General features: G+C 60.6%; 40 protein-coding genes, 2 pseudogenes and 1 riboswitch. Of the genes and pseudogenes, 25 read left to right on the top strand and 17 right to left on the bottom strand.

The window, feature by feature from the left end; genetic code table 11:
- Positions 1-208: 208 nt before the first annotated feature.
- The 3 genes and pseudogenes from AEQ67_RS03890 to AEQ67_RS36550 all read right to left on the bottom strand — a co-directional run.
- Complete coding sequence (locus tag AEQ67_RS03890; protein WP_059402576.1) at positions 209-1,108, bottom strand: energy transducer TonB; 900 nt, start codon at positions 1,106-1,108, stop codon at positions 209-211.
- Positions 1,109-1,172: 64 nt separating this feature from the next.
- A complete protein-coding gene (gene gshB / locus AEQ67_RS03885) occupies positions 1,173-2,126 on the bottom strand; it encodes a glutathione synthase (protein WP_059402575.1) in 954 nt (317 codons plus the stop codon).
- Positions 2,127-2,165: 39 nt separating this feature from the next.
- A pseudogene (locus tag AEQ67_RS36550) lies at positions 2,166-2,243 on the bottom strand (outer membrane lipoprotein carrier protein LolA); the annotation flags it as partial.
- Positions 2,244-2,485: 242 nt separating this feature from the next.
- On the opposite strand from AEQ67_RS36550, the gene pilG reads away from it, so the two are divergent.
- The 15 genes from pilG to madM all read left to right on the top strand — a co-directional run bounded on the left by pilG (position 2,486) and on the right by madM (position 20,020).
- Positions 2,486-2,890 (top strand): twitching motility response regulator PilG, encoded by a 405-nt coding sequence (pilG, locus tag AEQ67_RS03880; protein ID WP_008152601.1) that lies wholly within the window; start codon positions 2,486-2,488, stop codon positions 2,888-2,890.
- A 57-nt stretch (positions 2,891-2,947) separates the two neighbouring features.
- A complete protein-coding gene (gene pilH / locus AEQ67_RS03875) occupies positions 2,948-3,313 on the top strand; it encodes a twitching motility response regulator PilH (protein ID WP_008068134.1) in 366 nt (121 codons plus the stop codon).
- 10 nt (positions 3,314-3,323) lie between these two features.
- Positions 3,324-3,857, top strand: a complete 534-nt coding sequence (locus AEQ67_RS03870; protein ID WP_059402574.1) for a chemotaxis protein CheW — start codon at positions 3,324-3,326, stop codon at positions 3,855-3,857.
- Between the two features lie 133 nt (positions 3,858-3,990).
- Positions 3,991-6,048: a methyl-accepting chemotaxis protein gene (locus tag AEQ67_RS03865; RefSeq protein WP_059402573.1), complete on the top strand. Its 2,058-nt coding sequence runs from the start codon at positions 3,991-3,993 to the stop codon at positions 6,046-6,048.
- 48 nt (positions 6,049-6,096) lie between these two features.
- The gene (locus tag AEQ67_RS03860) at positions 6,097-12,108 is read left to right on the top strand and encodes an Hpt domain-containing protein (RefSeq protein ID WP_059402572.1); all 6,012 of its coding nucleotides are present in this window, start codon (positions 6,097-6,099) and stop codon (positions 12,106-12,108) included.
- Positions 12,101-12,556: a chemotaxis protein CheW gene (locus tag AEQ67_RS03855; RefSeq protein ID WP_059402571.1), complete on the top strand. Its 456-nt coding sequence runs from the start codon at positions 12,101-12,103 to the stop codon at positions 12,554-12,556. The genes AEQ67_RS03860 and AEQ67_RS03855 overlap by 8 nt, the downstream gene beginning before the upstream one ends.
- Positions 12,557-12,770: 214 nt before the next feature.
- The gene (gene mdcA, locus AEQ67_RS03850; RefSeq protein WP_059402570.1) at positions 12,771-14,441 is read left to right on the top strand and encodes a malonate decarboxylase subunit alpha; all 1,671 of its coding nucleotides are present in this window, start codon (positions 12,771-12,773) and stop codon (positions 14,439-14,441) included.
- A complete protein-coding gene (locus AEQ67_RS03845) occupies positions 14,441-15,316 on the top strand; it encodes a triphosphoribosyl-dephospho-CoA synthase (RefSeq protein ID WP_059402569.1) in 876 nt (291 codons plus the stop codon). Before mdcA ends, AEQ67_RS03845 begins: the two co-directional genes overlap by 1 nt.
- Positions 15,316-15,615 (top strand): malonate decarboxylase subunit delta, encoded by a 300-nt coding sequence (locus AEQ67_RS03840; protein ID WP_059402568.1) that lies wholly within the window; start codon positions 15,316-15,318, stop codon positions 15,613-15,615. Before AEQ67_RS03845 ends, AEQ67_RS03840 begins: the two co-directional genes overlap by 1 nt.
- The gene (locus AEQ67_RS03835) at positions 15,608-16,450 is read left to right on the top strand and encodes a biotin-independent malonate decarboxylase subunit beta (protein WP_059402567.1); all 843 of its coding nucleotides are present in this window, start codon (positions 15,608-15,610) and stop codon (positions 16,448-16,450) included. Before AEQ67_RS03840 ends, AEQ67_RS03835 begins: the two co-directional genes overlap by 8 nt.
- Positions 16,447-17,250 carry a biotin-independent malonate decarboxylase subunit gamma gene (gene mdcE, locus AEQ67_RS03830; protein ID WP_059402566.1) on the top strand — a complete coding sequence of 268 codons (804 nt, stop codon included), beginning with the start codon at positions 16,447-16,449 and terminating at the stop codon, positions 17,248-17,250. Before AEQ67_RS03835 ends, mdcE begins: the two co-directional genes overlap by 4 nt.
- A complete protein-coding gene (locus AEQ67_RS03825; protein ID WP_059402565.1) occupies positions 17,244-17,864 on the top strand; it encodes a malonate decarboxylase holo-ACP synthase in 621 nt (206 codons plus the stop codon). Before mdcE ends, AEQ67_RS03825 begins: the two co-directional genes overlap by 7 nt.
- On the top strand, positions 17,861-18,766 hold the full coding sequence (gene mdcH / locus AEQ67_RS03820; protein ID WP_059402564.1) for a malonate decarboxylase subunit epsilon: 906 nt from the start codon (positions 17,861-17,863) through the stop codon (positions 18,764-18,766). Before AEQ67_RS03825 ends, mdcH begins: the two co-directional genes overlap by 4 nt.
- A gap of 71 nt (positions 18,767-18,837) precedes the next feature.
- Positions 18,838-19,254: a malonate transporter subunit MadL gene (gene madL, locus AEQ67_RS03815; protein ID WP_059402563.1), complete on the top strand. Its 417-nt coding sequence runs from the start codon at positions 18,838-18,840 to the stop codon at positions 19,252-19,254.
- Between the two features lies 1 nt (position 19,255).
- Positions 19,256-20,020 carry a malonate transporter subunit MadM gene (madM, locus tag AEQ67_RS03810; protein WP_059402562.1) on the top strand — a complete coding sequence of 255 codons (765 nt, stop codon included), beginning with the start codon at positions 19,256-19,258 and terminating at the stop codon, positions 20,018-20,020.
- A gap of 114 nt (positions 20,021-20,134) precedes the next feature.
- Here the strand turns inward: madM and AEQ67_RS03805 are convergent, their stop codons facing one another.
- Positions 20,135-21,049, bottom strand: coding sequence for a LysR family transcriptional regulator (locus AEQ67_RS03805; RefSeq protein ID WP_059402561.1), 915 nt, complete (start codon positions 21,047-21,049; stop codon positions 20,135-20,137).
- A 238-nt stretch (positions 21,050-21,287) separates the two neighbouring features.
- On the opposite strand from AEQ67_RS03805, the gene trhA reads away from it, so the two are divergent.
- Positions 21,288-21,905: a PAQR family membrane homeostasis protein TrhA gene (trhA, locus tag AEQ67_RS03800; RefSeq protein ID WP_059402560.1), complete on the top strand. Its 618-nt coding sequence runs from the start codon at positions 21,288-21,290 to the stop codon at positions 21,903-21,905.
- 95 nt (positions 21,906-22,000) lie between these two features.
- Here trhA and AEQ67_RS03795 read toward each other — a convergent pair whose 3' ends face one another.
- Together AEQ67_RS03795 and AEQ67_RS03790 are read right to left on the bottom strand one after the other, a co-directional pair.
- Positions 22,001-22,720 carry a 16S rRNA (uracil(1498)-N(3))-methyltransferase gene (locus tag AEQ67_RS03795; protein ID WP_059402559.1) on the bottom strand — a complete coding sequence of 240 codons (720 nt, stop codon included), beginning with the start codon at positions 22,718-22,720 and terminating at the stop codon, positions 22,001-22,003.
- A 142-nt stretch (positions 22,721-22,862) separates the two neighbouring features.
- Positions 22,863-24,269, bottom strand: a complete 1,407-nt coding sequence (locus AEQ67_RS03790) for an adenosylmethionine--8-amino-7-oxononanoate transaminase (protein WP_059402558.1) — start codon at positions 24,267-24,269, stop codon at positions 22,863-22,865.
- Between the two features lie 222 nt (positions 24,270-24,491).
- Here AEQ67_RS03790 and AEQ67_RS03785 point away from each other — a divergent pair, with 222 nt between their 5' ends.
- The 3 genes from AEQ67_RS03785 (at position 24,492) to AEQ67_RS03775 (ending at position 27,684) form a co-directional block, all read left to right on the top strand.
- Positions 24,492-26,249, top strand: coding sequence for a flavin monoamine oxidase family protein (locus AEQ67_RS03785; protein ID WP_059402557.1), 1,758 nt, complete (start codon positions 24,492-24,494; stop codon positions 26,247-26,249).
- A gap of 254 nt (positions 26,250-26,503) precedes the next feature.
- Positions 26,504-27,055 carry a cytochrome b gene (locus AEQ67_RS03780; RefSeq protein ID WP_059402556.1) on the top strand — a complete coding sequence of 184 codons (552 nt, stop codon included), beginning with the start codon at positions 26,504-26,506 and terminating at the stop codon, positions 27,053-27,055.
- Positions 27,056-27,087: 32 nt separating this feature from the next.
- Positions 27,088-27,684: a YceI family protein gene (locus AEQ67_RS03775; RefSeq protein ID WP_059402555.1), complete on the top strand. Its 597-nt coding sequence runs from the start codon at positions 27,088-27,090 to the stop codon at positions 27,682-27,684.
- Positions 27,685-27,838: 154 nt separating this feature from the next.
- On the opposite strand, the gene AEQ67_RS03770 is transcribed toward AEQ67_RS03775, so the two are convergent.
- The 4 genes from AEQ67_RS03770 to ahcY form a co-directional block, all read right to left on the bottom strand.
- Positions 27,839-29,716, bottom strand: a complete 1,878-nt coding sequence (locus tag AEQ67_RS03770) for a DEAD/DEAH box helicase (protein ID WP_059402554.1) — start codon at positions 29,714-29,716, stop codon at positions 27,839-27,841.
- A 223-nt stretch (positions 29,717-29,939) separates the two neighbouring features.
- Positions 29,940-30,755 carry a substrate-binding periplasmic protein gene (locus AEQ67_RS03765; protein WP_059402553.1) on the bottom strand — a complete coding sequence of 272 codons (816 nt, stop codon included), beginning with the start codon at positions 30,753-30,755 and terminating at the stop codon, positions 29,940-29,942.
- Positions 30,756-30,952: 197 nt separating this feature from the next.
- A complete protein-coding gene (metF, locus tag AEQ67_RS03760; RefSeq protein ID WP_059402552.1) occupies positions 30,953-31,798 on the bottom strand; it encodes a methylenetetrahydrofolate reductase [NAD(P)H] in 846 nt (281 codons plus the stop codon).
- Positions 31,799-31,993: 195 nt separating this feature from the next.
- Positions 31,994-33,403: an adenosylhomocysteinase gene (gene ahcY, locus AEQ67_RS03755; RefSeq protein WP_059402551.1), complete on the bottom strand. Its 1,410-nt coding sequence runs from the start codon at positions 33,401-33,403 to the stop codon at positions 31,994-31,996.
- A gap of 23 nt (positions 33,404-33,426) precedes the next feature.
- Positions 33,427-33,529, bottom strand: a riboswitch (S-adenosyl-L-homocysteine riboswitch).
- Positions 33,530-33,727: 198 nt separating this feature from the next.
- Between ahcY and AEQ67_RS03750 the strand changes: the two genes are divergently transcribed.
- Positions 33,728-34,120 (top strand): acyl-CoA thioesterase, encoded by a 393-nt coding sequence (locus AEQ67_RS03750; RefSeq protein WP_059402550.1) that lies wholly within the window; start codon positions 33,728-33,730, stop codon positions 34,118-34,120.
- 181 nt (positions 34,121-34,301) lie between these two features.
- The gene (locus AEQ67_RS03745) at positions 34,302-35,180 is read left to right on the top strand and encodes a formate/nitrite transporter family protein (protein ID WP_059402549.1); all 879 of its coding nucleotides are present in this window, start codon (positions 34,302-34,304) and stop codon (positions 35,178-35,180) included.
- A 47-nt stretch (positions 35,181-35,227) separates the two neighbouring features.
- Here AEQ67_RS03745 and AEQ67_RS03740 read toward each other — a convergent pair whose 3' ends face one another.
- Positions 35,228-37,243, bottom strand: a complete 2,016-nt coding sequence (locus AEQ67_RS03740) for a patatin-like phospholipase family protein (RefSeq protein ID WP_082377774.1) — start codon at positions 37,241-37,243, stop codon at positions 35,228-35,230.
- A 250-nt stretch (positions 37,244-37,493) separates the two neighbouring features.
- On the bottom strand, positions 37,494-38,663 hold the full coding sequence (locus AEQ67_RS03735) for an MFS transporter (RefSeq protein WP_059402547.1): 1,170 nt from the start codon (positions 38,661-38,663) through the stop codon (positions 37,494-37,496).
- Positions 38,664-38,950: 287 nt separating this feature from the next.
- Here AEQ67_RS03735 and AEQ67_RS03730 point away from each other — a divergent pair, with 287 nt between their 5' ends.
- Together AEQ67_RS03730 and AEQ67_RS03725 are read left to right on the top strand one after the other, a co-directional pair.
- Positions 38,951-39,784, top strand: a complete 834-nt coding sequence (locus tag AEQ67_RS03730) for an EamA family transporter (protein ID WP_059402546.1) — start codon at positions 38,951-38,953, stop codon at positions 39,782-39,784.
- A gap of 31 nt (positions 39,785-39,815) precedes the next feature.
- Positions 39,816-40,199 (top strand): MAPEG family protein, encoded by a 384-nt coding sequence (locus tag AEQ67_RS03725; protein ID WP_059402545.1) that lies wholly within the window; start codon positions 39,816-39,818, stop codon positions 40,197-40,199.
- A gap of 107 nt (positions 40,200-40,306) precedes the next feature.
- Here the strand turns inward: AEQ67_RS03725 and mltA are convergent, their stop codons facing one another.
- Positions 40,307-41,479, bottom strand: a complete 1,173-nt coding sequence (mltA, locus tag AEQ67_RS03720; RefSeq protein WP_059402544.1) for a murein transglycosylase A — start codon at positions 41,477-41,479, stop codon at positions 40,307-40,309.
- A gap of 127 nt (positions 41,480-41,606) precedes the next feature.
- On the opposite strand from mltA, the gene AEQ67_RS03715 reads away from it, so the two are divergent.
- On the top strand, positions 41,607-42,056 hold the full coding sequence (locus AEQ67_RS03715) for a c-type cytochrome (RefSeq protein ID WP_059402543.1): 450 nt from the start codon (positions 41,607-41,609) through the stop codon (positions 42,054-42,056).
- 83 nt (positions 42,057-42,139) lie between these two features.
- Here the strand turns inward: AEQ67_RS03715 and AEQ67_RS03710 are convergent, their stop codons facing one another.
- The 4 genes from AEQ67_RS03710 to AEQ67_RS03695 all read right to left on the bottom strand — a co-directional run bounded on the left by AEQ67_RS03710 (position 42,140) and on the right by AEQ67_RS03695 (position 46,764).
- A complete protein-coding gene (locus AEQ67_RS03710; RefSeq protein ID WP_059402542.1) occupies positions 42,140-42,532 on the bottom strand; it encodes a DUF1090 domain-containing protein in 393 nt (130 codons plus the stop codon).
- A gap of 91 nt (positions 42,533-42,623) precedes the next feature.
- Positions 42,624-44,306, bottom strand: a complete 1,683-nt coding sequence (ligB, locus tag AEQ67_RS03705) for an NAD-dependent DNA ligase LigB (RefSeq protein WP_059402541.1) — start codon at positions 44,304-44,306, stop codon at positions 42,624-42,626.
- 253 nt (positions 44,307-44,559) lie between these two features.
- Complete coding sequence (metK, locus tag AEQ67_RS03700; protein WP_059402540.1) at positions 44,560-45,750, bottom strand: methionine adenosyltransferase; 1,191 nt, start codon at positions 45,748-45,750, stop codon at positions 44,560-44,562.
- An 18-nt stretch (positions 45,751-45,768) separates the two neighbouring features.
- Positions 45,769-46,764 (bottom strand): ArsR/SmtB family transcription factor, encoded by a 996-nt coding sequence (locus tag AEQ67_RS03695; RefSeq protein WP_059402539.1) that lies wholly within the window; start codon positions 46,762-46,764, stop codon positions 45,769-45,771.
- 271 nt (positions 46,765-47,035) lie between these two features.
- Here AEQ67_RS03695 and AEQ67_RS33535 point away from each other — a divergent pair.
- Positions 47,036-47,169: pseudogene (locus AEQ67_RS33535) on the top strand (transketolase); the annotation flags it as partial.

Below are 47,169 nucleotides of genomic sequence, written 5' to 3'. Positions count from 1 at the left end.
TATTTACCTCTGCAACTACCTTTTAGGCAGGTTGAAAAGCGGCGAAAGCCGCCTTTCAAGCCAACAGAAACGTAAAGGATGTCCCCGGTTTCGTTTGTAAAGGATGTATCCGTTTCTACACCGCGATGGCGGCGGTACATTCAAAAATTCAGGTGTCTGACACACCGCTATCGCGGGCAAGCCCGCTCCCACAAGGGATTTGCGGTGATCAGTTGCTGGAGAGTCTGTCCCCGCGCGCAAACTTCCAGGTGCGGATGATTTCCAGCCGGTCGATGTCCGACAAATCCCCGGTAAACGGCGAAAACGGCGCCGCCAGCCTGACGATCCGCTGCGCCGCCTGATCCAGCAGCGGTTGCCCGGAGGACTCGAGCACCAGCACTTCATACAGCGAGCCATCGCGGTTGATCGAGACCATCAGCCGCAAATTACCGTAGATCTGCTTGCGCCGCGCTTCGTCGGGGTAATTGAGGTTGCCGATGCGCTCGACCTTCTTGCGCCATTCGTCCTTGTACCAGGCGCCCTTGTCGCGCATGGTCGACGCCGCACTCAAGCGGTGGATACGCGGGCGCTTGGCATACAGCTGTTGTTCGTTGGCCAGTTCCGCTTCCAGGCTGGCGATGTCGCTGGACAGCTGTTCAGTGTCGAACGTCGGCGCCGCGACTGCAGGTTTGTTGGCGGGCTTGGGTTCTTCGGTTTTTGCGGCGGCTTTTTTCGGCTTCGGCGCGACAGTCGTTACCGCAGCCTTGGGCGCAGCTTCCTGCACTTCAGGCTTGGCGGCCGGTGGTGGCGTGACTTTCTGCACCTTGTTGTCCTGGAACGGCGCGACCTCGGTGGTCTTGGGAATTGCCTTTTTATCCAGGGTGCCGCTGCCTTGCTGATTTTCCTGAGCGAGGAAATCGGCCTTTTCAGGCTTCTTTTCACTTTTGAACGTGGCGAGGGTGATTTCCAGGGTTCTGCTGATCTGCTTGGGTTCGACCATGGTAAAGCCGACGCCCAACAGCAAGGCCAGGTGAATCAACGCCGCGAGAAACAGGGTAAAACCGAGGCGATCGGCCGGGCGCACGCCACGATGGGCGAGTTCAGCGGGCAGATCGGACGGCAGGGTCATAACAAGGAAACCAACATCGCGTTTTCACAGGCCGCGCATGATAACGCAATGTTGGTTTGGCTTATCAACGAGCCTTGAGCTTCTGATCGATGGCATCCATCAGCAGGCCGCCAATGTCGGTGCCGAATGCGTTATCAATCTCGCGAATGCAGGTCGGGCTGGTGACGTTGATTTCGGTCAGGTGCTCACCGATCACGTCGAGGCCGACAAACAACAGGCCCTTCTCACGCAGGGTCGGGCCGACTTGTGCGGCGATCCAGCGATCTTTATCGGTCAGCGGACGGGCTTCGCCGCGACCACCGGCCGCGAGGTTGCCACGGGTTTCGCCAGCCGCCGGAATCCGCGCCAGGCAGTAATCCACCGGCTCGCCGTCGATCATCAGGATGCGTTTGTCGCCGTCCTTGATCGCCGGCAGGTAGGCCTGGCCCATGATCTGTTGCGCGCCGAGCGCGGTCAGGGTTTCCAGAATCACCGACAGGTTCGGGTCACCCGCGCGGTGACGGAAGATCGAGGTGCCGCCCATGCCGTCCAGCGGCTTGAGAATCACGTCGCCATGCTTGGCGGCGAACTCGCGCAGCACGTCGGCGCGGCGGCTGACTACGGTCGGCGGCGTGCACTGCGGGAACAGCGTGGCGAACAGCTTCTCGTTGCAGTCACGCAGGCTTTGCGGCTTGTTGACCACCAGCACGCCGGCGCGCTCGGCTTGTTCCAGCAGGTACGTGGAGTAGACGAACTCCATGTCGAACGGCGGATCCTTGCGCATCAGGATCACGTCCAGATCGCTCAGCAACGCGTCGGTCTCGGCTTCCAGTTCGAACCATTTTTCCGGGTTGGCGAACACCTTCAGCGGACGCATCCGTGCTCGTGCTTCACCTTCGCCCTGGTACAAATCGCGCTGTTCCATATAGAACAGTTCCCAGCCGCGCTTCTGTGCGGCCAGCAGCATGGCCAGCGAACTATCCTTTTTATAGGAAATGCTGGCAATAGGATCCATGACAATCCCGACGCGAACGCTCATGGGTTTTTCCTCGAAAATTGGGGGCTAATGGTGATCCTTTGTAGGAGCGAGCCTGCTCGCGATAAACCTGAGAGCGCCTCGGGGTGTCAGGCGATCAGCGTTATCGTTGACGATCATCGCGAGCAAGCTCGCTCCTACAGTAGGTCGGGCCAAAGTGACGTATAAAAGTGGCGTCAGAGTGGCGCTGAGTGTGTTCCCGGTCAAGGAAAAACCACCTCGAAGGTCCCCCGATAGATTGGACATGGAGACTGTGCTAAAAAGGCTGCCATGTCGTGCTGGCCCTTGAACAACAAGGGTTTCGAGCCACCGGTTACCCGGAAACGGACAAATTGATTCGCAAAGGCGACGGTAGAGCATTTATGGAACAGCATTCCAGCGCCTTGAAGGTCATGGTGATCGACGATTCGAAGACGATTCGCCGCACCGCCGAAACGCTATTGAAGAATGTGGGGTGTGAAGTCATCACGGCCATCGATGGTTTCGATGCCCTGGCCAAGATTGCCGACAATCATCCCGGCATTATCTTTGTCGACATCATGATGCCGCGCCTGGATGGCTATCAGACCTGCGCTTTAATCAAGAACAACAGTGCGTTCAAGTCCACGCCAGTGATTATGCTGTCGTCCAAGGACGGGCTGTTCGACAAGGCCAAGGGGCGCATCGTCGGCTCCGACCAGTTTTTGACCAAGCCTTTCAGCAAGGAAGAACTGCTGAACGCGATCCAGGCCCATGTACCGGGCTTCGCCGCCGTTTTGCCGCAGTAGGACACGCACAGTGACGCTCGGCCAGCGGGCCCGGCGCCGACAAGAATGGGGAAGACCATGGCACGTATTCTGATCGTCGATGATTCGCCGACTGAAATGTACAAACTGACCGGCATGCTGGAAAAGCACGGTCATGAAGTGTTGAAAGCCGAAAACGGCGCCGACGGCGTGGCCCTGGCCCGCCAGGAAAAACCCGACGCGGTGCTGATGGACATCGTCATGCCCGGCCTCAATGGTTTCCAGGCGACCCGCCAGTTGACCAAAGACCCGGAAACCGGGCACATCCCGGTAATCATCATCACCACCAAGGATCAGGAAACCGACAAGGTCTGGGGCACGCGCCAGGGCGCCAAGGACTACCTGACCAAACCGGTCGACGAAGAAACCCTGATCAAGACCCTGAACAACGTGCTGGCCGGTTGATCGTCCGGCCATGACCGCGTCGCTGACGGCTTTCGAACTGCTGCTGCAGATCGACCAGCGCTGTCGTCTGCTGGCGGCGGACTTGCCGTCCCAGCCGACCCGGCAGGATAGCTGGAGCGGCATCGGTTTTCGCTTGGGCGAACACTGGTACGTCGCGCCCATGGGCGAAGTCAGCGAAGTGCTGCATGAGCCGCGTTTCACCCAGCTGCCGGGGGTCAAACCCTGGGTCAAGGGCGTGGCCAACCTGCGTGGGCGGCTGCTGCCGATCATGGATCTGTGCGGCTTCTTCGGTCATGAGCTGTCGGCGGTGCGTAAGCAGCGGCGGGTGTTGGTGGTTGAGCATGAAGACGTGTTTGCCGGGCTGATGGTCGATGAAGTCTTCGGCCTCCAGCACTTTGCCCAGGACAGTCTTGAACCCATAGAGACCCTGGGCGGCCCGATTGCACCGTTCATCAAAGGCCGGTTCCAGCGCGAGCAGAGCTGGCAGGTGTTCAGCCCGTTTGCGTTGGTGCAATCCCAGAGCTTTATGCATGTCGCCATTTAGCGGGCGTAGCGCGGCCCTTGTGGGAGCGGGCTTGCCCGCGATGAACGATAACGCGGTGCAACTGTAATTGCGCGGCGCCTGAATCGCGGGCAAGCCCGCTCCCACAGGATTGAGCTGTATTAGGCGAGGACCGATGATAAAAGCAAAAACAGGCAAGCCAGAAGGGTCGCGCAGTCGCTCGCAGATCATCGTGCTGTTCATCGCGCTGATCGTCTTCATCATGCTGCTGTTCGCCAACTTCGCTTACCTCAACACCCAGGCCACGTACGACAAACAGTACATCGCCCACGCCGGTGAGCTGCGCGTGTTGTCCCAGCGCATTGCCAAGAACGCCACCGAAGCCGCTGCCGGCAAAGCGGCGGCGTTCAAGTTGCTGAGCGATGCGCGCAATGATTTCGCCCAGCGCTGGGGTTATCTGAAGAAGGGCGACCCATCCACGGGCCTGCCGCCGGCACCGTCCACCGTGCGCCCGGAAATGCGCGCCGTGCAGCTGGACTGGGAGCGCCTGCTGAAAAACACCGACGCGATCCTCTCCAGCGAACAGACCGTGTTGTCCCTGCATCAGGTTGCCGCGACCCTGGCCGAAACCGTGCCGCAGTTGCAGGTCGAGTACGAGAAAGTCGTCGAAATTCTGCTACAACGTGGCGCCCCGGCGACTCAAGTGGCGATGGCCCAGCGCCAGTCGCTGCTGGCCGAACGGATTCTAGGCGCGGTGAACACCGTGTTGTCCGGTGATGAAAACTCGCAACAGGCTGCCGACGCCTTCGGGCGCGACGCCGCGCGTTTTGGCCAGGTGCTCAACGGCATGCTTCAGGGCAACACGACGCTGAGGGTCAGCCAGGTCGAAGACCGCGATGCCCGCGCCCGCTTGACCGAGATTTCCGAGCTGTTCGAATTCGTGTCCGGCTCGGTGGATGAAATCCTCGAAACTTCGCCGGAGCTGTTCAAGGTGCGTGAATCGGCGAGCAACATTTTCACCCTGTCACAAACCCTGCTCGACGAAGCCTCGCACCTGGCCACCGGTTTCGAGAACCTTGCCGGCGGGCGCGATACCGACACCATTGGCGGCTACGTGCTGGGCCTGGCGGCGCTGATGTCGATCATCCTGATTGGCCTGGTGATGGTGCGCGAAACCAATCGCCAGTTGCGCGAAACCGCCGAGAAGAACGAACGCAACCAGAACGCGATCATGCGTCTGCTCGACGAAATCGAGGACCTGGCCGACGGCGACCTGACCGTCACTGCCTCGGTGACTGAAGACTTCACCGGGACCATCGCCGACTCGATCAACTATTCCGTGGACCAACTGCGCGATCTGGTGGCGACCATCAACCTCACCGCCGGCCAAGTCGCCGCCGCCGTGCAGGAAACCCAGGCCACAGCGATGCACCTGGCCCAGGCCTCGGAGCATCAGGCGCAACAGATTTCCGAAGCCTCTACCGCGATCAACGACATGGCCCAGTCCATCGACCAGGTGTCCGCCAACGCGGCGGAATCCTCGGCGGTGGCCGAGCGTTCCGTGGAGATCGCCAACAAAGGCAACGAGGTGGTGCACAACACCATTCACGGGATGGACAATATTCGTGAGCAGATTCAGGACACCGCCAAACGCATCAAGCGTCTGGGCGAGTCTTCTCAGGAAATCGGCGACATTGTCAGCCTGATCGATGACATTGCCGATCAGACCAACATTCTCGCGCTCAACGCGGCGATCCAGGCCTCGATGGCCGGTGACGCCGGACGTGGTTTTGCGGTGGTGGCGGACGAAGGGCAGAGGCTGGCCGAGCGCTCGTCCGCCGCGACCCGGCAGATTGAAACCCTGGTGCGGGCGATTCAGACCGACACCAACGAAGCGGTGATTTCCATGGAGCAGACCACCACCGAAGTGGTGCGCGGCGCGCGTCTGGCGCAGGATGCCGGAGTGGCCCTGGAAGAAATCGAAGGCGTATCGAAGACCCTCGCGGCGCTGATCCAGAGTATCTCCAACGCAGCGCAGCAACAGACGTCTTCGGCCGGGCAGATTTCCCTGACGATGAACGTGATCCAGCAGATCACCTCGCAGACGTCGTCAGGCTCGACCGCCACCGCCGAGAGCATCGGCAACCTGGCGAAAATGGCCAGCCAGCTGCGGCGTTCGGTGTCCGGTTTCACCTTGCCGGCCGCCAGGGCCACGGCAGCGGACAAAGCGTGAATGCCTGCGGGCGGATGATTCTTGATTGGCGTGGGGACTGGAGTGGTTATGGGTGATCGGCACGACTATGTGGCCCTCGAGTGGGTCAAAGGCGAGATTGCCGAAACACTGAAAGTGGCTCATCAGGCAATCGAAACCTTGCTCGATGATCCGCAGGCGACGCACGCCCTCAGTGAATGCCTGGCGTGCATCCATCAGGTTCACGGCAGTTTGCAGATGGTCGAGTTCTACGGCGCGGCATTGCTCGCCGAAGAAATGGAGCAACTGGCCGCCGCCTTGCAGCAGGATCGCGTCAGCCATCGCGACGAATCGATCCACCTGTTGATGCAGGCGCTTGGGCAGCTGCCGATTTACCTTGACCGGGTGCAAGGCGCGCGCCGTGACCTGCCGCTGGTGGTGCTACCGTTGATTAACGACTTGCGCAGCGCCCGTGGCGAAAGCCTGCTCTCGGAAACCAGCCTGTTCAGCCCGCAACTGCCGGAATTGCCCGCGCTGGACGAAGAGTCGTTGGCGTTGCTGGAACCGGCAGAATTGCCCAATGTGCTGCGCAAATTGCGCCAGATGCTTCAAATGGCCCTGGTCGGGTTCCTGCGTGAGCAGGATAACCAGACCACTCTCGATTACCTGGCCAAGGTCTTCGCGCGCCTCGAAGGGTTGTGTGGCAACGCGCCGCTGAGCCCGTTGTGGCAAGTCGCCTCGGCGCTGGTCGAAGGCATGCGCAGCGGTTCGATCGCCAACAGTCCGGCGCTGCGCAGCCTGTTCAAGGACGCCGACAAAGAACTCAAGCGCCTGCTCGAACAGGGCATGCGCGGCATCAATCAACCGGCGCCGCCGGAGCTGCTCAAGAGTTTGCTGTTTTACATTGCCAAGGCCGAACATCCCACCGGGCAGATGCTGACCATGAAAGATCGCTACGGACTGGACGACGCGCTGCCCGACAGCGCAATGGTCGACGAAGAACGCGCACGGCTGGCTGGCCCCGACCGCGACGCCATGCGTTCGGTGTTGGCGGCGTTGTGTGAAGAATTGGTGCGGGTCAAAGAGCGCCTGGACCTGTTCGTGCGCAGCGACCGCCAGCACACCTCGGACCTTGAAAGCCTGCTGGCGCCTTTGCGTCAGATCGCCGACACCTTGGCGGTGCTGGGTTTCGGCCAGCCGCGCAAGGTCATCATCGATCAACTGGCGGTGGTGCTGAGCCTCGCCCAGGGCCAGCGCGAACCCAACGACGCGATCCTCATGGACGTCGCCGGGGCCTTGCTTTACGTCGAGGCGACCCTCGCCGGCATGGTTGGCACCGTGGAACCGGAAAGCCAGGAAGAAAGCCGCCTGCCGACCACCGACCTGACGCAGATTCACCAGATCGTCATCCGCGAAGCGCGCATCTGCCTGCAACAGGCCAAGGACATGATCGTCGACTACATCGACGCCGACTGGGACCGACAGCACTTGCAGCCATTGCCGGCCTTGCTGACCCAGGTGCGTGGGGCGCTGGCGATGATTCCGTTGAGCCGTGCGGCGAGCCTGATCGAGGCCTGCAACCACTTCATCCGCGAGCATCTGCTGCTGGAACCGGACCAGCCCGGCTGGCAGGAACTGGACAGCCTGGCCGATGTGGTCACCAGCATCGAGTATTACCTGGAGCGCCTCAGCGACGACCCCGAAGCGCCCGGTGAACAGTTGCTCGACGTCGCGCAGAAGAGCCTCGCCTCACTCGGTTTTTTCCCCAGCGAGCAGCATGTGCCGGTGCTTGAGGATGTACTGAGCCCGAGTGAAGCGCAGGTCATGCAGGAGCAGCAGGCACTCGACGATCCTCAGGTCGTGCAGACCCTGGCCGAGGTGCTGGGCAGTCCCGTTTCCGCCGTCAATCCGCCCGCCCTGAACACCCCCGGCAGCCTGTTGCCGCCCCCGGTAGGTGAAGAACCCGTGGACGACGAACTGCGGGAAGTCTTCCTCGAAGAAACCGACGAAGTCCTGGAGATACTCCGCGAATACCTGCCGCGCTGGGCAGCCAATCCTGACAGTGAGTCGATCCTGAGTGAATTGCGCCGGGCCTTTCACACGCTCAAGGGCAGTGGCCGGATGGTTCGTGCACTGGTCCTCGGCGAACTCGCCTGGGCCGTGGAAAACCTGCTCAATCGCGTGCTCGAACACAGCGTCGCCCCCGGTGCTGCGGTCCAGCAACTAGTGGCTGATGCGCTGAACCTGTTGCCGGAACTGGTGGCCGAATTCGCCGCCAATGCCCAACGCCAGCGCAACGATGTCGATCAATTGGCAGCTCATGCGCACGCCTTGGCCAAGGGTGATGAGCAGGCCAGTGATGAGGACACGCAGGATGTCGCCGCCCTCGATCCGCTGCTGCTGGAGATCTTCCGCAAAGAAGCCGAGACCCATTTAAACAGCCTCAACCGCTTCCTCGATCAAGCCGCCGAGCATGTGCCGTTGCAGGCCAGCGACGAGTTGCAGCGCGCGTTGCACACCTTGAAGGGCAGCGCCTACATGGCCGGCGTGTTGCCGATTGCCGAGCTCGCGGCGTCGCTGGATCAACTGGCCCGTGAGTACAAGGCGCACCTGATTGCCCTGGACCTGGACGAAGTGGAACTGCTGCTCGAAGCCGAAGGCCTGTTCCGGCTCGGCTTGCGTCAACTCAAGACCGATCCGCTGGCCGAGATTCCCGACGCCCCTTCGTTGATCGCGCGCACCCGGCAATTGTTGGCCGAACGTCTGCAAGCACTCCTGAGTGCGCCGCACACGGCACTGCGCACCAAGCGCGATCCGCAACTGATCAACAACTTTCTCGCCCAGGGCATGGACATCCTGCTGGACGCCGAGAGCCTGTTGCAACGCTGGCAGCAGCACCCCGGCGAGCGTCAGGAACTCAGCGCGCTGCTGGACGAATTGACCACCCTCGGCGAAGGCGCGCACCTGGCCGACCTGCACCCGGTGGATGACCTCTGCGAAGCCTTGCTCGACCTGTATGGCGCGGTAGAAGAGAGCAGCCTGGCGGTCAGCGAGACGTTTTTCCATGAGGCACAAAGTGCTCACGAAGCGCTGATCAACATGCTCGACGAACTGGCTGCCGGCCAGGAAGTCAGCCCGCAACCGGAACGTATCCGGGCCTTGCGCGACTTGCTCGACACCAGCCTCGATCCGTCGGCCATGGGCCTGATCCGCAGCGACGGCAGCCGCACCCTGAGTATTCGTGATTTGGGTGACGCCACCGCCGAACTGGAAAACACCCTACCCCCTGTGGGAGCGAGCCTGCTCGCGATGGACGTCAACGATGAGGCGTTGTCATCGGAAAAACGCGACGCCTGTGAGTCCATCGCGAGCAAGCTCGCTCCTACAGAAAACCGCACCGTCGAACTGGACGATGAAATCGTTTCGATCTTCCTCGAAGAAGCCGTGGATATTCTCGAAAGCGCGGGCCAAGCCTTGCAGCGCTGGCTGAGCGACCCGGACAACGCCGCGCCGTTGTTGTCGTTGCAGCGAGACTTGCACACCCTCAAGGGCGGTGCGCGGATGGCCGAGGTCGAGCCGGTCGGCGACCTGGCCCATGAATTGGAAAGCCTTTACGAAGGCCTGGTCGATCGCCGCTACAACCACAGTGAAGCGTTGGCGCAACTGGTGCAACAGAGCCATGACCGGCTCGCCGCGTTGCTTGAACAAATGCACAACCAGCAGCCATTGGGCGATCCGGGTGAGCTGATCGAAGCCATTCGCGAATTCCGCAAGGGCAATCCCGGCGCGGCTGAAACGCTCGAACCTGCACGGGGTGAGGATTCACCGGGCCATGACCCGGAGCTGCTGGAGATCTTCCTCGAGGAAGGTTTCGACATCATCGAAAACTCCGGCGCGGCGCTGCTGCGCTGGCAGGCCGAGCCGTCGAATCGCCAGGAAATGGAAACCCTGTTGCGCGATCTGCACACCCTCAAGGGTGGCGCGCGGATGGTCGAAATCGGCCCGATCGGCGACCTCGCCCATGAATTGGAATTCCTTTACGAAGGCTTGTCTGCGGGCGTGTTGCAACCGACCGCTGCGTTGTTCGCGCTGTTGCAAAGCAGTCACGATCGACTGGCACAGATGCTCGATGCGACCCGCGCCGGTCAGCCCTTGCCACCGGCTGATCGACTGATCGACGCGATCAAGAATTTCAGCCACCCGGCGGTGCCCGAAATACCGGTCGTGGCATCCTCTGCGCCTAAACCCGAGACACTCGCACCGCAAGCCGACGCTGGCGCCGACATGGTCAAGGTCTCGGCAGAACTGCTCGACGACCTGGTCAACCTGGCCGGCGAAACCTCGATCTTCCGAGGCCGGATCGAACAACAGGTCAACGATGCACGGGTGGCCCTGAGCGAAATGGAAACCACCATCGAACGGATGCGCGATCAACTGCGCCGCCTCGATACCGAAACCCAGGGGCGAATTCTCAGCCGTCAGCAAGTCGACGCCGAACGCCTGGGCTACGAAGAATTCGACCCGCTGGAAATGGACCGTCACTCGCAGTTGCAGCAGCTGTCGCGCGCGCTGTTTGAATCCGCCTCCGACCTGCTCGACCTCAAGGAAACCCTCGAGCGGCGCAATCAGGACGCGGAAAACCTGCTGCAACAGCAGGGCCGTATCAACACTGAATTGCAGGAAGGCCTGATGCGTACGCGCATGGTGCCATTTGAACGGATGCTGCCGCGCTTGAAGCGCATCGTCCGTCAGGTGTCCAGTGAGCTGGGCAAGGATGTGGAGTTCATTGTCGGCAACGCCGAAGGCGAGATGGACCGCAACGTTCTCGAACGCATGGCCGCGCCGCTGGAACACATGCTGCGCAACGCCGTGGATCATGGGCTGGAATCCACCGAGGTGCGTATCGCCGCGGGTAAGCCGGCTCAAGGGCGGATCACCCTCGACCTGTCCCGAGAGGGCGGCGACATCATTTTCGACATCCGCGACGACGGTGCCGGCGTGCCGCTTGACGCGGTGCGGCGCAAGGCGATCAAGCGCGGCTTGCTGGCGCCGGACAGCGATATCAGCGACCGCGACGTGCTGCAATTTATCTTGCAACCGGGGTTTTCCACCGCCGAGAAAATCACCCAGATCTCCGGGCGTGGCGTCGGCATGGACGTGGTTCACGAGGAAGTCCGGCAACTTGGCGGCACGATGAGCATCGACTCCGTGCCCGGGCAGGGCGTGCATTTCCGTATCCGCCTGCCGTTCACCGTGTCGGTCAACCGGGCACTGATGGTGCAGTGCGGGGAGGATCAATACGCGATCCCGCTGAACACCATCGACGGCATCGTGCGCGTGCTGCCCAACGAACTCGAAGGCCATTACCGGCTCGATCCACCGACCTACAAATACGCCGGACAACACTATGAACTGTGCTATCTCGGCGAACTGCTGAAAACCAGCACCCGTCCGAAACTGTTGGGGCAGAGCCTGCCGCTGCCGGTGTTGCTGGTGCAGTGCAATGAACGCCACATCGCCGTGCAGGTCGATGCCATGGCCGGGACCCGGGAGATCGTGGTCAAAAGCCTCGGCCCACAATTTGCGGCGGTGCAGGGGCTGTCCGGGGCGACGATTCTCGGTGACGGCCGGGTGGTGCTGATTCTCGATTTACTCGCACCGATCCGCGCCATGCAGGCGCATGTGCCGCAGCGCACGTTGACTCAGGATGTCGAGGTCGAGCCGCACAAACCGCTGCTGGTGTTGGTGGTGGATGACTCGGTGACCGTGCGCAAGGTCACCAGCCGTCTGCTGGAACGCCACGGCATGAACGTGCTGACCGCCAAGGACGGTGTCGACGCCATGCTGCTGCTCGAAGAGCACACGCCGGACCTGATGCTGTTGGACATCGAAATGCCGCGCATGGACGGCTTCGAAGTTGCGACCCAGGTGCGCGCCGATGAGCGTTTGCAGCACCTGCCGATCATCATGATCACCTCCCGCACCGGGCAGAAACACCGCGACCGCGCCATGGCCATCGGCGTCAACGACTACCTCGGCAAGCCGTACCAGGAATCGGTGCTGCTCGAAAGCATCGCCTTGTGGAGCAAAACCCATGCTTGAGCACCGCACCAGCAACCTCACCGGCCTGCTGCTGCCCTTGGCTGATCGCAACCTGATCCTGCCCAACGTCGCCGTTGCCGAGCTGATCGACTACCAGCCCGGCGCCTTCGACCTGGATACACCGCCGTGGTATCTGGGCCGGGTGACGTGGCGCGACCGGCAGATTCCGCTGCTCAGTTTCGAGTCGGCGTGCGGCCAGAAAATCGTCATCGGCGAGCGGGCGCGGATCGTCATTCTCAATGCCTTGGGCGGGCGACCTGAACTGAAATTCATCGCGTTGCTGGTGCAGGGGATTCCGCGCTCGTACAAGTTGGACAGTCAGTTGAGCTACGTCGATGTGCCGTTGTGTGCGTTGGAACAGGCGGCGGTGCAGGTCGGGGATCAAGTGGCGAAAGTGCCGGATTTGTTGGGGTTGGAGGGGTTGTTGGTGAGTGCCGGGCTAATCTGACGGACGCCTTCGCGGGCAAGCCTCGCTCCTACAGGGTTTATGCCGTTCGCAGAAAATGTGTACGCCGCGACCTTGTAGGAGCGAGGCTTGCCCGCGAAGGCGTCAGCACAACCAACCATTACCCTGAGCGTAACGATCCAACGCTGCGCTTGATTGATGCTTCCCACCCAACACTCCTAATGTGACCCCACGACAGCGAACCCGTGGAGTGGTCATGACAACAACAATATCCCCCGACTCGCGATGGACGCGGCGGCGCAGCGAAAAGCAGCGGCGTCTCGAGTTGGTCAAAGGCTTTGCCGACGGCGCAGTTCTGCCCACCGACAAGATCGTGGCAGCGCTGGAGGCATTGATCCTGCCCGGCGACCGAGTGGTGCTGGAGGGCAATAACCAGAAGCAGGCGGATTTCCTGTCGCGCTCCCTGGCCAAGGTCGATCCCGCCAAGCTGCACGACCTGCACATGATCATGCCCAGCGTCGGACGCTCCGAGCACCTGGACCTGTTCGAACGCGGCATCGCCCGCAAGCTCGACTTCTCCTTCGCCGGCACCCAAAGCTTGCGCATCAGCCAATTGCTCGAAGACGGCCTGCTGGAAATCGGCGCGATCCACACCTACATCGAGCTCTACGCGCGACTGGTGGTCGACCTGATTCCCAACGTCGTGCTCTCGGCCGGTTTCATGGCCGACCGCGCCGGCAACATCTACACCGGCCCGAGCACCGAAGACACCCCGGCGCTGATTGAACCGGCGGCCTTCAGCGATGGCATCGTCATTGTCCAGGTCAACCAGTTGGTGGACGACGTCAGCGATCTGCCTCGCGTCGACATCCCTGCCTCCTGGGTGGATTTCGTGGTGGTGGCCGACAAGCCGTTCTACATCGAGCCGCTGTTCACCCGCGACCCTCGGCACATCAAGCCCGTACACGTGCTGATGGCGATGATGGCGATTCGCGGCATCTACGAAAAACACAACGTGCAGTCCCTGAACCACGGCATCGGTTTCAACACCGCCGCCATCGAATTGATCCTGCCCACCTACGGCGAATCCCTCGGCCTCAAAGGCAAGATCTGCCGCAACTGGACACTCAATCCACACCCAACGTTGATCCCGGCGATTGAAAGCGGTTGGGTCGAAAGCGTGCATTGCTTCGGCACCGAACTGGGGATGGAAAACTACATCGCCGCCCGGCCCGACGTGTTCTTCACCGGGCGCGACGGGTCTTTGCGTTCCAACCGGATGTTCTGTCAATTGGCCGGGCAATACGCGGTGGACCTGTTCATCGGTGCCACCCTGCAAGTCGATGGCGACGGCCATTCCTCCACCGTCACGCGCGGCCGCCTGGCCGGTTTCGGTGGTGCGCCAAACATGGGCCACGACCCGCGCGGTCGCCGCCACGGCACGCCAGCCTGGCTCGACATGCGCCACACCGACGCGCCAGAACCGATGCTCGAACGCGGCAAAAAACTCGTGGTGCAAATGGTCGAGACCTTCCAGGAAGGCGGCAAACCGACCTTCGTCGAAACCCTCGACGCCGTGGAAGTTGCGCGCAAAAGCGGTATGCCGCTGGCGCCGATCATGGTCTACGGCGATGACGTCACGCACCTGCTGACCGAAGAAGGCATCGCCTATCTGTACAAGGCGCGTTCGCTGGAAGAACGCCAGGCGATGATCGCTGCGGTCGCAGGCGTCACCGTTATCGGCCTGCGCCACAACCCGAAAGACACCGCGCGCATGCGCCGCGAAGGTTTGATCGCCTTGCCCGAAGACCTCGGCATCCGTCGTACCGACGCCACCCGTGAACTGCTCGCGGCGAAAAGCGTGGCGGACCTGGTCGAGTGGTCCGGTGGCCTCTACAACCCGCCCGCCAAGTTCAGGAGCTGGTAATGCACGCATTCAACCTGCAACCCAAACCTCTCTCGCTGGCCGAACGGCTGGCGGACCTGGCAGTGGACGCGCTGATCGACGAAGCGGACCTGTCGCCGAAACCGGCGCTGGTCGACCGTCGCGGCAATGGCGCCCACACCGATTTGCACCTCGGGCTGATGCACGCGTCCGCGTTGGCGTTATGGCCGGCGTTCAAGGAAATGGCGGAGGCCGCCGTCGAGTTCGGCGAAGTCGGTTTGCCGCTGCGTGAAGCCATTGGCCTGATCGGGCGTGAAGGCGAACAAGCGATGCTCGCCACCACCAACGGTGTGAACACTCATCGCGGGGCGATTTGGGCGTTGGGTCTTTTGGTCGCCGCCGCTGCGCTGGAACCTCAATCCAGCAGCGCTGGCGCCATCTCGTTGCGCGCCGCACGCCTGGCGTTACTCGACGACCGCTACGCCCCACGTTCGCTCAGCCACGGCGCCCAAGTCGCGCAACGTTACGGCGCACGCGGTGCCCGTGAAGAAGCGCAACTCGGCTTCCCGGCGGTGATTCCACGCGCCCTGCCGCAACTCAAGCACAGCCGCGCCGCGGGCCATGGTGAGCAGAACGCCCGGCTCGATGCGCTGCTGGCGATCATGACTCAACTGGCCGACACCTGCGTGTTGTACCGCGCCGGCGAGCAAGGCCTGCAGACCATGCAACTCGGCGCCCAAGCCGTGCTCGACGCGGGCGGCAGCGCCAGCCTCGCCGGCCGCCGCCGTCTGCATGAATTGGACGAACAACTGATTGATTTGAATGCCTCGCCCGGTGGCGCTGCCGACCTGCTCGCAGCCAGCCTGTTCATCGACCGTATCGAGTCTGGCGACGGCCTCAACCAGGGAGTTTTGTGATGGAAACTTTATCCTTTGAATTCCCCGCCGGGCAGCCGCCACGCGGCAAGACGCTGGTGGGCTGTGTCGGCTCGGGCGATCTGGAAGTGCTGATCGAGCCAGGTCAGGCCGGCAAGCTGACGATCAAGGTGCAGACCTCGGTCAACGGCGCCGAACAACGCTGGCAGCATCTGTTCGCGCGGATGTTCGATGGCCAGACACCACCGGCAATGGCCATCGATATCCACGATTTCGGCGCGACGCCGGGCGTGGTGCGCTTGCGTCTGGAACAAGGCTTCGAGGAGATCGGCCATGACTGATCTCCTCAACAAACACAGCTTCGTCGAACTCGGTGCCCGACAACGGGCGAAAGCGCTGCTCGACGCCGGCACCTACCGCGAATTGCTCGACCCGTTTCAACGCGTCATGTCGCCCTGGCTGTCGCGCCAGGGCGTGGTGCCGCAAGCCGATGACGGCGTGGTGATCGCCAAGGGCAGCATCGGTGGATTGCCGGTGGTGATCGCGGCCATCGAAGGCGCTTTCCAGGGTGGCAGCCTCGGTGAAGTCGGCGGAGCGAAGATTGCCGGTGCGCTGGAACTGGCCGCCGAAGACAACCGCAACGGCACTCCGACGCGCGCCGTGCTGCTGCTGGAAACCGGTGGCGTACGGTTGCAGGAAGCCAACCTTGGGCTGGCGGCGATTGCCGATATCCACGCGGCAATTGTCGACCTGCGCCAGTACCAACCTGTCGTTGGCGTAGTTGCGGGCAGCGTCGGTTGTTTTGGCGGCATGTCGATTGCGGCCGGGTTGTGCAGTTATTTGCTAGTGACCCAGGAAGCGCGCCTTGGCCTCAACGGTCCGCAAGTGATCGAGCAGGAAGCCGGGCTTGAGGAATACGACTCCCGTGATCGTCCTTTCATCTGGAGCCTGACCGGTGGCGAGCAGCGTTTCGCCAGTGGTTTGGTGGATCGCTTTGTCGCGGATGACGTGGCGCAGGTTCAGCAGCAAATCAGCGAATTGCTGCAACAGGGTTTGCCTGAGCAGCCACGCAGCCAACAGGCCGAACTGTTCCTGCAACGGCTGGCCCGTCTGGACGCCGAGCCACAAATCGAGCCGGCGACGGTTCGCGATCTGTATCAAGGAGAGCGCTCATGAGTTCGTATTCCCTGAGAGGCTTGAGCTGGTTCAACGCCTTGAGTGCCGGCGCCAACGCCGTCGAAGGTTTGCCCGCTTCACTGAAGGTGGCCGATGGCGTGTTGGGCGACCAACCGGTTCGCTTCATCGCGGTGGTGGCCGATCCCGACAACCGTTTCGTCCGCGCTCGTAATGGCGAAGTCGGTCTGCTGGAAGGTTGGGGCCTGGCCAAGGCGGTGGATGAAGTCATTGCCGCCGACCTGGATAAACCGCAAAAACGTGCCTTGATCGCCATTGTCGATGTGCCGAGTCAGGCTTACGGTCGGCGCGAAGAAGCGCTCGGGATTCATCAGGCACTGGCCGGTGCGGCAGACAGTTATGCCCGCGCCCGGCTGGCCGGTCACGCCGTGATTGGTCTGCTGGTGGGCAAGGCGATGTCCGGGGCGTTTCTCGCTCATGGTTACCAGGCCAATCGGCTGATCGCGCTGCGTGATCCCGGCGTGATGGTGCATGCGATGGGCAAGGCGTCGGCGGCGCGGGTGACCTTGCGCAGCGTCGAAGAACTCGAAACCCTGGCCGCCAGCGTGCCGCCGATGGCGTATGACATCGACAGCTACTCCAGCCTCGGTTTACTGTGGGAAACCTTGTCGGTGGAGCAGATCGAGCAGCCAACGGCGGCGGATCTGGCACGCGTGACTGAATGCCTGAGTCTGGCGGTGGCTGATGTTGCCGCTAAAGGACGTGATCTGAGCAGTCGTTTGGGCGCTGCAAACCGCGCCGCATCGAGCAAGGTTCGCCAACTGCTGAGAGAACAGTGGTGAACACGTATCTGGCCCACGACCTGCTCTGGGGGGTGACCCCGGAGCAGCTCCCTGCGGACGCACCTTCGTGGGTGATCGAGTCGATCAGCGCGGGTCAACCGGTGGTGGTTCGGCGTGCGTTGAGCGCGCCGGATCAAATCGCGGTCGGCGTGCGTGGGCGTTTGCGTGAGCAGCGTTATGCGACGTCGATGGCGACTGCTGCGATATCGCGTCGGGTGCAGCCGGAAGAGCTTTGTCATGTCGATATCGGTCGGGATTTGCCAGCACTGCGTGCCCTGAATCACCTGCGGCCAATGCTCGACGCTAGCGGTTGGGTGTGGGGTGTCAGCGGCAGTGCCGGGTTCGAGTTGGCCAGCGGATTTGCAGCCTTGCATGAACGCAGTGATCTCGACTTGATCCTGCGTACACCGCAACCGCTGGCGCGTACTCAAGCGCTCGAGATGGTGAAATTTCTCGACGCTACTGTCTGCCAGGTGGACCTGCAATTGCAGACGCCATTCGGTGCTGTCGCCTTGCGCGAATGGGCCAGCTCTGCACGTCGGGTTTTGCTGAAAAATGCCACTGAAGCCTGCTTGGTGATTGATCCGTGGAACCCGCAGGAGCAAGCAGCGTGAGCAGCTTGCTGGTGTTCCCCGGTCAAGGCGCGCAACAGCCAGGCATGCTCCATCGTTTGCCTCGGGAAACGGTGAGCGAGGCCAGTGAAGTCCTCGGCGAAGACGCCTTGCTGCTGGATTCTGCTGAAGCGTTGAAGTCGACGAGGGCGGTTCAGTTGTGCCTGTTGATCGCCGGCGTTGCTGCTGCACGCCAGCTGTCTCTGACAGCGGATTACGTCGCCGGCCTGTCCATCGGCGCCTACACGGCAGCAGTCGTCGCCGGTGCCCTGGATTTCAGCGATGCGCTGCATCTGGTCAGCCTGCGCGGTGAACTGATGCAGCAGGCTTATCCACAGGGCTACGGCATGACCGCGATCATCGGTCTGGAGCTGGCGACGGTGGAAGGGTTGCTGGCGCAGGTTCACAGCGTCGACACGCCGGTGTACCTGGCCAACATCAACGCTGATAACCAGGTGGTGATTGCCGGCAGCGACGGGGCGATGAAAGCGGTGGCCGAGTTGGCGAAAGCTCGCGGTGCCGGTCTGGCCAAGCGTCTGGCGGTCAGCGTGCCTTCGCACTGCCCGCTGTTGGACGCACCCGCCAAAACCCTGGCCGAAGCCTTCGCCAAGGTGCAATTGAAAACGCCGACGCTGGGTTACTTGAGCGGCAGCCGCGCCCGGCCTGTCACCCGCATCGAAGCCTTGCGCGACGACTTGGCGTTCAACATGTGCCGCGTGGTGGATTGGCGCGGCACGGTACAAAGCGCCTACGAGCGCGGCGTACGGCTACAGATCGAACTGCCGCCCGGTGCGGTGCTGACCGGGCTGGCGCGCCGGGTGTTCGAGCAGGGCACCGTGATGGCTTTTGACGGTGCACGGCTCGACACCTTGCAGGCGCTGTTGCGTGAGGAGGGAAGCCGCTAACCCTAGACCACCGACTCAGGCCTTCGAACAACAAAAACAACATTCGACGATGCACTTTGAGGACGACAACAATGATTATTTACGGTGTGGCGCTGTTGGCGATTTGTACGCTGGCAGGGGTGATATTGGGGGACATGCTCGGCGTGTTGCTGGGTGTGCAATCAAACGTCGGCGGCGTCGGGATCGCGATGATCCTGCTGATCTGCGCGCGGTTGTGGATGCAAAAACGCGGCGGCATGACCAAGGATTGCGAGATGGGCGTCGGCTTCTGGGGCGCCATGTACATTCCGGTGGTGGTCGCGATGGCGGCGCAGCAAAACGTCGTGACCGCGCTGCACGGCGGCCCGGTGGCCGTGCTCGCGGCCATCGGTTCGGTGGTGATCTGCGGCTGCACGATTGCCCTGATCAGCCGCACTCATAAAGGCGAACCCTTGCCCGATGAACCGACGGAAGTCACCCCCGTCGGCACACCTGTAGGAGGCCGCTGATATGTGGGATCTCATTGAAAAAGGTCTGGAACATAACGGTCTGGTCACGGCATTCGCGTTCGTCGGCGTGATCATGTGGGTGTCGGTGGTGTTGTCCAAGCGCCTGACCTACGGACGGATTCACGGCTCGGCGATTGCCATCGTCATCGGGCTGGTTTTGGCCTGGGTGGGCGGCACCATGACCGGCGGGCAAAAGGGCCTGGCGGACCTGTCGCTGTTTTCCGGTATTGGCCTGATGGGCGGCGCCATGTTGCGGGACTTTGCGATCGTCGCCACGGCGTTTGAGGTGCAAGCCACCGAAGCGAAAAAGGCCGGCTTGATCGGTGCGATTGCGCTGCTGCTGGGCACGATACTGCCGTTCATTGTCGGGGCGAGCATTGCCTGGGCATTCGGCTATCGCGATGCGGTGAGCATGACCACCATTGGTGCTGGCGCGGTGACGTACATCGTCGGACCGGTGACGGGCGCGGCGATTGGCGCGAGTTCGGATGTGGTGGCGTTGTCGATTGCCACCGGGTTGATCAAGGCGATTTTTGTGATGGTGGGTACGCCGATGGCGGCGAAATGGATGGGGCTGGATAACCCGCGCTCGGCGATGGTGTTTGGCGGGTTGGCCGGGACCGTAAGCGGTGTGACGGCGGGGCTGGCGGCGACGGATCGGCGGCTGGTGCCTTATGGCGCGCTGACGGCGACGTTCCATACCGGGCTTGGGTGCTTGCTGGGGCCTTCGTTGCTGTACTTCATTGTTCGCGGGATTGTCGGTTAAACCGTTGGATTGATGCTGAATGTGCTGACGCCATCGCGGGCAAGCCTGCTCCCACAGGAGAATGCATTCCAATGTGGGAGCGTGGCTTGCCCGCGATGCAGGCGACTCGGTCTGTCAGGCCTGGCGATTGGCATACATCCGGCACTCCGCCAGCAACGCCAGCAAGTTCGGATCGCGCTCCTTGGCCTTCAAAAACACCACACCAATGTGCTGCTGCAACCGGTACTTTTCCTGCAACGGAATCAGCTTCACCCGGTTCTCATACACCGCCGCAATCCGCCCCGGCAGCAACGCATAACCCACCCCCGAGCTGACCATGCTCAGCAGGGTGAAGATGTCGTTGACCTGCATCGCCACCTTCGGCTCGAACCCCGCCTGCTTGAACACCCGATTGCCGTCCTGGTGCGTGGCGAAGCCCTGGGTCAGCGTGATGAAGGTCTCGTCGCGCACCTCGGCGAGGTCGACCTCCGTGCGTTGGGCAAACTTCGAATCGGCCGGCGTGGCGAGAAAAATATCGTCCGAGAACAGCGCAATCTGCTCGCAATCCGGGTCGTTGACGCTGTCGTCCAGGGACACCAGGATCGCGTCGACTTCCATGTTCTTGAGCTTGTACAGCAGGTCGAAATTCGAACCGAGGATCAGGTCGATGTTGAGCTCGCTGCGGCGGATCTTCAGGCCCATGATCAGTTGCGGCACGGTCTTCACTGTCAGCGAATACAACGAGCCAAGCTTGAAGCGTTCAGCCGAGAACCCGGCGGCTTCGCGGGTCAGGCGCACGGTTTCGACCACGTCCTGAATCAGCTTCTGTGCCCGTTCTTCAAGCACATAAGCGCTTTCCAGTGGCGTCAAGTTGCGGCCTTCATGCTTGAACAGCGGGCAGCGCAGGGCGCTTTCCAGTGAATGGATCGCCCGGTGCACACTGACATTGCTGGTCTGCAACTCGGCGGCGGCCCGGGCCAGGTTGCCGGTGCGCATGAAGGCCAGGAACACCTCGAGTTTTTTCAGGGTCAACTCTTCATCGATCAGCATGGGCCAGACTCTTTTTGGAATGACTTGATTGTGCACGCATGCGAGCCTTTGTGTAGGAGCTGTCGAGAGAAACGAGGCTGCGATCTTTTGATCTTCAGCATTCTTCAAGATCAAAAGATCGCAGCCTCGTTTCTCTCGACAGCTCCTACAGGGGGGATTGTGTTTTGAAACATTGCGCTTTTAGTCTCGAGGGCTGAGCCTTGTGCAATGTTGTCCTGGATTTTGAGGTGAGCAACACATGTATCACGGGGAAAGATTGAATGCCTGGACGCATCTGGTCGGGGCGGTGGCGGCGTGTGTCGGTGTGGTGTGGATGCTGGTGATCGCCGGGGTGGACGGCAACCCGTGGAAGATTGTCAGCGTGGCGATTTACGGTTTCACCTTGCTGGTGCTCTACAGCGCGTCGACCGTTTACCACAGCGTGCGCGGGCGCAAGAAAGAGATCATGCAGAAGGTCGATCACTTTTCGATCTACTTGCTGATCGCCGGCAGTTACACGCCGTTCTGCCTGGTGACGTTGCGCGGGCCGTGGGGCTGGACGCTGTTCGGGATTGTCTGGGGGCTGGCGCTGATCGGCATTCTGCAAGAGATCAAACCGCGTTCGGAAGCGCGCATTCTGTCGATCGTGATTTATGCGGTGATGGGCTGGATCGTGCTGGTGGCGGTCAAGCCGTTACTCGCGGCGCTGGGCAGTACCGGCTTTGCCTGGCTGGCGTCGGGCGGGGTGTTGTACACCGTGGGGATTATCTTTTTTGCCCTGGATCATCGGCTGCGGCATGCCCATGGGATCTGGCACCTGTTCGTGATTGCCGGGAGCTTGCTGCACTTTGTGGCGATTATGTTTTATGTCCTGTAGGAGCGAGGCTTGCCCGCGAAGGCTTCACCTCGGTTTTTGGGGTGTCGCTGATAATGCCTTCGCGGGCAAGCCTCGCTCCTACAGGTTATGTGGGCCTAGAAGTCACCCCAAAGCTGTTGGGCCACCGCAAGCGCAACAACCGGCGCGGTCTCTGTGCGCAACACCCGAGGGCCGAGGCGGGCAGCATGAAAACCAGCCCCTTTGGCCTGCTCGACTTCCGCATCCGACAACCCACCCTCAGGCCCGATCAGAAACGCCAGCGTCGCCGGTTTCGCATGGCTCACCAACGGCTCCGCCACCGGGTGCAGCACCAACTTCAATTCTGCTTCGGTCTGCTTCAACCAGTCCGCCAACAGCAGCGGCGGATGAATCACCGGCACCCGTGAACGCCCGCATTGCTCGCACGCACTGATTGCCACCTGACGCCAGTGCATCAGGCGTTTATCGGCGCGTTCGTCCTTGAGGCGCACTTCACAGCGGTCGCTGAAGATCGGGGTGATTTCCGTCACGCCCAGTTCGGTGGCTTTCTGAATCGCCCAGTCCATTCGCTCGCCACGGGACAGGCCCTGGCCGAGATGGATCGCCAGCGGCGACTCGATCTGCCCGGCAAAGCTTTCATCGATCTGCACCACGACGCGCTTCTTGCCGACTTCCACCAGCGTGGCACGAAACTCCTCGCCCGAGCCGTCGAACAATTGCAGCGCATCGCCCTCGGCCATGCGCAGTACGCGGCTGATGTAATGGGCCTGGGCCTCGGGCAACTCGTGTTCGCCAGTGCTCAGGGGGGCGTCGATAAAGAAGCGGGACAGTCTCATGCGGAGTCTCTGAAAAGGGTCTGAAAGTCTGGCGGCCTCATCGCGGGCAAGCCCGCTCCCACAGGATTGCACTGTACCTGTGGGAGCGGGCTTGCCCGCGATGACGGTAGTCCGGTCAGCGCTGGAGCTTAGGTGAAATCAATCAACCCGGATCACGAAACCCCGGATGAAAGTCCTTCGGCACCGACACACTGACGCTGTCACGGGTCGCGATGTCGATCCCTTCACTGGCCACTTCGGCCAAAAAGTCGATCTGCTCAGGCGTAATGACGTAAGGCGGCAAGAAATACACCACGCTGCCCAGCGGACGAAGTAAAGCACCGCGCTCCAACGCATGCTGGAACACCTTCAAGCCGCGACGTTCTTGCCACGGATAGGCCTCCTTGGTGGCCTTGTCCTTGACCATCTCGATGGCCAGGACCATGCCGGTCTGGCGCACTTCCGAAACGTTCGGGTGATCGACCAGGTGCGCGGTGGCGGTCGCCATGCGCTGGGCCAGGGCCTTGTTGTTCTCGATGACGTTGTCTTCTTCGAAGATGTCTAGCGTCGCCAAGGCCGCCGCGCACGCCAGCGGGTTGCCGGTGTAGCTGTGCGAATGCAGGAAGGCGCGCAGGGTTGGGTAGTCATCGTAGAAGGCGCTGTAGACGTCTTCGGTGGTCACGCAGGCCGCCAGCGGCAGATAGCCGCCCGTCAAGGCCTTGGACAAGCACAGGAAGTCCGGACGGATGCCGGCCTGTTCGCAGGCGAACATCGTGCCGGTGCGGCCGAAGCCGACGGCGATTTCGTCATGGATCAGGTGCACGCCGTAACGGTCGCAGGCTTCACGCAGCAACTTGAGGTACACCGGGTGGTACATGCGCATGCCGCCGGCGCCCTGGATCAGCGGCTCGACAATCACCGCCGCCACGCTGTCGTGGTTCTCGGCCAGGGTCTGTTCCATGGCGGCGAACAGGTTGCGCGAATGCTCTTCCCAGCTCATGCCCTCAGGGCGATGGTAGCAATCGGGGCTCGGCACCTTGATGGTGTCCAGCAGCAGGGCCTTGTAGGTTTCGGTGAACAGCGGCACGTCGCCCACCGACATCGCCGCCATGGTTTCGCCGTGGTAGCTGTTGGTCAGGGTGACGAAGCGCTTCTTGTTTGGCTGGCCGCGGTTGAGCCAGTAGTGAAAGCTCATTTTCAGCGCGACTTCGATGCAGGACGAACCGTTATCGGCGTAGAAGCACCGGGTCAGGCCCTCGGGCGTCATCTTCACCAGGCGTTCAGACAACTCGATCACCGGCTGATGGCTGAAGCCGGCGAGGATTACGTGCTCCAGTTGGTCGACCTGATCCTTGATGCGCTGGTTGATGCGCGGGTTGGTGTGGCCGAATACGTTGACCCACCAGGAACTGACCGCATCGAGGTAGCGTTTGCCCTCGAAGTCTTCCAGCCAGACGCCTTCACCGCGCTTGATCGGGATCAGCGGAAGCTGTTCGTGGTCTTTCATCTGGGTGCAGGGATGCCACAACACCGCAAGATCGCGTTGCATCCACTGATTATTCAGGCCCATTTTCAGTCTCCTCGAGGCGGTCCGTGACACGCGCGGACAAACAATCGCGCAAGCCTATGCAATGCGTCGCCCGGGGACAACCTATTGTGTCGTTTCAACTACTTTGTATAGGGCGATAGACGTTGCTGGCGGCCTTTTGATGGCTGACGTATTCTTCGCGGTTCTCTGAGTCGTCTGACTCGTAAAACCGCTATTTCCTCGTGTATTTCCGGAGTTCGCTGAATGTCTGCTGGTTGGCTGCGCGCCTGTGCGCTGGTGATGTTGGGGCTGTTCAGCGTGTCTGCGCTGGCCAAGGATAAAACCGCGATCGTGATCGGCGGCGGGCTGTCAGGCCTTACTGCTGCTTATGAGCTGCAGAATAAAGGCTGGCAGGTCACGTTGCTGGAAGCCAAGCCGAGCATGGGTGGGCGTTCCGGCATGGCCACCAGTGAGTGGATCGGCAACGACAAGACCCAGCCGGTTTTGAACAAGTACGTTTCGACCTTCAAGCTGAGCACCACGCCAGCCCCTGAATTCGTGCGTACGCCCAGCTATCTGATCGACGGTGTGTATTACACCGCTGCCGATCTGGCCACCAAGGAACCGGCCACCAGCGAGGCGCTCAAGCGCTACGAAAAGACTGTGGATGACCTGGCTCGCTCGATCGAAGATCCGCAGAACCCGGCCGCCAACAGTACGTTGTTCGCCCTGGACCAGATCAACGTGGCCAACTGGCTCGATCGCCTGAGCTTGCCAGCCACGGCCCGTCAGTTGGTGAATCAGCAGATTCGTACCCGTTATGACGAACCTTCGCGCCTGTCGCTGCTGTACTTCGCACAGCAGAGCCGGGTTTACCGTGGCGTCTCCGACCGTGACCTGCGCGCTTCGCGTCTGCTCGGCGGCAGCCCGGTGCTGGCCCAGGCGTTCGTCAAGGAGCTGAAGACCATCAAGACCAGCTCCCCGGTCTCGGCCATCACCCAGGACAAGGACGGCGTGACCGTCAAAGTCGGCAGCGTGGGTTATCAGGCTGACTATGTCGTGGTCGCCGTGCCGTTGCGTGCACTGAACAAGATTGCCATGACCCCGTCCCTGGATGCCCAGCACATGGGCGCGATCAAAGGCACCAACTACGGTTGGCGCGACCAGATCATGCTCAAGTTCAAGACGCCAGTGTGGGAAAGCAAGGCGCGCATGTCCGGCGAAATCTACAGCAACACCGGCCTGGGCATGTTGTGGGTTGAGCCAGCCCTGAAGGGTGGCGCCAACGTGGTGATCAACCTGTCTGGCGACAACGCCCGCGTGATGCAGGCTTTCGGCGACAAGCAGATGGTTGATCAGGTGCTGATCCGCCTGCACGCGTTTTATCCACAGGCGCGCGGCGCGTTCACCGGTTATGAAATTCGTCGCTACAGCACCGACCCGTCGATGGGCGGCGCTTACCTGGCCTTCGGCCCGGGCCAGATCAGCAAATACTGGCGCTTGTGGGAGCGTCCGCTGCAACGTGTAGCGTTTGCCGGCGAACACACCGACACCTTGTACCCGGGCACTCTGGAAGGCGCATTGCGCACTGGTCAGCGTGCAGCCAGTCAGGTTGAAGACCTGGCGGCGGGCAAGTCGTTTGAACCGGCCAAAGTTGTGCCGGCGGCGACCGCTGTAGCGGCTGGCGCAGTAGCGGCGAAGAAAGGCAACTTCTTCACCAACCTGTTCGGTGGTTCGGACGACAAGCCAGCACCGGTTAAAGCGCCAGAGCCAGTGGCTCCGGTTGCACCGACCCCGGCTCCAACGCCTGCGCCGACCCCTGCGCCTGCTCCGGTTGAAGCACCGAAGCCAGCAGCGCCGGTGAAAGCCGAGCCTGCCAAGAAAGCCCCGGCCAAAGCTGCGGTGAAAAAGCCTGCGGCCAAAACCGAGGCTAAAAAAGCTCCGGCGAAGAAAACTGAGCCGGCCAAGAAGCCAGCGGCCAAACCGGCTGCGACCCCGGCAACGGATACCAAAGCGCAGTAAGCGCTGAGACTAAATAAACGCGGCAGAGATGCCGCGTTTTTTTATGCCTGAAGAAAAAGTATCGAATAAACCTTATGGCGCAGGTGTTCGTTAGTTGAGCTTCATTTTTTTTCACGCGGTGGTCTTTAATCTTTCCTTAACTAACCTATTTCAGACTCTTGATCGTATTTCTCGATATTTCAAAGCGAAATTTTCCGCTTTAATTCGATAGATAACTCGATAGTCTTGGTCGCAGTTCTCACAGGATTTGGGCAATGCAGCTACGTAACTCTACTTCCCGCTACGGTTGGGTCAGCATCTTCATGCATTGGGGCGTGGCGCTGGCAGTCTTTGGTTTGTTTGCGTTGGGTTTGTGGATGGTCGGTCTCGACTACTACAGCACCTGGCGTAAAGATGCGCCGGAGCTGCACAAGAGCATTGGTCTGGTGCTGTTGGCCGTCATGGTTCTACGGGTACTGTGGCGCTTTACCAGCCCACCGCCGCCGGAACTGGAAAGCTACAGCCGCATGACGCGCATTGGCGCCAAGTTCGGCCATTTGTTCCTGTACTTTGCGTTGTTCGCTGTGATGATTGCCGGTTACCTGATTTCCACCGCAGACGGTGTCGGGATTTCGGTGTTTGGCCTGTTTGAAGTTCCTGCGCTGGTTTCCGGACTACCGGACCAGGCAGATACCGCCGGTGTGATTCATCTGTATCTGGCGTGGGTGCTGGTCATTTTTTCCGGTCTCCATGCGTTGGCTGCACTGAAGCACCACTTTATCGATCGTGATGCGACCCTGACTCGAATGCTGGGCCGCAAAGCTTGAAGTTCAACCTCGACTCCAAAGGAATAGAAAGCATGTTGAAAAAGACCCTCGCCGCTCTGGCAATCGGTTCCGCTCTGCTGTCCGCCGGTAACGTAATGGCTGCTGACTACGTCGTCGACAAGGAAGGCCAGCACGCCTTCGTTGACTTCAAGATCAGCCACCTGGGCTACAGCTACATCACCGGTACTTTCAAGGATATCGACGGCAAGTTCAGCTTCGACGCTGCCAAGCCTGAAGACAGCAAGATCGAGTTCAATGTGAACACCGCCAGCGTGTTCACCAACAACGCTGAGCGCGACAAGCACATCGCCAGCGGTGATTTCCTCAACGCGAGCAAGTTCGCTAAAGCCACGTTTGTTTCCACCAGCGTCAAATCCACCGGCAAAAACGCCGCTGGCAAAGACACTGCCGATGTGACCGGCGACCTGACTATCGCTGGCGTGACCAAGCCAGTCGTGGTCAAAGCCACCTTCCTGGGTGAAGGCAAGGATCCATGGGGCGGCTACCGTGCCGGTTTCGAAGGCACCACCAACCTCAAGCGTTCCGATTTCGGCAAGCAGAAAGACCTGGGCCCATCGTCTGACGCCGTCGAGTTGTACGTTTCGTTTGAAGGTGTCAAAGCGAAGTAACCTTCGCGCCTGACAAAAAAACGCCCCCGATCTCACGATCGCGGGCGTTTTTTATTGCCAAACACAAATGGCATGGCTACCACAGGGTTATTCGCCATCCTAAAAAAATGCCCCGGATCGTGAGATCAGGGGCATTTTTTATGGCAGCGTTAAATCAGCGGTTGCGGGTCAGCAATGCTGGTTTTTCGCCGCGCGGACGGCCTGGCAGTTGATCAAGTTGCTCAGGAGTCGGGAAACGATCGGTTTTCGACTCCTTGTGAATGATCTTCGGTGCCGGGCCACGCGGGTTTTGCACGGCGGGTTCCGAACGCGGCTGGGCGTCGGCACGGGCCGGGCGGCGGGTGCGCGGCTCCTCGCGACGGGCCTGACCGTCACGTGGAGCGCCGTTGCGTGGGCCGCTGCGCTTGGCCGGCGGAGTGCCGGTGGTGGCGCCATCGCTGCTGCGCGGACCGCTTTGACGACCCTGCGGCTTGCCGCCAGTGCGCGGAGCACCTGCGCCAGTTGCCGTGCCTTGTGCCGGAGCACCCGGACGACGGCCACGGCCCTGGGCCGGTTTGGCTTGAGGGACGTAGTCGACGCGGTTACCGAAGTTATCGATATCGTCGTCGAGGAACTCGTCCGGAGCTCGGTCAGCGGCAGCGCGAGGAGCCGGGCGCTGTTGCTCGCGAGCCGGGGTGCCTTCGCGCGGCTTGTGTTCACGCGCCGGGCGATCGCCACGGCCAGTGGCTGCAGGTTTTTCCTTGCCGCCCTTGTCCTTGCCTTTGTCTTTACGACCGCCGCCACCACCGGTGCCGTTCGGGCCGTCGCCGCGCGGGCCACGTGGGTTGCGCGGGTTACGCACATCCGGACGCTCGCGAACTTCTGGCTTCTCGGCTTCTACAGCGCTGGAGTCGAAGCCCATCAGGTTGCCGTCGGCAATCTTCTGCTTCGTCATGCGCTCGATGCTTTTCAGCAGTTTTTCTTCGTCCGGAGCAACCAGCGAGATCGCCTCACCCGAACGACCGGCACGGCCCGTACGGCCGATACGGTGCACGTAGTCTTCGTCAACGTTCGGCAGCTCGAAGTTGACCACGTGTGGCAACTGGTCGATGTCGAGGCCGCGAGCGGCGATGTCGGTGGCGACCAGGATGCGCACTTCACCGGCCTTGAAGTCGGCCAGGGCTTTGGTGCGGGCGTTCTGGCTCTTGTTACCGTGGATCGCGACGGCGCTCAGGCCGTGTTTGTCCAGGTACTCGGCCAGGCGGTTGGCGCCGTGCTTGGTGCGAGTGAACACCAGCACCTGTTCCCAGGCGCCAGCGGTGATCAGGTGCGCCAGCAGCGAACGCTTGTGGTTGGCTGGCAGGCGGAATACGCGCTGTTCGATACGCTCGACCGTGGTGTTCGGCGGCGTGACTTCGATGCGTTCCGGGTTGTGCAGCAACTTGCCGGCGAGGTCGGTGATGTCCTTGGAGAAGGTCGCCGAGAACAGCAGGTTCTGACGTTTGCTCGGCAGACGGGCCAGGACCTTCTTCACGTCATGGACAAAGCCCATGTCGAGCATGCGGTCGGCTTCGTCCAGCACGAGGATTTCCACGTGGGACAAATCGACGCTGCCTTGGCCGGCGAGGTCGAGCAGGCGGCCAGGGCAGGCCACCAGCACGTCAACACCGCGTGACATGGCCTGAACCTGTGGGTTCATGCCGACGCCGCCGAAGATGCAGGCGCTGACGAACTTCAGGTCACGGGCATAGACCTTGAAGCTTTCATGCACTTGCGCCGCGAGTTCGCGAGTAGGGGTCAGGACCAGTACGCGCGGTTGGCGCGGGCCGTGACGCTGGGATTTGTCCGGGTGACCGTTAGGGAACAACCGCTCCAGGATCGGAAGGGCGAAGCCACCGGTTTTACCAGTACCTGTCTGTGCCGCAACCATCAGGTCGCGACCTTGCAACACGGCGGGAATGGCCCGCTGTTGCACCGGAGTAGGCTCGGTATAGCCCGCTGCCTCGATGGCGCGGACTAAAGCCTCGGAGAGACCGAGGGAAGCAAAGGACATGAGTAATCCTGTTTTAGTTAGGGCTTGGCCCAATGGGAGTCTTGCCTGGCGCGAATGGCGTTTATGAGGAACGCAATCCCGTCCGGTCCTGCTGGGGCTTGAAAGCTCGTCTGGAGCGCTCGCGCGGGCTGAAAAGCTGCGCTGTAGCGGGGTCGAGATGCCTTGAACAAGTCCGAGCGTCCGGGCGTGAGCCTGGCGGGAAGGCCGGAGTATAACAGAGCAATCACTGCGCGCCGCTTTCCTGCTGCTCAACGGTTTTTCCGCTGGCAGCGGTGGCCCTCACGGCTTTTACTTCTGCAGCCGGTTCGGCGCCATAACGGGCGCTCAGTTCGGCGTAGGCGGGTTCGCGCTTAAAGCGTTTGAGTTCGGCACCGAAGCGCTGCACCAGCAAATCCATGCCCGCGTTGCGGCGCACCGCCAGAAACTGGCTTTGCTGGCTGATGACGATCGGGTTTTCGCTGATCTGGTCGCGGATGTTCAATTCATCCAGCAAATGCTGGCCGACCCGGCGATCTGTGATCAGCAGGTCGATCCGCCCGCGCACCAGTTTGCCGAAGTTGGCTTCATGAGTCGGTGCCGGCTCCCGCGTGAACAGGGTCGAGTCACTGAAATCCTTGCTGTAGAGATAGCCCGGTGAGGTGCCGATGGTCAGGCCCTTCAAGTCGTCCAGGGTGCGAAACGGATGGGGTCGCTCGTTGGCGTAGAACATCACGAACTCGACTTCCGAGAGCGGTTCGCTGGGGTAGAGCAGGGTGGCGTCACGTTCATCGCTATGGAAAATGTCGAGCGCGCCGTCGGCCTGGCCGGTTTCGAGCATCGACAGGCAGCGTTTCCAGGGCAGGAACTGCCATTCCACTTCGATTCCCAGGCGCTTGAAGACGATGGCCGTGGTTTCGTAGTCCAGCCCCAGGGATTTGCCGTTTTGCTCATACACGTACGGCGCCCACGGTTCCGTGACAATGCGCAGCTTCTCGCCCCGAGCGGCGAAGCTCAGGCAAGTAAAAAGAAACACGGTGAGTAACTGCGCGATCAAAGGCATGGGTTGAGATTACGACGAGAAACCGGAAAGAGCCAGAAACGGGATCCAGAAGCTCTAACCCAGTGTGTTGCTGCACAGTAAAAGGGCATTAAACGCAAAAGATCGCAGCCTCGTTTCACTCGACAGCTCCTACAGAGAACGCAATTCCCTGTAGGAGCTGTCGAGTGAAACGAGGCTGCGATCTCTTGATCTTGCTTTTAGCGCGGCAACTTCAGATTGTTCCACACCGCCAGACTCGCCTCAGCCTGATTCAGTGTGTAGAAGTGCAGCCCCGGAGCGCCACCTTGCAGCAGGCGTTCGCACATTTCGGTGATAACTTGCTCACCAAAGCCTTGAATGCTCTGGGTGTCATCGCCGTAGGCTTCCAGTTGCTTGCGGATCCAGCGCGGGATTTCCGCACCGCAGGCATCGGAGAAGCGTGCGAGCTTGCTGTAGTTGGTGATCGGCATGATCCCCGGCACGATCGGGATGTTCACGCCCATCGCCCGTACACGCTCGACGAAGTAGAAGTAGCTGTCGGCGTTGAAGAAATACTGGGTGATCGCACTGTTGGCGCCAGCGTTGGCCTTGCGCACGAAGTTGGCGAGATCGTCTTCGAAATTTCGCGCTTGCGGATGCATCTCCGGGTAAGCGGCGACTTCGATGTGGAAATGATCGCCGGTCTCTTCACGAATGAATTCAACCAGGTCATTGGCGTGGCGCATTTCGCCACTGGCCATGCCCATGCCCGAAGGCAGGTCGCCGCGCAGGGCAACGATGCGGGTGATGCCGGCGGCCTTGTATTGCGCCAGCAGGCCGCGCAGGTCGGCCTTGCTGTCGCCAACGCAAGACAAATGCGGTGCGGCAGGTACTTTGACTTCGCTTTCGAGTTGCAACACGGTGTTGAGGGTGCGATCGCGAGTCGAACCACCAGCGCCATAGGTGCAGGAGAAGAAATCGGGGTTGTATGTGGCCAACTGACGAGCAGTGGCGATCAGCTTTTCATGCCCAGCATCGGTCTTCGTAGGGAAGAACTCGAAGCTGTAGCGACGGTCTTGGGACATGGTCATATCCTTGGAAACACGTGAGCCTGTGGGGCTGGTTTTTCCGCTATCGACAGGTTGTGTCAATGACACCGCTTTCGCTGGCAAGCCAGCTCCTACGGGGTACAAATGCATTCTCGTAGGAGCCGGCTTGCTGGCGATGCAAGCGACGCGGTGCGCGAGGCGCACCGCAATCGCGAGCAAACCTGTGGCGAATCAGTAGCGGTAAGCGTGCGGCTTGAACGGACCTTCGACGGTCACGCCGATGTAGTCGGCCTGGGTCTTGGTCAGTTGAGTCACGACGCCGCCGAAGCCACGGACCATTTCCAGGGCCACTTCTTCGTCGAGTTTCTTCGGCAGAACTTCAACGGTCAGGCGCTCGGCTTTCTGGGCTGGCGACAGGTCGGCGTACTTCTGGCCGAACAGGAAAATCTGCGCCAGAACCTGGTTGGCAAACGAACCGTCCATGATGCGGCTTGGGTGACCGGTTGCATTACCCAGGTTAACCAGACGGCCTTCGGCCAGCAGGATCAGGTAGTCGTCGTTCTGGGCATCGAATGCGCCAGGACCGGTACGGTGGATCTTGTGAACCTGTGGCTTCACTTCTTCCCATGCCCAGTTCTTGCGCATGAAAGCGGTGTCGATCTCATTGTCGAAGTGGCCGATGTTGCAGACAACAGCGCGCTTCTTCAGGGCTTTGAGCATGTTCGAGTCGCAAACATTGACGTTGCCGGTGGTGGTCACGATCAGGTCGATCTTGCCCAGCAGCGCTTTGTCGATGCTTTCTTCGGTGCCGTTGTTGATACCGTCGATGAACGGCGAGACCAACTCGTAACCGTCCATGCAGGCTTGCATGGCGCAGATCGGGTCAACTTCGGAAACCTTGACGATCATGCCTTCCTGACGCAGGGACTGTGCCGAGCCCTTGCCCACGTCACCGTAGCCGATGACCAGCGCTTGCTTGCCGGACAACAGGTGGTCGGTGCCGCGCTTGATCGCGTCGTTCAGGCTGTGACGGCAGCCGTACTTGTTGTCGTTCTTGCTCTTGGTCACCGAGTCGTTGACGTTGATGGCCGGGATTTTCAGCTCGCCCTTGGCCAGCATGTCCAGCAGGCGGTGAACGCCAGTGGTGGTTTCTTCGGTGACGCCGTGGACGCGGTCCAGGATCGCCGGGTATTTCTTGTGCAGCAGCTCGGTCAGGTCGCCGCCGTCGTCGAGGATCATGTTGGCGTCCCAAGGCGCGCCATCTTTGAGGATGGTTTGCTCAAGGCACCATTCGTACTCTTCTTCAGTCTCGCCTTTCCAGGCGAAAACCGGGATGCCGGCAGCAGCGATAGCGGCAGCGGCCTGGTCTTGAGTCGAGAAAATGTTGCAGGACGACCAACGCACTTCGGCACCCAGGGCAACCAGGGTTTCGATCAGCACGGCAGTCTGAATGGTCATGTGGATGCAGCCGAGGATCTTCGCGCCTTTGAGCGGCTGCTCACCGGCGTATTTACGGCGCAGACCCATCAGGGCCGGCATTTCGGATTCGGCGATGATGGTTTCGCGACGGCCCCAGGCAGCCAGGGACATGTCGGCGACTTTGTAATCGTTAAAATCTGCAGGCGTGATAACAGCGCTCATGATGAGCCTCCATTCGTAATGTATGCGAATGGGCGCCGTTGTGCGTTTAGTGTCTGGTCGCTGGCGACCAGGCAACGCCCCATCCGAGCCTGACAGGTCGAACCTGCTGCAGCGCCCCTCGGACAGGTGGCGGGAAAACGGTATCAATCGAAGATGACCGTTTTGAAACGGTGGCGATTATAGCCGTGTGAGCGATACTTCCAAAGCCTTTCTGTTGATCAATGTCTGAACGGTAATCGAGACCATAGTCGAAGCTTGATAGAGCTCTAGGTCGGGCTCTGCCATGATGCCCACCATCATTCGGCAAGACGCTCAGGAGTGAATATGAATTTCCACACCCGCAAATGGGTAAAACCCGAAGACCTCAACCCCAACGGCACGCTGTTCGGCGGCAGCCTGTTGCGCTGGCTCGACGAAGAAGCGGCGATCTACGCCATCGTCCAGTTGGGCAACCAGCGCGTGGTCACCAAGTACATTTCCGAAATCAACTTCGTCAGCGCCTCGCGCCAGGGCGACATCATCGAACTGGGCATCACCGCCACCGAATTCGGTCGTACCTCGATCACCCTCAAGTGCGAAGTGCGTAACAAGATCACCCGCAAAAGCATCCTGACGGTGGACAAGATTGTCTTCGTCAACCTGGGTGAAGACGGCTTGCCCGCGCCTCACGGCCAGACCGAGATCAAGTACGTCAAAGACCAGTTCAAGGACGAATAACACCCAACCCTGTAGGAGCTGGCTTGCCAGCGAAGGGCACGACTCGGTTTCTGCGGTGATGCCAAGGACGTCTTCGCTGGCAAGCCAGCTCCTACAAGGGCGGTTTCGTTTGGGCGGGTAGTGAACAGCGCCGAACCCCACGTGTCGTACCTACATGACACGCCACCGGTTCAGGAGCTCTATGGACACGCAAAAAGACGGCAAGACCCCGGACCTCTCGCCTAAAGAGCAGCACGAGGTCGACAAGAGCCAGCCTCCGCGTGCCGCGGTGCTGCACGAAATCATCCGCACCCAAGGTGATCAGGAACTCGAACGCAGCGTCGCCGCGTTGTGGTGGTCGGCATTGGCCGCCGGCCTGACCATGGGGCTATCGCTGATGGCCATGGGGTTGCTCAACTCCCGCCTGCCGGACGGCGAAGGCTTCAAGGTCATCGCCAGTTTTGGCTACTGCGCCGGTTTTCTCGCGGTGATCCTCGCCCGTCAGCAACTCTTTACCGAAAACACCCTGACCGCCGTGCTGCCGATCATGAGCAAGCCCACGCTGGCCAACTTCGGCCGATTGCTGCGCTTATGGTCGGTGGTGCTGGTGGGCAACCTCTGCGGCACGTTGCTGGTGGCGTATGTGATGCTGAACCTGCCGATATTCGACAGCAAGACCGACCTGGCCTTCCTCGATATCGGGCGCAAGATCATGGAAAACGACGCCAGCCAGATGTTCGCCAAAGGCATCGTCTCGGGCTGGATGATCGCCACCATGGTCTGGATGATCCCGTCCATGGAGAGCGCCAAGATGTGGATCATTATCCTCATCACTTACCTCATGGCGCTGGGGGATTTCACTCACATCGTGGTCGGTTCGGCCGAGGTCTCGTACCTGGTGTTTGCCGGCGAGTTGCCGTGGAAGGATTTCTGGCTGGTGTTCGCCGGTCCGACGCTGGTGGGGAACATCGTCGGCGGCAGTTTTATCTTCGCGTTGATAAGTCATGCGCAGATTCGCAGTGAGTCCGGCCCACCAAAGGACAAGGGGAGCGAAACGCAGTCAGCGTCTGACGAACACTAGCCGGGCGAGGCATCAAAGCTCGCCCGACCGAACGGACGTCGTGTTTATCAGCCAGGAATCAACCATGCACGGGCTTGATCGACGGTGGTCGAATTGAAAGGACGCGACGAATTCGGGAAGCTCCGCGAGACGTACTGATCGGCAATCCGATGGAGTACAGCGTTGTAATCCTTGGCGCTGGTGGATTTTCGCAGGTCGACGATGGCCTTCTTTAACAGCTTGATGTTCGAATCAGGCTGGTCAAGACGATACACGGAGGGATAGATCACTTCGCGAATGAAGTTTTCGCTTTTGGTGGTGATGTCGCGGGCGCCCATTTCTTTGATCGCTTCGGTCAGGACGGCAGACCTTGGCCCTGTTGTTCCGGAATCCATGCGCTTGACTGCTTGAAGCAGCTCCATGTAATCCGGGACGTTTCCATGATTGAGTTTTTTTGCCAGCCACTCGGCTTTTCCCGGTGTGTCGCCGAGCTGATCCAGAGTATCGATGGCGTTACGCATCTCTGTGGTGAGTGACAGCGAGCCCTTGGTTGTGGCTTTGGCATCAATCAAGGCGTGTTTTAAATCGGTCATTGCTTGTTCAGCTTGCTGCCGGAAAGTGATGGCCGGTTCACTTGCTGGATCGTTCTTCAGCTCAAGCACCGCGGCGTCGTACAGTCGATCATCGAGGGCGAGCAGGGCGCCGCCGATGGAGTTGAAGGTGTACGTTTCGCCGGTTTCATTGCGCCCGGCCAAGTGCATGTGGACTGCACTTTGCAGTTTTTGCTGCAGGTGGTTTTTGTCTTCTATCGGCATGCTGAAATTGACGGTGCCTTTTATCGTGCCGGTAAAGTTGCCGCGTTCGGTCTTTAGAGGAACGATGACCGTACTCTTTTCAAACGCTTTGATGCCATCGGCTTCTTGTGCGTCTCGAGCCGAGTAGGCCACGCCGACAAGCTTGTCGGCCATCGCAGAGGAGAGTGTTCCGCGATCATTTTTTTTGCCGCCATTCTCGCTCTGGAATTTGAGAATCAACTGATCGCTTTCGGGAATTATGCTCATCGGAAATTGAGGCTCGTAAAGCTCCATGACCGGTGTGTTGAGCATGATCCCGCCGTCCTGGAATGCAGTCCGCTCTCCATCAGCCTGAAAAGCCAATCCTTGTTCCGAAGGCTTTTGAAAGACCACAGGCAACGAACCTGAAATATGAGCGGCGGCCGCCACGTCCATGTCGGGCGTCAGGCTGGCATTGAACACCACCATCTGCGGTCGATCGTCGAACATGGCCGTGCCGGTAATGTGCAGTTGCTTGATTTCAGGTATGTCCTTGCTCAGCGTCGCCAGATCACCAAAGGTCACAAAATTCCTGTTCAGTATTTCCTTGACCTGATCTTCAACCTTTTCTGGTAACCCTCGTTGTGAATCGTTACGGGCCTGGTTGAAACGCGCCAGAATTGACTCAATCATCTTTTCGCGGATCAGGGCTTCCAGCGGCATGGCTTTGGTTTGCAGGCGAGGCATCAGGTCGAACAGCAACCTCCCGATGTCGCCAGCCTTTCCCGGGATTTTCGCGGCGCCTTTGCCCAAGGCGGAGCTGGCGTGTTGCAGGGGTCCCAGCACCTTGTTCTGACTGTCGAGCAGTGAAACGAGGTTGGTCTCGTCCGACATCTTGTCGAAGCCTGCGTGGTCCATGCCGCTGGCCAGGAACGCCGCAGAAATAGCGCCGGCCGAGGAACCGGAGATGCTGCGGATCTTGTCCAGTGCCTGATTGTCCTCCAGCGCTTTCACCATCCCGGAGAAGGCGACGCCCTTGGCGCCACCGCCGCTGAGTACCAGGCGTTCGATGTTGGGGCGCTTGAGGTCGATTTCGACCACGCCGTTTTCTTTGTAACGGCGGATAGTCATGTCTCGATCAGTCAATGAGTCCGCAAGCGTTTCGAGCTTACCTTGACCTGTTTCCATTGACCCCTTCATGAAATCACCCCAGTCATGGTCTATCGGACCTGACGTTGAGCGCTGTGCATTATTTTCCGTGAGGGACGATGAACTGGGGGAAGGTGTTAGGGGGTTGCCGATACTGATCATGAGTGCCTCTTCCTTTGAGCGCGTTTGCGGAAGCGGCACTTTAAAAGAGTCGAGGGCGCGGAAGATCGTTGCGTATCAATTGGGAACACAAGCGCAAAGACGGTTGGCGCAGGGCCTTGTCATGAGCTGAAAGGCTCTGTTTAGAGGCTTTCAGCGGGGTGTCAGGCCGCCCGTCGAGCGGCCTGAAGAAAATTCACACAACGGGCGTCCTGAACGCCTCGACGTTCAGGACCGCTTTTCTGACTGGCTGTCAGCCGGACACATTGACCGCAGCCACACCGCGACGTTGCCGGTAAATGAACAGCAGAGCAGCCAGCACCGTCAGCCCGCTGACCAGCGCGCCGGTCCACGGCAAATCCGCGAGATCCGCACCGCTGGCGACGACCAACCCACCAATCCACGCCCCGGCGGCATTGCCGAGATTGAATGCGCTCTGGTTCAGGGTTGAACCGAGATTCGGTGCTTCATGAGCCTGATCGATGATCAATAGTTGCAGGATCGGGCACAGCGCGAAGGCAAAAATCCCCCACAGCACCAGCGTAATCGCCGCCGGGATCACCGAGTGACTGGTCTGGGTAAACGCAGCCAGCACGACCAGCACCGCCAGCGCCATGCCCACCAGCGAATGCAGCAAACGGCTGTCAGCCAGCCGACCACCGAGCACGCTGCCCGCCGTCAAACCCACGCCGAACAACAGCAACATGACGGTTACGCCATGGGGGCTGACGCCGGTGATGTCCTGCAGGATTGGCGCGATGTAGGTGAACACGCTGAACAGACTGGTCGACGCCAATACGCTCATGCCCAGGGCCAGCAGCACATTGAGCTTGCCCAGCACTTTGAACTCGCTGGCCAGGTTGGCCTTGTCCATGGCGATGTCCTTCGGCAGCCAGACCCACTGTGCGATGGCGGCAATCACGCCGATCACCGACACGGCCCAGAACGTCGAGCGCCAGCCGGCGTATTGCCCGAGCGCGGTGCCCAACGGCACGCCAAGCACGTTGGCCAGGGTCAGGCCGGTGAACATCATGGCTATCGCCTGGGCCCGTTTGTTCGGTGCGACCAGTCCGGCGGCGACGACTGAGCCGATGCCGAAGAACGCGCCATGGCAGAGCGCGGTGATCACGCGCGCGGCCATCAACGTGGCGTAATTCGGCGCGAGGGCGCAGAGGATGTTGCCGAGGATGAACATCAGCGTCATGCCCAGCAACGTGGCTTTGCGCGGCATGTTGGCGGTGCCGACCGCGAGGATCGGCGCGCCGAACACTACGCCCAGGGCGTAGCCGGTGATCAACAGGCCGGCGTCGGGGATGCTCACGGCAAGGTCGCGGGCGACATCAGGGAGCAAGCCCATAATGACGAATTCGGTGGTGCCGATGCCGAACGCGGCAACGGCGAGGGCAAGCAAGGCGAGTGGCATGCGCAAGGTCTCTGTCGGTAGTCTTGACGCTTTGATCAGGCATACGCCTGCCGATGACCGTTCTCGAAGAGAGCGGGCAGGAGCAGAAATTATTGGAATTAGTCTGTGCGCAACTGAGTGCGGCGTGGTCGCTTGCAGTATAAACAGCTGCTGACATATGGCGAATCAATTCTCCACCCCGATTCCTTGTAGGAGCGAGGCTTGCCCGCGAAGGCGATCTCAAGGACGCCTTCGCGGGCAAGCCTCGCTCCTACAAGGGAGGGGCGGACAACAAGAAGGAGTGTGCCGTGCTTGCGACGGCTTTGGTGTTAGTGGCGGCGTTGTTGCACGCGGCGTGGAATACCCTGATCAAATTCAGTGCCGAACGGCTGTTGGTGGTGGCCTGCATGGACAGTGTGGCGATGTTGTTTGTCGCCGTGATGCTGCCCTTTGTGGCACTGCCGCCACTGGATATCTGGCCGTGGATTCTCGCGTCGGCAGCGTTCGAGTTGCTCTACCGCTATCTGTTGATCCAGGCGTACCGGGTCGGCGACCTCGGTCTGGTCTATCCGCTGATGCGCGGCTTGTCGCCGTTGGTGGTACTGGCGCTCACGCTGATTTTCGCCGGGGAGGTACTGACCCACCAGCAGATCTTCGGCATCCTGCTGATCCCGTTCGGCATGCTTTGCCTGCTGTGGCAGGGCGGGGGCGGTGCGCGTTTGCCGTGGTCGATGTTGCCGGTGGTGGCGCTGATCGGCTTGTGCATCGGTTGCTACACCTTCATCGATGGCCAGGCCTTGCGGCGCTGGTCTCATCCGCTGGATTACCTGGTTTGGGTCACGCTACTCAGTGCCTGGCCGTTTCCGTTGTTGGCGCTGGTGCGCAAGCGCCCGGCATTCATGCTGTTCTGGCGTGAGCAATGGCGACTGGGGTTGGCGGTCGGGTTTTGCGTGTTGTTCAGCTACGCTCTGGTGCTGTGGGCCATGCAGCTGGGCTCGATTGCCGAAGCGGCGGCATTGCGCGAGATCAGCGTGATTCTGGTGGTGCTGTTTGGCATGCGCTATCTGAAAGAACCTTTCGGCCGGCCACGGCTCTTAGCCTGTGGGCTGGTGCTGATCGGCATGCTGGTAATGAAATTCTGACTGTTCTGAAACGTGAAAAAAGGACTGCTTTATGACGGTTGCTCTGTGGTGCATTTTGATTGCGATTGTCCTGCCCTATATCTGCACGGGCATCGCCAGGGCCTGTGGCGGGTTCAGGCCGAAAGACAACCATGACCCCCGAGACTTTCTCGAATCACTGAATGGTGTGGGTCGCCGCGCGTATGCGGCGCACCTGAACAGCTTTGAAGTGACTCCCGCGTTCGCGGCGGCGGTGATTGTCGCGCACCTGGCCGGCAATGCCGAACTGGTGACGATCAATGTGCTGTCGGTGTTGTTCATCACCAGTCGGCTGCTGTACATCATTTGCTACCTGGCGGACTGGGCGATGTTGCGGTCGCTGGTGTGGTTGGTGGGATTGGGGTTGATCGTCAGTTTCTTTTTTGTGTCTGTTTAGGGGCAAGATCAAAAGATCGCAGCCTCGTTTCACTCGTCAGCTCCTACAGTGACCGTGTCGTCACTTCGATCTCTGTAGGAGCTGGCGCAGCCTGCGATCTTTTGACTTTAAAGTTTGTCAGCCACCTGTGGCACTTGCGGCAACGCCGCGCCTTTTGGCCACAGCATCCAGATTTGCCCCTGCTGTTTCATATCCCCGGCCAGTTGCCCGGCCGCCTCGCCAGTGCCCCAGAACAGGTCCGCACGCACTTCGCCGGCAATGGCGCCGCCAGTGTCTTGAGCAGCCACCGGACGTACCAGCGCGGTGCCGTCCGGTTTGGTGGTCGATAGCCACAACAGACTGCCCAGCGGAATCACCTTGCGATCCACCGCCGCGCTGTAACCGGCCGTCAGCGGCACATTCAGCGAGCCACGAGGCCCTTCGTTGCTGTCCGGGTTACGGGTGAAAAACACGTAGCTGGGGTTGCTGCCAAGCAGTTCCGGGATGCGCGTCGGATTGGCCTTGGCCCAAGTGCTGATGGCGCCCATGGTCACGTCTTCTTTCTTCAGCTCACCTTGCTCCACCAGCCAGCGGCCGATCGGTCGATACGGATGGCCATTCTGGTCGGCATACGCAATGCGCAACTGGCGACCATTGTCGAGCTGGATGCGACCCGAACCCTGGATTTGCAGAAATTGCAGGTTCATCGGATCGGTCAGCCAGGCCACGACCGGTGCCTTGACCCCCTTGGTCTCAATCGTTGCCGCATCGTCGTACGGCTTGAGCACGCGACCTTCGAGTCGTCCGCGCAGGCGTTTGCCCTTGAGTTCCGGATAGAGGCTGTCCAGGGCGACGATGATCATGTCCTCGGGGACGCCGTACACCGGAATGTTCGCCGCTTCGGTCTGGGTCAGGCTGCCGGGGTAGACCGGTTCGTAGTAACCGGTGATCAGGCCGTTGGGATTGTCATTGGCTGCACGCAGGCCGTAAACATCGAGATTCTGCTTGAGGAACCCGCGAATCTCGTTGGCGGTTTGCGGCACGTTGGCGGAAGCCGCGCAGGTCGAACCCCATACCGGATCGGCCTTGAGTCGGGTGCAGGCGCTGCGCCACGAACCGAAGCCGGCGACGAGGTCGTTGTCGGACACGCTCGGCAGCGCTTCCCACGTGGCGCTGGAGTAAGTGGCCAGCGCATGGGTTTTTGGCTTGTTGTTGTCGCCCCCGGTGCAGCCAGCGAGCACGGCCACCATCGGAAGGGTCCAGGCCAGGCTGTGGCGCCATGCCTTGAAACGGCTGTTCATGGAGTAATTCCTTTGCCGGTTGCCTGAGTGCTCCATGCGCTCAAACAACCCGTATTGATAATAGGGCTATTGGTCTTTGCCGATGACACGAGGATACTGGCCGCCGTTCCCGTGACCTGAAGCCACCATGACTCTTAAAAGACTTTCTGTTGTATTGCTGGCCTGTCTGACCTTGTCCGCCTGCGGTGGTGTCGACCCCAACTCGCCGTTGGGTCAGCGCAAGGCGATTTTCAAGCAAATGCTCAAGACCGGTGAAGACCTGGGCGGCATGTTGCGTGGCCGCATTCCGTTCGACGGTCCGAAATTCGCTGACGGCGCAGTGAAGCTCGATGCACTGTCCCATGAGCCGTGGAAACATTTCCCGCAGGTGCGTGAAGAAGATCACACCAGTGCCAAAAGCGATGTCTGGCAGAAGCAGGAACGCTTCCAGGAAATGGCTCGCACCCTTGAAACCGCCACCGGTGAATTGGTGGTTGCCAGCAAGGTTCAACCCTACAAGGCCAGCAACCTCGGCCCGGCAGTGCAGAAGGTCGAAGATGCGTGCAGTGCATGCCATAAAGAGTTTCGCGATCATTGAGATTGTGCGCGTAGGAGCTGGCTTGCCAGCGAAGGGGCCTTCAAGATCGCCAAAAGCTTCGCTGGCAAGCCAGCTCCTACAGGTTATTTGTCTAGCTCATCCAGCGCGTCCTGCAATTCCTTGCGGGATTCGGCGAGTTTGTCTTTGCGCTTGTTGATCTTCTCCGGGTCGCCTTTTTTCATCGCCTTGTCGAGATCCGCCTGACGCTTGCTGACTTCGTGTTTGGCGTCGAGCACCTTGTTTTCCCGTTCTTTCTTCAGGGAGGCGTCGGTGCAGTGGGCGGTGACTTCGTTCAGTGCGGTTTCCAGGCCTGCCTGCTGATCGGCGTTGCCGTGGGATTTGGCCAGCTCGATCTGGTTGATGATGCCCTGTTTCTTGGCGGCGCAGCCGGTCAGGCCCGGAGCTTCTTCGGTGGCCATCAGTGGCGCGGCCATCACGCTGCAAAGGGTCAACAAGGCGAGCGGTAGAAATTTCATAAAAGCTCCATGTGAAAAAGCGATCGTGGCGATGGGTCGTTTGAGCCCAGCCCCACCATAGGGTTCCCGGGTTGAGGCGTATCATCGGCCGCTAAAAACCGTCGACACCCGCAACACGTAATGTTTCGCTCAAGGCCAGTACCTGCGGGTCGCGGAAGAATGCGCTCAATTGCGCTGCGCGTCCCGGGCCGATGCCGGCTTCAGCCTGCCATTGTTCGGTGTTTCGCTGCGCCAGTTCCTGCCATGAATCGGCGAGGCGTGCCTGCCCGGTCGGCGGCAAGCCCAGGGCTTTGAGCCAACGAGCGAAAGGCTGTTGTCGGGCGCTGTTGAAACTGTTCAAAAGACGAGCACTGCTGCGCTCGCCGAAGCCGTCAATGTTAGCAAGCTCTTGGGCATCGAGGGTCAACCAATCCAGCAGGCCGTTCAGGCGGCCTGTTTCGAGAAGTTTCTCCCAAGTGCCAGGGCCGACGTGGGGCAACGCCAGTCCCTGTTTGCCACTGAGCCAGGTCAGGCGTGCAAGAAATTGACTCCTGCATTCCGGTGTTGGCTGCCAGCAACTGAGCTGATGAAAGTCCGCTGCCAGCGGCACCTGTATGTCAGGGCGTTCGGTGCTGCGCAGTATGACGCCATCCAGTCTGGGAATGGTCAAGCCGGCCAGGCTGATGGACACCTGATCGCCGGGGCGGATGTCCAGTTCTTGCCAGCGCCGCAGAGAGCTGAGGCTGACTCGCTTGATCTGCCGGTCATCCAGTTTCACTGGTGTCAGATCCAGCACGGGTGTAATTCGGCCGGTTCGTCCAATCTTGAAGTGAACTTTGCGCACCTCGGCCAGCGCCTGGGCGAATGGGTATTTCCAGGCGACGCTCCAATAAGGCGGTTTTGCCTGCCAGCGCTCGGCGGGCGGGCGTTGATCCTGGCGCAGGACTACGCCATCGCTGGTAAAGGGCAGGGGCGTGCGATACCAGTGCTCGCGCCAGCGTTCAGCGTCGGCAAATGCCTTGATCGGCTGACTGTAGGGCGCGGTGCTCGGGAAACCCAGTTCATCCAGTGCCGACACGCGGGCGGACAAGCTGCCCGATCCTTGGGGCCAGTCCCAGACAAACAGACCGATCCTTTCGGCTTGCTCGGCGTTCAATTCCTTGCGCGCCATCAAGCCCGCTACGGTGGCGCGGGCGTTGAGGCTGCCGGCCTTGGCTTGAATGTGCGCGGTCAGGCGCCAATAGAGTTCGCCCTGGACCAGCAAATCCAGCGGCTGTGGCAGTCGTTGAGGGATGGCGGCGATCTGCCGCGCCGAGGCCGTCCAGTCCTGGCCGTTTACGCCGTCCCCGCGACTGATGGCCTTGGCCAGCAAGCCTTTGTGGTAAATCAGTGTCACTGCCACGCCGTCGACTTTGGGTTGGACCCAGATGTCCGTGCGGTCACGCAGCCAGTTTTCGACGGCGGGCCCATCGCGAAGTTTTTCCAGGCCGGTATGGGCAATGGGATGGGGGATTGTGCCGCCCGCCGTGCGCAGTGGTTCTGCGGGTGGGCGTGGTGAGTCGAAACAGTGCTGCCATTCAGTCAGGCGGGCGCGGGACTGATCGTAGAGTTCATCGGCGATCAATGAGCGGCCTTGGCGATGATAGTTATCGTCCCAGAGGTCGATTTGTTTTTGCAGGGCGGTGATTTCGTTTTGGGCGCGTCCTGGCGGCCAGTCGGGGCACTCGGTGGCGTTGGCGGTCAGGCAGGCAAAGGTCAGCAGGAAACCGAAAGACAGGTGCAGGGAGGGAAGCATTGTGAGCGTCCTTGCTCAGGGGAATGCTTCAAGGCTAGTCAGTATTTTGGGGGGAGGCAGAAGGGTGTTTTGCCGGGTGTTTCTGGTGGTGACTGGGCCGGCGCCTTCGCGAGCAGGTTCGCTCCCACAGGGGAATGCGGTCAACTGTGGGAGCGAACCTGCTCGCGATGGCCGCGACTCGGTCTTGAGTGAAGGCAATAAAAAGCCCCGCACGGCGAACCGTGCGGGGCTTTTGGTTCCGCCGGGGGAAGTCTTACAGGCCAGCAGCAGAGCGCAAGGCGTCGACGCGGTCGGTTTTTTCCCAGGTGAAGGTGGTGAAGGTATCGTCACCCACGGTCTTGGTTTGCGGAGTGCGACCGAAGTGGCCGTACGCCGCGGTTTCCTGGTACATCGGGTGCAGCAGGTCGAGCATGGTGGTGATTGCGTACGGACGCAGGTCGAACACTTCACGGACCAGATTGATGATTTTCTCATCGCTGATCTTGCCGGTGCCGAAGGTGTTCAACGAAATCGACGTAGGCTGGGCCACACCGATCGCGTAGGAAACCTGAATCTCGCAACGCTCGGCCAGGCCGGCAGCGACGATGTTCTTGGCCACGTAACGACCGGCGTAGGCGGCCGAACGGTCGACCTTCGATGGATCTTTACCGGAGAACGCACCGCCACCGTGACGAGCCATGCCGCCGTAGGTGTCGACGATGATCTTGCGACCGGTCAGGCCGCAGTCGCCCACCGGGCCGCCGATGATGAACTGGCCGGTCGGGTTGATGTGGAACTGAGTGTCTTTGTGCAGCAGTTCGGCAGGCAGCACGTGCTTGACGATCAGCTCCATCACGCCTTCGCGCAGGTCTTTGTACGACACTTCAGGGTTGTGCTGGGTCGACAGGACAACAGCGTCGATGCCGACCACCTTGCCGTTTTCGTAACGGCAGGTGACCTGGGACTTGGCATCCGGACGCAGCCACGGCAGCAGGCCGGATTTGCGGGCTTCAGCCTGGCGCTGCACCAATTGGTGAGAGAAGGTGATCGGTGCAGGCATCAGCACGTCGGTTTCGTTGCTGGCGTAGCCGAACATCAGGCCCTGGTCACCGGCACCCTGGTCTTCAGGCTTGGCACGGTCGACGCCCTGGTTGATGTCGGGGGACTGCTTGCCGATGATGTTCATCACGCCGCAGGTTGCACCGTCGAAACCGACGTCGGAACTGGTGTAGCCGATGTTGGTGATCACGTCACGAACGATCTGCTCCAGGTCAACCCAGGCCGAGGTAGTGACTTCGCCGGCGATGATCGCCACACCCGTTTTCACCAGAGTCTCGCACGCCACGCGGGCGAACTTGTCTTCAGCAATGATTGCGTCCAGCACCGCGTCGGAAATCTGGTCGGCGATTTTATCCGGATGCCCTTCAGACACGGACTCGGAGGTGAAGAGGGAGTATTCGCTCATCTCGATGTTTTCCTGAAATTACCGATGGTGAGTGTCGCCAGGCGGTCGCTGAAAGTGGCGGACCTGAATCTGGAAACCATTACGTAAGCCTACATAGAGGCTTTCCCCGGGAACGAGTCCCGCAGCGGTGGCCCAACGGGCCAAATCGTCCTGTTCAAACCCCAACCATAGATCACCGCAGGCCTCCCTGGCCCAACTCTGGTTGTGGCTACATAAATCGGTCACTAGCAGGCTGCCACCTGATTGCAGCAAGCCGGCCATGTGTTTGAGCGCTTCGGCCGGCGCGGCAAAATGGTGCAGGACCATGTTCAGTACAACGCAATCGGCCTTGAGGCTGACGCCGTTCAGTGCGTCGGCCAGTTGCAGGTTGACGTTGCTCAGCGTTTCACGCTCGCAGACCTGGCGCGCCAGATCGAGCATGGCCGGGCTGTTGTCCAGCGCTGTCACCTGAGTGAAGCGGCGCGCCAGTTCCGGCAGGAATGCACCGTCTCCGGGGCCGACTTCAATGGCGGTGGCGCCTTCGCTGAAACTCAACTTATCGAGCAGGGCCACCACGCTTTCGCGGTATTGCGGCAGGCCGGCGATCAAGTCTTGCTGGGCGCGAAACTTCTCCGCCACCCGTGAGAAAAAGTCCTGGCTGGCCGCCGCTCGTTGCCCATGGACCTGACCAATCCGCGACTGCACATCGGCAGGCAGGGTCAGGTTGTCCACTTCTTCGAGCAGGGCTGCATGCAGCTTGCCGCCCGGCAGGTCGGTGTGGGGCAGGGCGCGACGGTAGAAAATCGCGTTGCCTTCACGGCGCGTCGCCACCAGGTCGGCCTGGGCCAGTACCTTGAGGTGATGACTCATGCCGGACTGACCGATGCCGAAGATCTGCGCCAGTTCCAGCACGCCAAACGAATCGTTGGCCAGCGCGCGCAATACATTCAGGCGCAGTGGATCGCCAGCGGCTTTGCACAGGGCCGACAGCTCATCGCAATCGTCATGTCGAATCGAGGGCGCGCGTAAATTCATAAGGCCAGCAGTCTAGTGACGGTCAGAAAGCATCGCAAGGGCAATATCAAAAAGTTTTGATATTGCTCGATAGATGGCACTTCTCGGCGTTAGGTTTAGTCAACAAATGAACAGCGGAAAGGTTTCACCCGTCGAATACGCTGTTAACCATTGGAAAAACGCCTTCAGATGATTATCTGTCATTGCCCCGAGGCGGGTGGGTGAGGGAAAATGCTCGCCTTTTTTCCGTTTCGTTTTATTCACTCTCGATTCAATCCGCAGGAGAACAGCGATGCCCAGCCGTCGTGAGCGTGCCAACGCCATTCGTGCCCTCAGCATGGATGCCGTGCAAAAAGCCAACAGCGGCCATCCCGGTGCCCCTATGGGTATGGCGGATATCGCCGAAGTACTTTGGGGTGACTACCT

Origin of the sequence: Pseudomonas sp. RIT-PI-q, from assembly GCF_001297125.1 — a bacterium.
Classification (GTDB): Bacteria; Pseudomonadota; Gammaproteobacteria; order Pseudomonadales; family Pseudomonadaceae; genus Aquipseudomonas.
This window is presented reverse-complemented; position numbering and strand designations above follow the sequence as displayed.

Excerpts from the sequence above, each read along its gene's own strand:
- AEQ67_RS03890 (WP_059402576.1), bottom strand. The coding sequence starts at position 1,108 with ATGACCCTGCCGTCCGATCTGCCCGCTGAACTCGCCCATCGTGGCGTG.
- gshB (WP_059402575.1), bottom strand. The coding sequence starts at position 2,126 with ATGAGCGTTCGCGTCGGGATTGTCATGGATCCTATTGCCAGCATTTCC.
- pilG (WP_008152601.1), top strand. The coding sequence starts at position 2,486 with ATGGAACAGCATTCCAGCGCCTTGAAGGTCATGGTGATCGACGATTCG.
- pilH (WP_008068134.1), top strand. The coding sequence starts at position 2,948 with ATGGCACGTATTCTGATCGTCGATGATTCGCCGACTGAAATGTACAAA.
- AEQ67_RS03870 (WP_059402574.1), top strand. The coding sequence starts at position 3,324 with ATGACCGCGTCGCTGACGGCTTTCGAACTGCTGCTGCAGATCGACCAG.
- AEQ67_RS03865 (WP_059402573.1), top strand. The coding sequence starts at position 3,991 with ATGATAAAAGCAAAAACAGGCAAGCCAGAAGGGTCGCGCAGTCGCTCG.
- AEQ67_RS03860 (WP_059402572.1), top strand. The coding sequence starts at position 6,097 with ATGGGTGATCGGCACGACTATGTGGCCCTCGAGTGGGTCAAAGGCGAG.
- AEQ67_RS03855 (WP_059402571.1), top strand. The coding sequence starts at position 12,101 with ATGCTTGAGCACCGCACCAGCAACCTCACCGGCCTGCTGCTGCCCTTG.
- mdcA (WP_059402570.1), top strand. The coding sequence starts at position 12,771 with ATGACAACAACAATATCCCCCGACTCGCGATGGACGCGGCGGCGCAGC.
- AEQ67_RS03845 (WP_059402569.1), top strand. The coding sequence starts at position 14,441 with ATGCACGCATTCAACCTGCAACCCAAACCTCTCTCGCTGGCCGAACGG.
- AEQ67_RS03840 (WP_059402568.1), top strand. The coding sequence starts at position 15,316 with ATGGAAACTTTATCCTTTGAATTCCCCGCCGGGCAGCCGCCACGCGGC.
- AEQ67_RS03835 (WP_059402567.1), top strand. The coding sequence starts at position 15,608 with ATGACTGATCTCCTCAACAAACACAGCTTCGTCGAACTCGGTGCCCGA.
- mdcE (WP_059402566.1), top strand. The coding sequence starts at position 16,447 with ATGAGTTCGTATTCCCTGAGAGGCTTGAGCTGGTTCAACGCCTTGAGT.
- madL (WP_059402563.1), top strand. The coding sequence starts at position 18,838 with ATGATTATTTACGGTGTGGCGCTGTTGGCGATTTGTACGCTGGCAGGG.
- madM (WP_059402562.1), top strand. The coding sequence starts at position 19,256 with ATGTGGGATCTCATTGAAAAAGGTCTGGAACATAACGGTCTGGTCACG.
- AEQ67_RS03805 (WP_059402561.1), bottom strand. The coding sequence starts at position 21,049 with ATGCTGATCGATGAAGAGTTGACCCTGAAAAAACTCGAGGTGTTCCTG.
- trhA (WP_059402560.1), top strand. The coding sequence starts at position 21,288 with ATGTATCACGGGGAAAGATTGAATGCCTGGACGCATCTGGTCGGGGCG.
- AEQ67_RS03795 (WP_059402559.1), bottom strand. The coding sequence starts at position 22,720 with ATGAGACTGTCCCGCTTCTTTATCGACGCCCCCCTGAGCACTGGCGAA.
- AEQ67_RS03790 (WP_059402558.1), bottom strand. The coding sequence starts at position 24,269 with ATGGGCCTGAATAATCAGTGGATGCAACGCGATCTTGCGGTGTTGTGG.
- AEQ67_RS03785 (WP_059402557.1), top strand. The coding sequence starts at position 24,492 with ATGTCTGCTGGTTGGCTGCGCGCCTGTGCGCTGGTGATGTTGGGGCTG.
- AEQ67_RS03780 (WP_059402556.1), top strand. The coding sequence starts at position 26,504 with ATGCAGCTACGTAACTCTACTTCCCGCTACGGTTGGGTCAGCATCTTC.
- AEQ67_RS03775 (WP_059402555.1), top strand. The coding sequence starts at position 27,088 with ATGTTGAAAAAGACCCTCGCCGCTCTGGCAATCGGTTCCGCTCTGCTG.
- AEQ67_RS03770 (WP_059402554.1), bottom strand. The coding sequence starts at position 29,716 with ATGTCCTTTGCTTCCCTCGGTCTCTCCGAGGCTTTAGTCCGCGCCATC.
- AEQ67_RS03765 (WP_059402553.1), bottom strand. The coding sequence starts at position 30,755 with ATGCCTTTGATCGCGCAGTTACTCACCGTGTTTCTTTTTACTTGCCTG.
- metF (WP_059402552.1), bottom strand. The coding sequence starts at position 31,798 with ATGTCCCAAGACCGTCGCTACAGCTTCGAGTTCTTCCCTACGAAGACC.
- ahcY (WP_059402551.1), bottom strand. The coding sequence starts at position 33,403 with ATGAGCGCTGTTATCACGCCTGCAGATTTTAACGATTACAAAGTCGCC.
- AEQ67_RS03750 (WP_059402550.1), top strand. The coding sequence starts at position 33,728 with ATGAATTTCCACACCCGCAAATGGGTAAAACCCGAAGACCTCAACCCC.
- AEQ67_RS03745 (WP_059402549.1), top strand. The coding sequence starts at position 34,302 with ATGGACACGCAAAAAGACGGCAAGACCCCGGACCTCTCGCCTAAAGAG.
- AEQ67_RS03740 (WP_082377774.1), bottom strand. The coding sequence starts at position 37,243 with ATGATCAGTATCGGCAACCCCCTAACACCTTCCCCCAGTTCATCGTCC.
- AEQ67_RS03735 (WP_059402547.1), bottom strand. The coding sequence starts at position 38,663 with ATGCCACTCGCCTTGCTTGCCCTCGCCGTTGCCGCGTTCGGCATCGGC.
- AEQ67_RS03725 (WP_059402545.1), top strand. The coding sequence starts at position 39,816 with ATGACGGTTGCTCTGTGGTGCATTTTGATTGCGATTGTCCTGCCCTAT.
- mltA (WP_059402544.1), bottom strand. The coding sequence starts at position 41,479 with ATGAACAGCCGTTTCAAGGCATGGCGCCACAGCCTGGCCTGGACCCTT.
- AEQ67_RS03715 (WP_059402543.1), top strand. The coding sequence starts at position 41,607 with ATGACTCTTAAAAGACTTTCTGTTGTATTGCTGGCCTGTCTGACCTTG.
- AEQ67_RS03710 (WP_059402542.1), bottom strand. The coding sequence starts at position 42,532 with ATGAAATTTCTACCGCTCGCCTTGTTGACCCTTTGCAGCGTGATGGCC.
- ligB (WP_059402541.1), bottom strand. The coding sequence starts at position 44,306 with ATGCTTCCCTCCCTGCACCTGTCTTTCGGTTTCCTGCTGACCTTTGCC.
- metK (WP_059402540.1), bottom strand. The coding sequence starts at position 45,750 with ATGAGCGAATACTCCCTCTTCACCTCCGAGTCCGTGTCTGAAGGGCAT.
- AEQ67_RS03695 (WP_059402539.1), bottom strand. The coding sequence starts at position 46,764 with ATGAATTTACGCGCGCCCTCGATTCGACATGACGATTGCGATGAGCTG.